Here is a 57,671-nt window from a genome sequence, read left to right as displayed (position 1 = left end):
GTCAGTAATTTTTTGCTTCATGATATAAGAACCCCTTCTTATAGTCCATCCAGCTAGAATGGATATCGACGTCTACGGTGCTTCAAATAGCTGGACGAATCTATTAGTATCGTCTTTACTTTCAGTGTTTCATAGATTTTTCCCGAAAATGATGAGAAAGTAACTCATCATTCCGATAAAGAAGTCAATGGCTCATCGGCAGGACCTTCGATAACCGTTCCTTCATAGCTAAATCGTGATCCGTGACACGGACAATCCCATGTTTTATCTCCATTGTTCCACTCTACCTCACAGCCCAAGTGTGTACAAGTCGTATCAACAACGTGCAATTTTCCTTGCTCATCACGGTAGGCACCAGCTCTTCTACCATTTTTAATAACCGTAGAACCTTCACCAATTTTTACTTCTTCTAATTTTTTCTCAACCGGCTTGATTTTGTCTACAAAAAAGTGTTTCGCTACATTCATGTTCTGTTTGAAAAATTCCTTTAAGCTTGGATCGAGGAGAAATCGATTAGGTTGGAACAAAGCCATATCTTCGGTCTCTCTTTTCATCACATAATCACGTAGCAATATTCCAGCTCCCGTTCCACTCGTCATTCCCCATTTTCGATATCCGGTAGCCAAAAATGCATTAGGGTAATTGTCGGTTAAAAGTCCAATATAAGGAATGTGATCTAACGTATAAATATCTTGTGCAGACCAACGGTATGGAAACGATGTAGCCTTAAATACTTCTGTAGCAAACGTCTGCAGCGCTTCATAGTGATTCATTACCGGTTCACCTTGTCCTGTTTTGTGGCCATCGCCACCGATGAGAAGGTGTGGTTTTCCATTTACCGTCGCCGTTCGAACCGATCGTGTTGGGGAATCGACGCTCAAATACATCCCATCAACCTGTTTTCCTTCAACAGCCACAATATAAGACCGTTCCACATACATCCGTGAAAAAAAGTAGTTATCCCCGTCGTAAAAAGGGAAGTGTGAGCAAGATAATGCATAGTTCGTTGTGATATTGTGACCATCGCGAGTTTGTAAAATGGGTGTTTGTCCTTCACTCATGTTGACGATTGGTGTTTGTTCGTAAACTTTCCCACCCATTTTTTTAAACTCTCGTAATAAAAAAGACAAATAGTGAAGAGGATGGAACTGTGCTTGATCTTTCATTACTAATGCAGATTTCATATCAACGTCAAATGGAAGCTTATCCATCGTCGTATGAGGGATATTTAATTTTTCGTAAGCGGCAATTTCTTTCTTTAACTTTCTTTCAGCCTGTCTCGACGTTGCGTAAAGAATAGCATCTTGTTTTTCCAAGTCGCAATCAAGCTCGTTTTCTTCTACAATCGTTTCAATAAATTGTCTCGCGCGTTCGTTGAAATCAAAGTATTGTCGAGCGCTTTTCTCCCCAACATGGTTGATCAATTCATCGTAAATGACTCCATGCTGTGCGGTGATTTTAGCAGTCGTGTGTCCGGTTGTGCCTTGAAAAACACGATCAGCTTCTAGCAAAACGACGTTATATCCTTCTTTAGCGAGTAAGTATCCAGCTGTGATTCCGGTAATCCCAGCGCCAACGATGGCAACGTCCGTTTCAATGCTTTCTGTTAATGAGTGAGTCTCATCAAATGTCGTTGAATCAATCCAGTAAGATGAAGGTTCTTTCGGTAACTGATTATACATTTTTATCCCTGCTTTCTTCATGGTACATGGGTTTAGGATATGTTGATGCGCTATTTTTATTCACTTCTCTGAATCGCCAATATGAAACAATGGTAGAACGTAGTCAAAAAAGAGAATTTTTTGTAGAAAGAAGGATTTTTATCACTAAAAAGTAAATATATAAGTATAGAAGAGAAAAGCGTGGCTTGGTAGAATAACTGAGTAGCACGCTCAACTAGGAGGAAGCGAAATGGATATGAAAGGATCCACGTTTGTTGTAGCTGGAGGCGCTTCAGGTCTCGGCGAAGCAACGGTACGAATGCTGATTCACTATGGTGCTCTAGTTATCATTCTCGATCAAAATGAATTACGAGGGAGGTCCGTCCAAGAAGATATCGGTTCACGGGTTTGTTTCGAAAAGGCAGACATCAAATCTGAGTACCAGGTGAGAAAAAGCTTGGAACGGGGTCTGGAACGCTACGGGGACATTCATGGCGTCATCAATACAGCAGGTATTTTTCACGCGGAGAAAGTATTGAAGAAAAAAGGGACTCATAGCTTGGACGTGTTTTCAGAAATCCTTCAAGTCAATCTCATCGGTAGTTTCAATTTAACAAGATTGGCAGCTGAAATTATGCAAGATAACGAACCGAATGAAGAAGGAGAGAAGGGAGTCATTATTAATACGGCCTCCACTGCTGCTTTTGAAGGACAGTCTGGACAACCGGCATATAGCGCGGCGTCAGGTGGAATCGTTTCGATGACCCTGCCGTTGGCAAGGGAACTTTCCACATATGGCATTCGAGTGATGACAATTGCTCCCGGTGTTTTTTACACACCGATGCATGAATCATTGCCACAACAAAGGCGTGATGAATTAGACATGCACACTCAATTTCCTAATCGGGTTGGAGCAGCAGATGAATACGCTCTGCTCGTTAAATCGATCATCTCCAATTGCATGCTTAACGGAGAAACGATTCGACTCGATGGGGCGATGCGATTTCCACCAGAATAAACGTCGGAACGATTAGAAACACTTGGCCTTCGTGTTACTATTTGGAAAGGTTTGAAATGTCTTTCTAGGTAAGCGATTTCACGAAGGCATTTTTAATAAAGGACACCATTGATAAAACGTGATAGAATATATGAATACGTCATCATTGTAGTGATAATAATCGTATGCAATATAATGAAGTCAAGACTGAACGAGGTGCGTTATGTCAATGGGAACAATAGAAAATCTAACCCCTTTTATGAACTTTACGAGGGAAGAATGGGCGAAATTACGTCAATCTTACCCGATGGAAGTGACTCCTGAAGAAATTGAACGACTTAAAGGGGTCAATGATGTTATCAATATGCAAGAAGTGGCTGATATTTATTTGCCATTAACGCGTCTCATTAACCTACATGCGATGGCTTCTCAAGAGTTGTATCGCAACAGGTCGATTTTTTTACAAAAACAAGAGAAAAAAGTCCCATATATTATTGGTATTGCAGGTAGCGTAGCGGTTGGAAAAAGTACAATTGCTCGTGTGTTACATACGCTTCTTTCGCGGTGGGATAATCATCCGACGGTTGATTTAGTGACAACAGACGGATTTCTCTATCCGAACGCAGAACTTGAAAAACGGGGCATCATGAACAAAAAAGGGTTCCCAGAAAGCTATAATGTCCATGGATTACTGCAATTTTTATCAGAACTAAAGTCTGGGAAAAGTAAAGTAGAAGCCCCTGTATACTCTCATTTGACGTACGATATTGTGCCAGGTGACAAACAAGTTGTAAGCCAACCAGATATCGTCATTATCGAAGGGATTAACGTCCTCCAGCCACCTAAGCGACCAAATGATGAGTATGGCGATCAAGTATACGTTTCAGATTACTTTGATTTTTCTATTTATGTGGATGCAGCGGAAGAAAATATTCTTCACTGGTACGTGGAGCGGTTCAAAACGCTGCGAGAAACAGCTTTTAAGAATCCAGCATCATATTTTAAAAAATACGCTGAATTAAATGATGAGGAAGCCTATCGTACCGCTAGCGATATTTGGGAGCGAATAAACCGAAAGAATCTTCATGAAAATATTCTTCCAACCCGTCATCGCGCCGACTTGATTTTGCGAAAAGGGGATCACCACCTCGTAAGTGAAATTAAGATGAGGAAAGTATAAAAGGAATACTTAAACACCTGCCTGAGTGAGAGTGAGGCAGGTGTTTTTTGTTGTTTAGGAAACTATAGATTTTTGAGTTGTCGATAAGTTTTGGTAATGATGATCGTAGGTGGAGGTGTGCCAATTGGGTGAACATGGGGGATTAAGAAAATTTTAAGGTAATCGAAACGATATTCATGAAAAAGTTGATAAGGCAATGACTTGTAGTTCAAGGGATTTCGGGTCTTCTAAGTTGAGTCCTTAGGTTAAAGTAGAACCTGCGCTTTCACGATTTCAGTGCGCTCTCACTGCATAGGTTACAATAGCTACTTCGACTCTACCTTTAAAATATTTTTCAGAAAAAATTTCAACAGTATTTTAAAGGTAGAATAGTATTTATAGCACAAAAAAGTTTTTTTGTACTTAAGAAAGTTTAACTACGTTAGAGAAATAAAGTTAGCAAGAAAAACAGCTTTTAGGATGAAATGGGTAGGCCTCACTGGAAAATGAGTGCTAGAACTTAAATAAATTCATTCGTTTCATAAAATCTCCATTTCTACTTCGACTTTTGTTATAATGAAACAAATATTTACGAAGTTAGATTTCATCCTTTACTAAAAGTAAATCGTTGATATACCGAATCGAAAAAGGGTAGAGGAGGAAACCTATGATAGAAGTGACCGTCGATGTCATCTATTGTAATGATAGACCATTAGGCTCGTATGATTCCCAAGTGAAAAGACAACAACTGCTACTTTTTCAGAGAAGGTTATGGACGTTACCGTTGTTTTTAGAAAATCAGGTTTCCAAGAAAGTAGTGGGTCATTTATGAAATCAATGTTTAAGATTGAAGAGCCAGGGTTACATACAACAATCCAAGATTCTGGACGGATGGAGTTCCAACAAGAGGGTATTGTACCAGCAGGACCGATGGATCCCTACGCTTTTCGCATGGCTAACACGCTCGTTGGGAATGCTTGGGATGAAGCATCGATTGAAATGACGATGGTTGGACCTAGTCTAGTTTTTCTTGAAAATACGGTGTTGGCTGTTGCAGGAGCAAACTTGTCTCCAACGGTGGATGGTGAGAAAATACCAATGTGGGCTAGTGTATACGTGGAAAAGGGACAAGAGTTAAGATTCGGAAAACCGAAACATGGAGCAAGAGCGTATTTAGCTATTGCTGGAGGGATTCAATCTGAGAGAATTTTCCCTAGTTCTGCAACTTCCACTTTCCCAAAAGAAAAAGTGGTCGGGTTAATGGGAGAAGCATTAGAAACAGGAAGCGAACTTCCGGGGAGGGCACTATCAGAAAAAGAGTTGTCCAAACGAAAAGGCAAGATTCTTTCCAAAAATGTCCGTCCATTTTATCAAGCTCATCATTTAGTAAGAGTTGTTCCAAATGAACAAGAAGCTCTGTTTACGAAAGAAGCCTTATCAACGTTCTATACACACTCTTTTAAAGTAACCCCACAATCAGACCGGATGGGGTATCGAATTCAGGGGAGAAAACTGGAATTTGATACTTCTGTTGATATGTTCTCTAATGAGATAGGGTTCGGTGCGATTCAAGTACCTCGTGACGAGGATCCTATTGTTCATATGGCCGACCGTCAAATAACAGGCGGTTACCCTATCATTGGCACCGTCATTTCACATGACCTTTGGAAAGTGGCTCAATTGTTACCCGGTCAAACTTTGTCCTTCCAACGAACGAGCGTAGAAGAAGGAAATCGCTGGCTTAAGTATGAAAATGATTTATTTGATAAACTAAACATGGCCATTCATCAAAAATAACGAAAGGATGATAGAAATGAAAAAACAACCGATCCAAACAAATGAGGCGCCATCAGCAATTGGACCATACTCACAAGCGGTAAAAACAGGGGACATCGTTTACACATCTGGTCAAATTGGACTAGACCCGTCGAGTGGAGAAATGGTCGATGGCTTAGAGAGCCAAGCTCACCAAGTGATGAAAAATGTCAAAGCGGTATTAGCTGCAGCAGACTGCGATATGAACGATGTCATTAAATCGATGATTTTCATGCAAAACATGGAGGACTTCGTAACGGTCAATGAAATCTATGCCTCGTATTTCGAAGAACCATATCCAGCAAGAAGCGCAGTAGAAGTAGCAAAAATGCCAAAAGGTGCTTTAGTCGAAGTAGAAGTCATCGCGAAAAAAGGTTAGTTGCATCTATTCAATCAAAAGGGAGGCTACCAATCAGTGGGTAGTCTCCCTTTTTGACGTTTATTTTTTGTTCGTTAATTGCCAAATTTCTTCGAGCACAGGCATCTTCGTCCGTTCTTCATCGGTAACCAATTCCCATTGAATACCTGATGGTTTTTTATCTCCTGCACCAGTTTCAATAACTCCCTTTTCTGTAACAACATAATCCAACGTTAAATCGTAGTCGTCTGTATGGAAATCATCGTTCACGACTTGAACCGAGTGAACCGTGCCAATGACTGGCATCGGAGGATTTCCTAATTCACGCAAGATAGCATATTCTCGGTCTGCATAACCTTCGCCCTTCCCAATTCGTCTTCCGTCTGGATGGACAGCAACAGAGCCAGCAAAAAGCAAGTCGACTGTAGGCAAATCTTTTAATGGAATGACGTGACCATAATGATGAATATTTTTCAAACTAGCTGCTTTTTTTTCCTCGCCAGTAGGAACATCTTCAGGTAAAACCTGAATAAATCCGTCCGTTAATCGCGGGGTTGGAACGAGAAGTGTTTTTCCATCTTTAATTACTTGTGCACGTATAGGTAGTTGGGGAGAATCTGGATTAACTTTGACAACAGAAGCGTCTTTGTATTCTTCCATTTCAAAAACAAAACTAGCCGCTTTTTCCGCATGCTTAAAATTTGGAATTCGTCCTTTCAAAGGAAACGGAAACCGGCCTACTTTTTCTTCCATCATCTTGTCCCAAATCTTTTCTCTTAAAGATTGCTTATCTATTGCCATGAATGATTCACCTCTTTCATTTCATTTTACAATACGCGCTATAAAAAATGTAGAAATGACGTTCTATTATAACGAATGAGTTTGATTTTGAAGAAAGACGGTCATAAGAGAGGACGTCATGTGAACGTTGTGAGCGGATTTTGGGGTGAGAGGGTCACAAGAGGAGGGCGCTTGTGACCGTTGTGAGCGGATTTTGGGGTGAGAGGGTCACAAGAGGAGGGCGCTTGTGAACGTTGTGAGCGGATTTTGGGGTGAGAGGGTCACAAGAGGAGGGCGCTTGTGACCGTTGTGAGCGGATTTTGGGGTGAGAGGGTCACAAGAGGAGGGCGCTTGTGACCGTTGTGAGCGGATTTTGGGGTGAGAGGGTCACAAGAGGAGGGCGCTTGTGACCGTTGTGAGCGGATTTTGGGGTGAGAGGGTCACAAGAGGAGGGCGCTTGTGACCGTTGTGAGCGGATTTTGGGGTGAGAGGGTCACAAGAGAGAGCGTCTTGTGACCGTAGCGAGTTGATTTTGAAGAAAGACGGTCACAAGAGAGAGCGTCATGTGACCAAAGCGAGCGAATTTCGATAAAGACGGTCACAAGCTTCAAACGAAATCAAATAAAACACTGCTTTGGATTTTCACCCAAAGCAGTGTTTTGTCATTAAAAGATAATATGAGCAATAAGAACGATAATTGGTAGTGTAATCAGTGTTCGCTCAATGAAAATAATAAATAGATCTCGGAAGTTAATCGGAATTTTTGAACCTAACAATACGCCACCAACTTCGGATAAGTAAATAAGCTGGGACACGGATAGACAAGCAATGATAAACCGTGTCATCTCGCTCTCAATACCGCTAGCGAAAATAGCTGGCAGGAACATATCGGCAAATCCAACGATGATTGTCTCCGATGCTGTAGCAGCTTCAGGAACTTGCATTAACTCAAGAAGTGGGACGAACGGCATTCCAAGCCAAGTGAATACTGGTGTATTTTCTGCAATGATAACGGCAATCGTACCAAAGGCCATAACAACCGGTGCGACTCCAAGCCACATGTCCAACACATTTTTTCCGCCATCTTTAAAGAACTTTCCTACTGTTGTATTTTGGTCAGCACGCTGTTTCGCTTTATCAAAACCAAATTTAACAATACCAAACGATTGCTTTGAATAAGACTCTGGTAATGATTCATCTAGCTGATTTTTTTGCCCACGAGCGTATTCATCAGACTTTCGAGAAAGTGGTGGAATCCGCGGCATAATCAAAGCTGCCACGACACCAGCTAGAATGACAGTACCATAAAAAGGAACAAACATTTCTTCTAAACCGACTTGTTGTATGACAACGAGGGAGAACGTAATCGAAACAACGGAGAACGTTGTACCAATAACTGCTGCCTCACGCTTTGAATAAAATCCCTCTTCGTACTGCTTGTTTGTTAGAACAACACCAATGGTTCCATCACCAAGCCAAGATGTTAAGGAGTCGATTGATGAACGTCCTGGTAACGTGAAGAGTGGGCGCATGACTTTCGTTAGTAAGCTACCAAAAAACTCTAGTAAACCGAAGTTTAACAACAAAGGTAGAAACAATCCTGCAAATAGGAAAATAGCAAATAGTAATGGTAATAGATCACTTAGCAGTAGGCCACCTGTATCAGCGGAGTGAATAGCCTCCGGACCTAATTCAAACAATGTCATGACAGCCAGAATGACGGCCACGAATCTTACGATGAACCAAAACAAGGAAACATCAAATAGATTTCGCAAAAAGGGTTTTTCGTCCATTATTTGAGGACGGAAACCTTTATGGATAAGAGAGCCTAAAAAACTAAGGATAATGATAACAGTCATAATTGCAGGGAGAGCATTATCGAGCAATCCTTGCAATGCACTTGAAAGCAAAGCTACCGGTATGGTAAAGCCCTCTTCCGTTGGGACGGGCGTCATAAATAACCCTACACCAATGATGGAAGGGATAAGAAACTTCCAAGTAGATGCTGGCGACAGTTGAGTTTTATCTTGTTCGGACATAACTTTTCACCTCATAGAATATTTATTGTATAATAATTTAAATTTTGCAAAAATAGCTATATTAACAAACGTAGACCTTATATGATAGGTCTCAAAACAAACATAATAATGGTTATAATTATTCAACAAAATTAATTTTAATTTATATTATTGAATAAATCAACAGTAATTTCGAATATTTATTCTAATCTATCATCGTGAAATGACTGGAAATAATCTAATAGTGATATAACTCCACGGTAAAAAACCACAGGATGATTTAAATTAAAATCAAGGGAAAGAAGGCTTTTAAATAAAGGGTAATGATGAATATGTCTAGTTTTCAAGAAGAGGATATTATGCATAGTTTAATGCATAATGTTGGGGGGAGAAAGGTTGCTAGAGTTTAACAGTTCAAAAAAACCGATCAAGCAGTATTTACTACCCGATCGGTTTCATTAGAGAAAGCTAAACCTCACTTAGACAGCCCATTCACCGTTTTTAAAGACAGGTTCTTTTGTTCCGTCAGCTAGTTCTCCTTCAATATTCATTTCTCCAGAACCTATCATGAAGTCAACGTGCGTTATACTTGTATTTAAGCCCGCTTCTTTCAATTGGTTCGTTGACATTTGAGCGCCATCTTTCACACATGTGGAGTAGGCACTTCCTAACGCGATGTGGTTAGAAGCATTCTCGTCATATAATGTGTTATAGAAAAGAATACCAGATTGCGAAATTGGTGAGCTGTGAGGCACAAGTGCTACTTCTCCAAGACGTTTGGCACCTTCATCTGTATCAAGCAAGTGTTTTAACGTTTCTTCGCCTTCTTTGGCTTGGAAGTCCACTACTTTACCGTCTTTAAACGTTAACGTAAAATTGTCAATCGTGTTACCACCATAGTTAAGTGGTTTCGTATTAGAAACGGTTCCATTCACACCATCAGCTTTCGGTGCAGTAAACACTTCTTCTGTAGGCATGTTAGCAACGAAGTGAACGCCGTCTTGACTCGGGCCACCGCCACCTAGCCAGATGTGGTTATCAGGAAGTTCAATTTCAAGATCTGTTCCTGGAGCTGTATAAATAAGCTTTTTATAACCTTTGTCGGTTAAGTATTGAGCTTTTGTTTGCAAATTTTTGTCGTGCTGCTTCCATTCAGCTATTGGATCATCCGTGTTAATACGAACGGCTTCAAACATCGCTTCCCATAATTTTTCTTCTTGCTCTTCTTCCGAATCATCTGGGAATACTTTAGAAGCCCAAGCTTTCGCAGGTGCTGAAATGACAAGCCAACTTACTTTATCAGATTGGATGTAACTTCGGAATGTATCCATCGCTTGCCCTTGGGCTTTGTTAGCTGCTGCGATTTTTTCGCTGTCCACGCCTTTAAGCAAATCTGGGTCCGTTGCTTTAATGGTCATGAAAGCGGCACCGTCTTCAGCCAATTTTTCAAAACCTTTTGCTTTCCATTCAGGAAATTCTTTGAAAGTCTCAAGAGGAGCCATATCGTAACGAAGACGGTTTAAATCATCATCGTTCCATTCCACATGAACATTTTTTGCACCAGCTTCATAGGCTTTCTTGGCAATTTTTCGAGTGAAATCAGCTGAGCTGAGTGGAGCATTGATAACAAGAGTTTGTCCTTTTTGAATATTTACGCCAATAGTTACAGCGAGTTCCGCGTACTTTTCAATCTTTTGTTCAAGTCCTTGCATAGTCATCTCCCTTTCAAAATCAAATGTCCTCCTTATTTTAACAGTTTTAATGCTATATTGAAACTTCGGGAGGCGAAAGAGAGATTTAGTTTTTCATCTTAGGGTCAAGCGCATCACGCAATCCATCACCGATCATATTAAAACCGAGGACAACAAGCATAATAGAAATACCAGGGAATAGAACGGTCCATGGTGCACTTTGAATAAATTGACGGGAGTCAGATAGCATTTTTCCCCACTCAGGTGTTGGTGCTTGAGCACCTAGCCCAAGGAAGCCTAATGCTGCCGCTTCTAAAATAGCGACACCGAAACCGAGTGTAGCTTGAACAATGATTGGTGCTAAACTGTTTGGTAGGACATGGTGAAAAAGAATTCGTCCATTTTTCATCCCTTGTGCTTTTGCAGCCATGATATATTCTTCTTGCCTAATCGAGATAACTTTAGAACGGACAAGCCGTCCGAAAATAGGGATATTTATAATCGCAATGGCAATTAACGCATTTTGCAATGATGGGCCAAGAATAGCGACGATGGCAATAGCTAATAAAATACTTGGGAAGGCTAACATGATATCAAAAATTCGAGAGATAAGCATATCAATCCAACGCCCAAAAAATCCAGCTATAATCCCTAAAAATGTACCAAAGACTAATGCGCCAGTTACAGCAAAGAATCCAACCATTAAAGAAATCCTCGCACCATACACAATTCTTGTGAAAATATCGCGCCCTAAATCATCGGTACCAAACCAGTGAGCAGCAGAGGGACTTGAAAGACGATCTCCGGCACTAATCGTATTGAAAGCATAAGGTGTTAATAAAGGTGCAATAAGCGCAACAATGATAAAGAAGATAATGATGAAAATACCAACCATCGCTAATTTATTTTTTTTGAGCTGCCAATAAGCATCTTTCCAAGGAGAAACGACTTCTATTTTTTCCATTTCTGGTTCATTTCTTTCAGGACCTGGCATTGGCTTTTTATTTGTTGGAGTTACGGTTTCCATTATTTTCCTTCCCTCCTTTTGTGGCGAAGTAAGTCTAGAGTTTTTTTAATTATGGCTAGATTCAGACGCCTAGCGATTAGGATAGCTTCAATCGACGACTTGTCAAAGGCGAGAGTGAGACCATCTTTTTTAGTATCTGTTCAAGGCATTAATGCTTTTCAATTTAGTATTTAATCCGAGGATCGATGTAACTGTAGAGAAGGTCTACAACAAGATTAATGATGACAAACATAAAGGCAATAACTAAAATACCAGATTGGATAACTGGGTAATCACGATTTCCAATCGCTTCAAAAACATAACGTCCTATGCCTGGCCAACTAAATATCGTTTCTGTTAATATGGCGCCACCAAGCAATGTCCCTGTTTGAAGACCAACAACGGTTAAAACAGGAATGACAGCATTTTTAAAACCGTGACGGTATATAACGGAAATAGGTCTAGAACCTTTTGCTTCGACAGTTCGAATATAGTCGGAGCGCAGCACTTCAAGCATACTTGAACGCGTCATTCTGGCGATGATAGCCATCGGAATCGTACCTAGAGCAATTCCGGGTAAGACAAGATGTTTAAAAGAAGTCCATAGTTGATCTGTTCGGCCATTAATAATTGAATCTAGTATATTAAAATTAGTGATCGATTCGATGGGATCTCGAGGGTTCCCTCTACCAAATGCAGGAAGCCAACCTAATTCTTGTGCGAAAATCCATTGTTGCATAAGACCAAGCCAGAAGATAGGCATGGAAACACCAATCAGGGCAATGATCATTGCAAAGTAGTCAAACCAAGAATTTTGTTTCCAAGCACTGATAATCCCAGCATTAACACCGACTATAATCGCAAACACCATTGCGAATATCGTCAGTTCCATTGTAGCTGCTAAATGAGGCCAGATTTCAGAGGAAATGGACGAGTTCGTTCGAAGTGACGTACCTAGGTCGCCCCTTAGAAGATCTAGCATATAATGAAAATATTGTACGAAGAACGGTTCGTTTAATCCCAATTGTTCTTCTAAATTGGCTACTGCAGTAGCCGTTGCTTGATCCCCTAGAATGACTTGAGCAGGGTTTCCTGGAATGAGATGAATGATTGAAAAAGTTACAATCGACATTCCAAGCAAAACGGGAATAAGCATGAGTAATCTTCGGACTGTATACGCAATCATAGAGTTCACCTCTAACTTCCATCAACATATGTAAAACAAAAAAATAAGTTCAATAAGCCAATTGAAAAATAAAAATAGATGTCGATTAAAAAAGAAAAGAGGGCAGGAGAGCCAATTTTGTGAGATAGTCTCCAAATTTAATGCCTCTAACACTGCCCTCACATTTCTTCAAAAATTAATTTTCAAAATGATACTTTATTTACTCTGATAATTCAACGTGTGTTAACGCTTCACTTGTAGATAAGTGAGGTACATAGTTTTGCACACGGTCACTACCCGCTAAAACAGGAGTAGAGTGAACCAAATTAATCATTGGAGCATCTTCGTGAATAATAGCAAGCGCTTCTTCGTAAAGTGCTGCACGCTCATCTTCATCAACAACACTTCTTGCTTGTTCTAATAAATCATCTACTTCAGTATTTGAATAGAACGTTTGGTTACTACTTGGAATGGTAGCTGTAGATAGAAGGTTTCCTAAGAAATAATCTGGGTCACCGTTCGTACCAGACCAACCGAGCATAAAGACATCTTGGACTCCTGTTTCAATCTCTTCTAAATACGTAGCCCACTCCATCGTAACGATGTTTGACTCTAATCCAATATCAGCAAAGTTTGCTTGTAATACTTCTGCGGCACGTTCAGCATCTGGCATGTAAGGGCGAGCAACAGGCATAGCCCATAAATCAAATTCAAACCCATCGGCATACCCTGCTTCTTCAAGGAGCTCTTGTGCTCGCTCAGGATCATATTCATATGGTTCAATATCATCATTGTAGCCAAGGTATGCTGGTGGAAGTATGTTTTTAGCAGGTACAGCTAAATCAGCATATAAAAGAGAAATTAACGTTTCTTTATCGACGGCGTGATTCATTGCTTGACGAACTAGTGGATCATCAAAAGGTGCTTTGTCTGTATTGAAGCCTAAGTAACCAATGTTATTCGTTTCACGTTCAAACGGTTGTAATCCAGGCTCTTCTTGAATCATTTCATAGTCATCAGGGTTCAAGCCATCCATAATGTCAATCTCACCTGAACGAAGTGCAGTTAAACGAGCAGAGTTATCAGGGATAACTTGGAAGATAACTTGATCAAGCTTAGGTAAGTCTGGCTGCCAGTAGTCTTCATTTTTATCTAAAACAATGCGGTCGTCCTTATTCCAACTAACAAATTTGAACGGACCAGTACCAACTGGATTTTCATTGATATCACTACCATACTCTTCTAAAGCAGCAGGGGATGTCATAGCAAAATAGCTCATAGCGATATTTTGCAAGAACGCACCAGATGGATAATTTAATACAAATTCGATTTCATGATCATCAATAACGTTGATTTCATCAATGATATGGTTATCATCGCCTTTGAAACCACCGAACTGGTTACCATAAGTTGTATAGGCATAACCATCATCAGCAAATGCAAACTCACTGTCTGGGTCAGACCAGCGATCGAAGTTTGTTTTGACAGCGTCAGCATTAAAGTCTGTGCCATCATGGAACGTTACACCTTCTTCTAAATAGAAAGTAAACGTAAGATCATCATCACTGATGTCCCAGTCATGAGCTAAACTAGGCTCTACTTCAAATGAATTTTCGTTAAATTTTAAAAGAGATTCATAAATTTGAAGAGTAATACGGGAACTCTCACCGTCTGTTACGCTTGCAAAATCCAGACTCTGAGAATCACCACCTCTTGCAAAAATTAAAGTTTGGTCCCCGGCAGCTGCCGCGTCATCATTTCCATCATTTTCGTCATTCGCATCATTTTCGTTATTACCATTGTTCTCATCCATATTATCCTCATTATTCGCAGCATCAACATTTTCTTCTCCATCATTAGGATCATTGTTTCCACCACATGCGGCCATCACAACAATCAGTGTTAATGCGAGAAGAAGCAACCATAAGCTCTTTTTCATTCTGTTTCCCCCTTAAATTTTATGAATCTTTTATTACATTTGTAATCCTGTCATTGTTCTTGGTCGGAGTTATCCCCATCAACCTCGTATAAATGACAAGCTACAAAATGGTTAACAGAAACTTCTTGAAATTCTGGTCGAACAGATCGACAAATATCCATGCATTCCGGGCACCGAGTATGAAAAGCGCACCCTGCAGGCGGGTTGGAAGGACTAGGTACATCTCCTTCTAATATCATCCGTTCTTTTTTAATATCAGGATCTGGATTAGGTATGGATGATAACAGTGATTTTGTATATGGGTGCAGAGGTTCATCATACAACTGCTCATTGCTTGTGAGCTCGACCATTCTTCCTAAATACATAACGCCAATCCGATCACTAATATGCTTCACGACACTAAGGTCATGAGCAATAAAGACATAGGTAAGTCCAAATTTATCTTGGAGGTCATCCATCAAATTTAAAATTTGTGATTGAATGGATACATCGAGAGCAGAAACAGGCTCATCACAAACAATTAGCTTTGGATTAACAATCAGAGCTCTTGCGATACCAATTCGTTGTCGTTGTCCACCACTAAATTGATGAGGATAGCTAGCTGCTTGTTCGCCGCGCAATCCAACAATTTCCAATATTTCTTTCACCTTTTTTTTCCGTTCAGCTTTATCACCAATCCCATGAATAAGGAGTGGCTCACCTAGAATTTTCTCGACTTTATGTCTTGGGTTTAAAGAAGCATAAGGATCTTGGAAAATAATTTGCATGTCTCTGCGCATCTTACGCATTTCTTCCGGATTCATTTTCGTAATATCTTTACCTTCAAATAACACTTGACCTTCTGTAGGTTCTATAAGACGTAACAATGCTTTACCCGTGGTAGATTTACCACATCCAGATTCGCCAACAATACCTAGTACTTCCCCTTGGTAAACGTCGAAAGATACATCATCAACGGCTTTAACATCCCCAACTTTTCTAGAAAAAACACCGCCGGTAACATCAAAATATTTTTTTAGTTTTTTCACTTCTAATAGTGGCTTAGACATGTTGAACGTCACCTTCCTTTTCATAGAGGAAGCAACGACACGTATGTCCCTCACTTAATGTAAGAAGTTCTGGATCTTCTTTATAACAACGATCAAACACTTCCGAGCAACGTGCAGCAAATCGGCACCCGTCCGTTATAGAACCAGGTTTCGGAACATTTCCCGGTATAGAATAGAGGCGTTCTTGTTTTTCGTGCATTTTAGGGAGTGACCGAAGAAGACCCCTTGTATATGGGTGTTTTGGGAATTTTAAGATCGTTCGAACATCCCCTTCTTCCACGACTTTACCGGCGTACATGACACAAACCCGGTCACACATTTCAGAAACGACCCCAAGATCGTGCGTGATCAATAGGATGGCCGTTCCTTTTTCGCGATTTAGTTTTTTCATTAATTCTAAAATTTGCGCTTGAATCGTAACATCCAATGCTGTTGTAGGTTCATCAGCAACGAGAACTTCTGGATCACATGACATGGCAATGGCAATCATCACTCTTTGCCGCATACCGCCTGAGAGTTGATGAGGATATTCATCAACAATTTGTTCTGCTCTTGGAATGCCAACAAGATTTAACATCTCGATTGCTTTTTTTCTCGCTTCCTTTTTAGAAAGATTTTGATGATTATTTAATGCTTCCGTTATTTGAAAACCAATGCTAAATAGAGGGTCTAACGATGTCATTGGTTCTTGAAAAATCATCGCAATTTTATTTCCGCGAATTTGTCTCATTCTTTTAGACGAAACGTTAACGAGATTTTCTGTTTCTTCTTTCGTGGAGTGTTGTTCCCTAAACAAGATATTGCCCCCGACAATTTTCCCAGGAGGACTAGGGACAAGACCCATGATCGATAAAGAAGTGACGCTTTTTCCACAACCGGATTCACCAACAATTCCTAAAACTTCACCTTCACGTATAAAAAAGCTCACATCATCTACAGCAGGGATTTCACCGCGATCGGTAAAGAAATGTGTTTGCAAATTGTTTATTTCAAGAACTGGCTTTTTCATTAGGACCTCCATATTCGTTTTCAAGATGGAATAAATTCTTGAAAAGAAATTCTATTAATATAGAAGAATTGGAATAAAAACAAGATTAAAAGTTTTCTGAAAATTACTCTTATATAGAAATTTACTATATTTTGGTTAATAAATCAACACAATTATTCTTAATTTTCAAAAATTTATTTTGACTGCAATACACTAAAGAACAAAGTTTTAAGCGCGAATTATAGGAAGGTGATCGTAAGATACAGATATGAGATTTATTATATTTCAATAAATAATAAGTGTTATTTCAAAGCCTATATATTGTAAAAATCGCATAGTAAAAAATAATTCATATAGTAAAAGCAGAGCCATCTGCACAAATTAAGCGACTTCTGCAAATGGGAGAAATAAGATTAACTTCGTTTAAAAAAGGGTATAGAAGGTTATCAAAAAATCTATAATATGTTGTAAATATCGCATAAGCATTGAGAGATAGATCAATAGTCACTATAATAATATTAATAATTATTTTTTGTAAACGTCATACGTGTGAAGTCAACAGTAAAAAACGATATTAACTTCTATTCGCTCATCTCATTTTACGAGTTTTGTATTCATTTTATGCTAGGTTTCATATGTTTATAAAAGGAGCGAAACAGCGTCGCCTTAGAGCTTAAATCGCAAGAAAGGATAGACCATAGATGAAAACTTTTTTCAATGAACATCGATTTATGTTGTTTTGTCTAGGGATCCTTTGGTTGAAAACATATATTGTATCCACTCTTACATTTCAATTGACGATGAATCAATTTTTAGAAACGATAATATTTGCTTTAAATCCTCTAGCGTTTTTATTAGTTATTTTCAGTCTAGGATTACTCCTAAAACCTAAGTTTCAAAGACCCTACTTTTTTACTGTCAGTTTATTAATGACTGTCATTTTATATTCTAATGCTGTCCATTACCGTGAGTTTTCGGACATTATTACGCTTCCAATGCTTGTTATGAGCGGTAATATGGGTGATTTGAGTACGAGTATTATTGAATTAATTCAATGGTACGACATTTTCTTTTTCGTAGACTTCATTTTAATTTGGTATGTGATGATAAAAAAACCAGAATTCCTTACAGTTAAAAAAGCACCATTTCGAAAGTCAAAATCGAAGTATGCCATTATCGCAGTAGTTGTCGGTACAATTGTTTTCGCAAGCCAAATAGATACGACAGAGCATAGAACACACTCATTTAACCGAGACCATGTTATTAAAAGTCTTGGAGTATATAATTTTTATATATACGATGCTTACGTTCATTTGACAACTAATTCACAAACAGTTTTTGCTGATAAAGAAGATTGGGATAATATCGAAAGACACTTTAATAAGTATGCTGAGGAGCCAAACCAAGACTTTACCGGTGTGGCAGAGGATATGAATGTTGTGATGGTGTCGATGGAATCTGTGGAAAGCTTTGTTATTAACGAAGAAGTAGATGGAGAAGAAATTACGCCATTTCTAAATGAACTCATCGAAGATAGTTTTTATTTCGATAATGTTTATGATCAAACTGGGCAAGGGAAAACATCAGACGCTGAATTTATGATGAGCAATTCTCTTTATCCATTAGGAAGAGGAGCGGTTTTCCACACTCACGAAGAGAATGCCTTGATGCCACTTCCAAGAGCATTACAAGAGAGGGGATACCATACTTCGTCCTACCATGCAAATGACATCACATTTTACAACCGAGACGTTATGTACGATAAATTAGGTTATGACGAGTATTATGACATTGAGTATTATGATGTGACAGACGATAACTCCGTTGGATGGGGACTTAAAGACATTGACTTTGTGGAACAATCGATGGATGCGATCAAAGAAACGCCGGAGCCGTTTTTTACAACGATGCTAACGCTAACGAATCATTTCCCATACGAGTTAGATCCAGAAGATCACTTTATCGATCCTGTTGATTCCGAAAGCGACATTGTCAGCAGGTATTTTCCAACTGTTCGTTACACCGATGAAGCGATGCGCTTGCTTTTCGAAGAAATGAAAAAAGAAGGAATGTATGAAAATACGATGTTTGTTCTTTATGGGGATCACTACGGTATCGCTGAAAGTCATTACGAAGACTTATCGGAATTTCTTGGTTATGAAGTAACAGACCCTGAAGCAACAAAGCTTGATCGAGTGCCCGTGATTATCCATATTCCCGGTTTGGAAGACGAGGCAAAAACGATTGATACAATATCTGGCCAAGTCGATGTAATGCCGACACTCTTAAATTTATTAGGACTTCCAGAAGATGATCATATTATGTTTGGAAGGGACATCTTAGCAGATGAAAAAGATGATTTCGCAGTTCAAAGAGATGGTACGGTTATCACAGACGAAGTAATTTATACAAAAGAAACATGTTTTGACCGAAATAGTGGTGACCTTTTAGCGATAGATAATTGTATTGAACCAATTGATCGGGGAGAAGACGAATTGTATTACTCTGATAAAATAATTTATGGTGATCTCCTTCGCTTTATTAAATAAGGGAATGATTAAACCTAGGTGACCCTTGAAAACAAAGCGCTATTGAACGGTTTCGTTCGATAGCGTTCTTTTGCCTATCTTGCCTATATTCTCTCAATTGTAAAGTTGTTTCTTGGAAAAAACAGGCATGTAATTTTAATTTTTTCATAAAATATGTTATATTTATTAATTATTATCTTCATTAAACTGATCGGATTAAATATTCATTATACTATAGACTTCTTTTCAAAGTTTTAATGGATAGACTTCGATAGTTATTTTATTATAATAAATCAACCATTGAAAAAAGTTTACGTAGATAGATTCTATTCTATTTTTAAGGAGGTGTTAGACGATGGTCAGACATTCAAGTCCATTTGCAGGTAGGTATACTCGTTATGTATTATCGGTTTTATTGCTTGGTTTGTTAGGTCCACTAATTATGTGGGATTCAGGGATTGGTTATAGTTTATTTAGCATCTTTTTAGCAGTACTTTTTACTATTGGTTATGATGCGTTAATCATTAAAATAGCGGAGCAAAAAGCAGAGAAGATGGTAGAAGAAAAGAGTAGCCTCATTGTTCATGCTGTGATGCATGGTCCAGAACGAAAAGGTTTTATCGTTTTTACAGAAGGATTCGTATTATTTGTTCCAACGTGGAATAAAATTAAAACGATCTTTGATGCAAAGCGTATCGTGAGGCATCAGTTTGACGGGCAGTTTGTAGAGTTAACCGTTCGTTTTCCAAATAAACACAGGATGTTTCAATTTTCTGTTTCGGAGCCAGAAAAAGTGAAACTAATGCTAACGGAAAAAAGTGGAGAGTCCTTACCGTATAAATACGATAAGATGAAAAAGAATGAAAACGTATAAAAGCACCGTGTGTATGCACGGTGCTTTTATTATGTTATCTAATTAGATAATTGAATGAAGGAAACCCAAGTAAATGAAACAAGAAGTCTATCCGACCTAAACTGGAAATGTCCAAAATCGTTCGATTAACATTCGCTGACGCACCGTTTCATCTTCTTCTAACATACGTTGCTTCATCGTTTCTATGACACCAGCAGTTTGCGACTGATGAGCTTCAATGACGTTCATTTTTTGGTCGTAATAAGGGGAAATGTCATGAACAACATCAGGTTCTCCTAATGCTTGTTCACTACCTTCCGCAAAAGCTATCGCATGGACTGTTGGACGGTCTCCTTCAGGAAGTCGTCGAACAGCTTGAATCACTGCTGCACCCGTTGCATCGTGATCCGGGTGTACTGCGTAACCTGGATAAAACGTGATGATTAACGATGGATTAATCTCATCAATCACATCAAATAAACGACTTTGTAATGCGTCTTGATCTGCAAATTCAACTGTTTTATCTCGCATTCCAAATCTTCTTAAATCCTCAATACCTAGCAGACGACATGCTTCATGTAATTCATTTTTACGTATGTCTGGGAGAGTTTCTCGATTAGCTATCAAAGGGCGCCCCATATTTCGGCCCATTTCACCAAGGGTCAAACATACATATGATACTGGTGTACCTGCTTGAGTGTGGGAAAGGATCGTCCCAGCTACCCCAAATGCTTCATCATCTGGATGGGGGAGAATCACTAGAACATGCTGTTCCATCCAATCACTTCCTTTCTTCTTTCATCAAAAAATCAGCCGTTTTCATCCATCATGGTGCGTAAATATTCGCGTGGTCCTCTACTTAGGAAACGGTTTTTTGCCCATTTCCAATGCAATAGCAAGTTTACCTGTAGAGTCGTGTCCGGCGAATAGAAGTCTATCTTCATCATCTATTTCCCAATCCGTTAAACCTTCCGCATAAAGCCACCCTTGTTCCGTTTCAAGTCCCATGCGAAAAGGGCCTTTTCCAGTAATTTTACCTTGCAAAAATGTTAATTGAACATTTCTAATAAATGCTCCAGCAGAGAAGAATGATTGATCTTTATGAGATGCATAAGCGCCATTTGTTGTTTCTAGATGAATATATAATGCTTCACCAGCTAAGTCTGAAAGGTGATGTTGGACAAGTTGTCGATCAATAGGTTTCATTAGCCATCCTCCTTTACGATAAAAAATTAGTTACGAGATTCACTACGCTCACCCAACTATTAAAAAAGAAATTACAATTTTCTAGCTAGGGTAGCCGAAAAGTCAGCCTGAGTCTCGCAAATTGCCTGTAAGCGAGCACTTGATTTACATGGCATTCAATGTATTCTCTCAAAGAGATCTCGACTTTGTTTATCCTCTATTATACAAGACTTGTTTCGAGTTGTCTTTTTAAGAACTTCGCAACTTCTTTCATACCATGGATCCCGGCAGCATCTTCTGCTTGAGGGTTATAGTTCGTATTTGTATTCACGTCATACGTATACGTTCTTCCTTGGCTATCGGTAATCTGTTCAATACCAGCAAATGTGATACCATTTGCTGCTAAGAATTTTTCGTATTTTTCAATTAAAGGGCTCGAGAAGTTGTCAATGATTTCAAACTTGGGGCGCGTTTCATTTTTTACTTCTGAACGATCAGAACCATCTGTCGGACAGAACTGATCGCCGATTTCACAAGCTTCTGCAGGACAAAGTTCGAAGCCTTCTGACGTATCGACTTTAACAGCATAAAGGAATTTTCCACCGACAAATTCACAGCGAGTAATCGTTGAATCCGGAGCATCAATATACTGCTGAAGAAGCATAATACCATCGACAGAAGCTTCGATGTCGTTAGTTTTAACTGCTGATTTCAGTGCATCTATATGATCAAAGCGATGAACACCTAAACCTTTACCAGCACGGTTGTGCTTCGTAATAAAAGGTGTCGAAAAATTTTCAGCCGCTTTCATTAACGATTTATTCCCAACGGCAGCGGTTGTTCGTGGAACGAGGATATCAAATTTTTTTAAAGCTTCGTACTGAGCGACTTTACTTACTTCTAATTGCAAAGCGCGAAGGTTATTAAACACTTTACGTCCGTGACTTTCTAGCCAGTTAATCAAAGCGTCAGTCAATTCAGGAGCATAGCGGTGTCCCCGAGAATGAGAGGACGCACTCATTCGATTGTAGAAAATGCCTTCTGGAGGTGTTTCATCTAAAGGGACGATTCCTTCATCTAAATGCCAGCCTTCATGTGGCACGTTCAACTCTTCCAACGCAGCCATAAGTGGTTTCGTCCATTCGTCGTTTTCGTGAAGAATATATACTTTAGTCATCTTGTCATCCTTTCATGTTGCAGAAATTCCTCTAGGTTCTTTCATTGTAACAGGAAATGCGTCTTACTAGAATTCAAGTCCCTTTTTGCCTTTATCTAAAAACAATGTTTATCGAGTATTCTAACATACCAGAGAAAGACATTAGGAAGGTAACTAAGAATCCATCTAGTTAAATTTTCCAGATAATTCTCAATTTTTTGTGTAATATTATTTACTTTATAAAAACCACTTGAGAAAAAGTATCTACTCATAGATAATATATGAAATATAGTTATAAAGTCATGATGAAAAAGGTGTGGTGGGATTGCTTAAGTCTGTTAAAGGGAAACTCGTTATTTTTACCGGGGGATTAATTGTTGTCACGATGTTATTGACTTCACTAATTATCTATTACCAATTAAGTACGGGAATAGAAAGTTCAGTAGAGGAAAATGCGACGTCAACCGTGCAAGATGTGGATCGATTTATTGAAACATTTCTAGACAAATATCAGCTAACCGTTAAAATGTTGGCGGAAGATGAACGGACGATTGATTATTTACAAGGGGATGGGACAACAGCTGATCAAAATGAAAATTGGAATAGCTTACAAACAAGTCACGAAACATTTATGGGACAAGAAGCAGGTGCTCAATTAACGTATATTGGTAGTGAGCAAGGGGAAATGCTGACGACACCGGTCATTGATTTGCCAGATGGTTTTGATCCTAGAGAGCGGCCTTGGTACGAAGATGCATTGGAACAAGAAGGAGAAGTAATCTGGACTGCTCCATACATTGACGTAGATACGGAAGAATTAGTTATTACCGTGGCCCAATCGGTTGTGTCAAACAATGGTAATCAAGTGTTAGGTGTTCAAGCAATCGATATTTCCTTGGATGAAATGGTGTCTTTGTTAGAGTCAACAGAGGTAGGTTATAACGGAGATTTGGCACTAGTTGATAGTGAAGGATTAATTATTGCTCATACAGATTCAGCGCAAGTCGGTACAAATGCGACAGAAGATACTCAACTCGGTGCTGCCTTTGCATCAAGTGATGCTGGCTCCCTCCAATCAGGAGGTCAAACGATTTATTTTGATGAAATCGACGGCTATAACTGGAAAGTGATGTCCATTTATAATGATGGTGATTTGTATGCCGAACTGACGAATACACGAAATACGTTTTTAATTGTTTCCGTAATTGCTGTTCTTATGGCGATTGTTGCTTCGTATGTTGTGGCAAGCAAATTAACACACCCTATTCGCCAGTTAAATCAAAAAGTAAGTCAAATGGCAGATGGCGACTTCTCCTCCGACTTAGACATAAAAGGAAAAGATGAACTGAGCCAACTTGGGGTATCCGTTAACCATATGAGCGGTGAGTTAAGGCAATTGATCGGATCGATTCAAGGATCGGCAAATGATTGCAAAGTGATGGCGGAGGAACTAAGCGCCGTCTCAGAAGAAACATTAGCTACGAGTGATGATATGTCTTCCGCAGTAAATGAGGTAGCAGAAGGAGCATCTAAACAAGCAGAAGATATAGAAGAAGCGAACAAACAAATGCAGTTACTCGCTAACCAAGTAGATCAAGCGTCAAAACAGACGAACCAAATGAATGAACTGTCTTCTGATATGAAAACAGCGAATGAACAAGGGTTATCACAAATGAAAGTCTTAGAAGAAAGAACGACTAACTCGCGACAAGTGTTCTCTCAAGTGGACGTTGCGATTCGTGAACTTACAAAGAAAGTAACCGACATTAGCGGAGTCATTGATACAATTTCTGACTTTGCTGATCAAACAAACTTACTGGCCTTAAATGCGAGTATTGAAGCAGCAAGAGCAGGCGAACACGGGAAAGGATTCGCTGTTGTGGCTGATGAAGTGCGAAAGTTAGCAGAACAGTCGATTAATGCTACCGAAAAAATTCGTGGAACGATTTCTGAAGTGGAAGGCGAGACGAAGCGGGTAGAATCATCAATGGAAAAAGCGAATCATATGAGTGACGATCAGCAAAAAGCAGTGGAAGACACGCATGAGTCCTTCACATCAATTATTCGTTACATTGAAACGTTAACGACGTCGCTTGATTCATTAACGGTTGATTTAAAAGGAGTTAACGATCAAAAAGAACAAATTGTTTCTACAATGAAAAGTATCGCTCAAGTATCGGAAGGAGCAGCGGCAACAGCAGAAGAAGTATCGGCATCTTCCACGGAACAAACGAAGGCAATTGAAACTGTTGGAACAACATCTGAACATTTGAATGATTTAAGTTCAGGTTTGCAGGAAAAAACTAGTCGATTTAAAGTGTAATGATAAGAGTATATTTCTTTGGCCCCTCGTCTTGTTGAAGAGGGGCTTTTTGATTTTTTAGTGACCAATGCGGCGCTGAAAGGATGAGTAAGGGTCAGTAGTTGAGGTGACTAGTGACCAATAAGAGCGCGAAATCGGCTATAAGGGTCAGTAGTTGAGGCGTCTAGTTCCCAAAGCCAAGCTATTACAGAAAAAGGTAACAAAAGCTGTTTAAAATACGGACACGTGAAAACATGCACGTTTCCTCTTCATAGCGTTGTCGTTTCGTGGTAGGATACGTATAATAGAGGCAGACTAACTGTGATTTATCAAAGAATACATAGACTCAAGGAGGACATTAGAATGAAAAAAGGTATCATAAGTTTAGGTGAGGCATTAATCGATTTTATTCCTTTAGACGATAACAATGAGACATTTCAAAAAAGTCCAGGTGGTGCGCCAGCAAACGTAGCTGTAGGACTAGCTAGATTAGGAGCAAAGTCCACTTTTCTAGGAAAAGTTGGAGACGATGTTTTAGGTCGTTTCCTTGAAGCGACTTTAAAAGGGTATGGCGTGGACACTTCCGCGATGACGTTTACGAACGATACACGCACAGGCGTCGTATTTGTCACATTAGGTGAAGGTGGAGAACGTAGTTTTGAATTTTATATTGACCCTAGTGCGGATCGCTTTTTGGAAGAAAACGAAGTAGATGAAGCGTTGTTTAACGAGCATAATTTACTTCACTTCGGCTCCATTAGTCTTATTAGTGAACCGTCCAAGTCATCCACTAAAAAAGCCGTTAAGCTTGCGAGAGAAAAAGGATTGATTGTTTCTTATGATCCGAACCTTCGTTTAGGTCTTTGGAAAAACGAAACCGAAGCGAAAGAAGAAATACGCAGTATGCTTGGAGAAGCAGACGTTTTAAAAATATCAGAAGAGGAACTAGAATTCATTACTGGAGAAGCAAACATTGAAGCAGGTGTGAAAAAGCTCAATGAGTTCAAAATTCCACTTATTTTTATTACGTTAGGATCAGAAGGGAGTCATATATTTTTACAAGGGCAAGAGCCTGTAAAAGTGGAAGCAATGAAGGTGAAAGCAGTCGATACGACGGGTGCAGGAGACGCGTTCGTATCAGGGATCCTTTATCAACTTCATTTGTTAGATAAATCAGTGTCTGAATTAACGACAGATGAACTGAAAAAAATGGCACAATTTGCCTCCGTTTCTGGTGGGTTAGCAGCATCAACTAAAGGTGCGATGACAGCACTGCCGACACTAGAAGAAGTGAAAACAAAAATTAGCACATTATAAATTTTACATTAAAGGAGTTTGCATTCTCATGACGGAATCAGATAAGAACCTGCAAGAGCGAGCCTATGCAGAAGTGAAAAAATATGAACAACAAGTGAAGGCCGATCCTTACAGGCAGTCCTTTCATTTGATGCCGCCGGTTGGTTTGCTAAACGATCCAAACGGTTGGATCCAATGGGATGGCGTATATCATATGTTTTACCAGTGGAATCCGTTTGAAACAGGGCACGGAGCAAAATTTTGGGGCCACTATTCCTCTACCGATATGGTGAACTGGAAGGAAGAACCAATTGCTCTTGCGCCAAGTGAATGGTACGAAAAAAATGGTTGTTACTCTGGTAGCGCGGTAGATTATGACGGAAAACTTGCGTTGATTTACACTGGGAACGTCAAAGATGAACAAGGGAATCGTCACTCTTATCAATGTCTTGCAACTTCTGAAGATGGCGTCCACTTTGAAAAACATGGCCCAGTAATTGACGAGATGCCTGAAGGATATACAGCCCACATACGCGATCCAAAAGTGTGGAAAGAAAATGGTCGCTGGTACCTCGTTATTGGGGCACAGACAGCAGATGAGCAAGGACAAGCGTTATTATATGCGTCTGATGACTTGAAAGCTTGGGAATTAAAAGGACCAATTGCAGGAGCTGGCATTGGCTTCATGAAATCATTTGGCTATATGTGGGAATGTCCTGACCTTTTTTCCCTTGACGAAAAAGATGTGCTCATCGTTTCTCCACAAGGTCTTGAGCCAGAAGGAATGTTCTATCAGAATGTGTATCAAGCTGGGTATTTCATTGGAGAAACAAACTTAGAACAGCCGATTTTTCATCATGGAGAATTCAGAGAATTAGATCGCGGTTTTGAATTTTACGCACCACAAACAACGGTAGATGAAAAAGGTAGACGGATTTTAGTTGGTTGGATGGGGGTACCGGAACAAAACGAAGAGGATCATCCGACAATTGCAAATCGGTGGGTCCATTGTTTGACGATTCCAAGAGAGCTTCGTCATGAAGAGGGAAAACTCATTCAAAAACCGATAGAGGAACTTCAACAGCTACGTCAATCGCAAGGGTTGGACGAAACCATCACTGTGTATAACGAAGAGACAATATTGGAAGAAAAGCAAGCAGCACCCTTGGAATTATCGTTTAATGGATTAGAATCCATTTCAGATAAATGCCAGTGGACCTTTCGTGGAGGTACACGCCTCGTTTATGACAAAGAAGAGCAACTCATCACGCTCGAAAGAACCCATGTGAAAACGTGGGAAACAGAAAAACGACAGTGCAGAGTTGATTTATTAGACGAACTGCATATTTACTTAGACCATTCGTCAATTGAGATTTTTGTGAATGACGGGGAAGAAGTGTTTACAGCAAGAATCTTTCCTGATCCGTCAAATCAATCTGTCACAATTCGAAGTTCTGAACCAACTACGATGCACGTAAAAACATGGCATCTAGCTTAATAATGAAATAGAAATAATGAGTACCTGCGTTTGTATGGATGACAAAAAGCAGCGCACAACACGCGCTGCTTTTTGTGTTAATCATTTTATCTACTTATCGCTTTCTCTAATGCTTCTTTGATTCTGTGTTCATCAAAAGGTTTAACGATGAAGTCAATGGCACCTTTTTGGATCGCATCCACTACCATGTTTTGTTGGCCCATGGCTGAACACATTAGCACTTTAGCCTTAGGGTCGATTGCCTTGATTTTTTCTAACGCTTCAATGCCATTCATTTCTGGCATTGTGATATCCATTGTTACTAAATCTGGACGGTGTTCGTCAAATAATTCAACGGCTTTTTGACCGTTTTCTGCTTCAGCTACTACTTCATACCCGGCATCTGTCACCATCTTTTTAAGCGTCATTCTCATGAAAGCGGCATCATCAGTAATTAATAATTTAGTCATTTCAACGTATCCTCCTGTCACACGATTGTGCTACGCATTGTCTTTGAATATAGTATGAAAGATTCATAAAGTCAAACCTAATATACAAACTAAAGTCCTTATTATTATGCCATAAAAGACAGAAATGGAAAAGAGGAGAATCTATGTATACGGAAAAGTTAATAGAAATTTTTTCGAAACATCAAGACGAGGCGCAGGCAAAACCGATGGAGAAGTATATGAAACATCATTTTTCATTTCTCGGTATCAAAACACCAGAGAGAAAAATTTTATTAAAAAAATTCTATCATGAAACAACTATTTTACAAGAAAAGGAGCTACCGATATCTTTCATAAGAGAAGCGTGGTCATTGCCTTATCGCGAATATCATTATGCGGTTTTGTCTGTGTTAGCGAAAAGACCGAAGTGGTTAACAGAAGACCACGTTGTTTTGCTAGAGGAATTAGTAACTACGAATGCTTGGTGGGATAGTGTTGATACCCTTGCAACAAACATTATTGGACCGTTCTTACATGACAAACTAGAACTAACCGAACAAACGATGTCTAGTTGGAAAAATCATGACAACATGTGGCTAAGAAGAACGGCAATATTATATCAACTAAAATATAAACATACGACAGATGAAGAGCGACTCTATGAGATTATCAAACAAAATAGCTCTGACAACGAGTTTTTTATTCAAAAGGCAATTGGTTGGGCACTCCGGGAATATTCGAAAACAAATCCGGAGTCCGTTAAGCGCTTTATCGAAAAAACGGACCTTTCTAGTTTGAGTGTGAGGGAAGGATTAAAGCATATTCATCGCGAAAAAGTATAGGTGGGGTGATTTACGTTGATGCCATTGAAAAATGATTGGCAGGAACAGTTAATAGATGAATTTGAAAAACCTTATTATTTACAGCTACGTGAGTTTTTAAAAAAAGAATATACAGAACAGGTCGTATATCCTCCAATGGATGATATTTTTAATGCGTTACATAGCACGGAATTTAAGCAAACAAAAGTTGTCATCATCGGGCAAGACCCATACCACGGAGCAGGACAGGCGCATGGATTGAGTTTTTCTGTGCAACCTGGTGTGAAAGTACCACCTTCTTTAAAAAACATGTATAAGGAACTTCAAGCAGATATTGGTTGTGATATTCCAGAACATGGATTTTTACAGAAGTGGGCAGAAGAAGGTGTATTGTTACTTAACAACGTATTAACGGTGCGAGAGAAAACACCTCAGTCCCACCAAGGAAAAGGCTGGGAAACGTTTACCGATCAAGTGATTCACCGCTTAAACGAAAGAGAACAACCCGTTGTATTTATATTATGGGGCAAACACGCACAGAAGAAAGGGGAATTGGTGACCAATAAGCATCACTATATTATCCAATCCCCACATCCGAGCCCGTTTTCTGCGCATAGAGGATTTTACGGTAGTAACCCTTTTTCAAAAGCAAATCGGTTTTTAAATAGTATCGGTGTAAAAGAAGTGGATTGGCAATTACCGGTCCGAGTTTAGAAACAATAAGGAGGAAATCATGATGAACGATAAACATGCAACAACGGTGTTACATAATGGGGTGCACATGCCTTGGGTCGGCTTAGGTGTTTACAAAGTCGATAAAGGAGACGAGGTCGTTCAAGCAGTAGATGCTGCACTTAAAGCAGGATACCGTAGCATTGATACCGCTGCTTTTTATGACAATGAAGAAGGGGTAGGGCAAGCGATCGCGGAATCCGGTGTTCCTCGTGACGATATTTTCCTTACGTCAAAAGTGTGGAACGATCGTCACGGGTATGAGGAAACGCTGGCGGCGTTTGAGGAAAGCCGGAAAAAACTAGGTGTGGACGTGATCGACCTTTATTTAATTCATTGGCCAGTGACAGGAAAGCACAAAGAAACGTGGCGAGCATTGGAGACATTGTATGAAGAAGGAAAGGTTCGGGCGATCGGAGTAAGTAACTACTTAGTTCGCCATTTGAATGAACTTCTAAAAGACGCCAAGATCGTCCCGATGGTTAATCAAGTGGAGTATCATCCATGGTTGCAGCAACCGGAACTTCACCACTTTTGCAAAGAAAATAACATTCAACTAGAAGCGTGGAGTCCATTAACAAGAGGGAGAAAGTTCGATGACCCTTTATTAGTTAAGCTTTCGGAAAAATATGGGAAGAGTCCGGCACAAATTCTCATTCGCTGGGATTTGCAAAAACAGGTTGTAACGATTCCGAAATCGGTGACTCCAGAGAGGATAAGAGCGAACATTGACGTGTTCGACTTTACGTTAACGGGTGAAGAGATGACGGAATTGAACAATTATGACGTAGAGGAACGATTTGGATCTGACCCAAATGCGTTTGACTGATGAACGGAGCGTGGCATTTTCATTGGGTCCTAAGGGAATAGGAAGACGGAAGCGCAATCGATAAGGAGTGTTTAAAATGACGAAAAGAAGAATCGGTTTTGTCGGAACAGGTGTGATGGGAAAGAGTATGGCACGCCACCTCATGGAAGGCGGTCATGAACTTTACGTCTATACTAGGACAAAACAAAAAGCGGATGAGTTACTTGCGGAAGGTGCGAATTGGTGTAACACAGTCGGAGAGTTAGCGAAAGCAGTGGACATCGTCATTACCATTGTCGGTTATCCTCACGATGTGCAGGAAGTATACCAGGGAGAGAACGGTATATTAGCACAAGCGAAACAAGGGACGTTTGTTATTGATATGACCACATCAAAACCTGGTTTAGCTCATGATATTTTTGATGAAGCAAAACAAAAAGGAATCCACGCCCTTGATGCACCAGTATCAGGTGGCGACATTGGCGCTCGTGATGCTAATTTAACAATCATGGTTGGTGGCGAAGAAGGGGCATTTCAGCAGATGCAGCCAATATTTCAATTAATGGGCACGAACGTACGTCTTCAAGGAGAAGCTGGAGCTGGACAGTTTACGAAAATGGCCAATCAAATTGCCATTGCTGGCACGATGATGGGTGTGAGTGAAGCGATGGCATATGCCAAAAAAGCAGGGCTCGATCAAGAAAAAGTGTTAGCATCCATTGAAACGGGCGCTGCAGGTAGCTTTTCTATGTCTAAGCTAGCTCCACGTATGATTAAAGGTGACTTTGCTCCTGGCTTTTATATGAAGCATTTCATTAAAGACATGACCATTGCGATTGAATCTGCCGAAGAATTAGGATTGAAAACCCCAGGTCTTGTCGTCGCGAAAAAACTGTATCAAGAGTTAGCCGATAAAGGAGAAGGTGACTCTGGCACGCAAGCACTGTATAAATACTATACGACCTATGGATGAAAATAAGGGAATGAGAAAAAACCTACTTTTTTTGAAGTAGGTTTTTTTTGTGAACGAAATTAATTTTTAGATGTAAGAAGTTAAGAAAAGCAGAAAGATCCCTACTTATTCCCGCTTTACATATATTTCAAACGCGAATATTTCAATTTCATTACAAAAACTCTATCCTTTCACTTTAAAGACCGTTATAATGAGTATGTCGAGTTCGTGCGAAATATGTCGCATTTACTCGACCTAACTTTCATTTTAACGTTCTGTTACTGACTAGCGTTAATTTTCACATGCAATGCCCTACAATATTAGAGGCATTTATACCAATAGTACTTTAATGATTAAATATAGTTAAATAAATTGATAGATATATAAGGGGACATAAAGAATGTTTCACACATTACGATCAAAACTATTAGTGTTTTTTATACTGATTGCTTTCGTTCCGATGTTAGTGGTTGGTTTTATAAGTTATACAGCACAAAAACAAGAGATGACTAATCATGCGGAGAAGTCATTATCCATGCAAAGTTCAAATATAGCAGCGGATATTTCTCGTTTTTTAGAAGAGCGAGTAAATGACGCGGAATACTTGTCACGAAATCCAGTGATGATGAATCCATCTAGTTCTTTGTTAGATATTAGAGATCAAATGTATTATTTTTTAGACATTCATACTATTTATTACGATACGTATCTCATCGATGATGAAGGGATTGTCATTGGTGACACAGAAAATGAAGTGGTTGGGCATGACCTTAGCGATCGTCCTTGGTTCTCACAAGCAATGGAAGGAAAAACATTTATGTCGGACATTTATTATTCGACCATCTTAGACGAACCTGTTCTAGTCATTGCTGCTCCTGTTTATGACAGAAGACAGAATGTAACAGGGGTTATTTCCCCTTCATTTAATTTGGAATCACTTGAAGACATGTTAGAAGGTTATGCAAGTGAACAGCAAGAAACAGGATGGGGAGGATATGCTTTTCTATTAAACGAGGAAGGCACGGTGATATCTCATCCTGAGGAAGAACATATTCTTGAATTGAATTACTTTGATGAACAAGGTGTTACGAAAAAGTCCATTGATCAAGTGGTCGACGACCGTGAAATTACAAAGATGATCGATGGAGAAGTACATTCTTTCTCAAAAATCGAGTCATTTCCTGAGTTTCATCATGAATGGTATGTGGGTGTTTCCGTTGAGGAATCAGAGCTTTACGCTTCATTAAATAATTTGCTCATGAAATATATCATATCTTACGGGGTTATTTTGCTATTTTTGTTATTTGCCGTTTATCGATTATCGGCTTACTTAGTACAACCTGTTCAGCAACTAGTGGAAACGACGAGAAACTTTGCTAGTGGTGGTGGCCACGATAGAAAATATGTGAATGCATATGAGGAAGTCAATCATTTAAACGCCACGTTTGATCATATGACAAGGCAGCTAGAGCAAAGAGAAAATTCGCATAAAAAATCGACGATGGTTTTAGAAGCGACAGACAATGGTGTGCTAGCAATCGACCGAAATACAAAGCGCATCACATTATTTAATCGGATGTGCGAAGAAGTATTTCAACGAGATAAAAATTACGTCATCGGTACAACGGTCGATGAAGTGATGACATATTCCAAACCGTTTGCATCATTTGTGAAAAGTGGGGACATTGATCATCTTTTAGAAACGATGGAAGATAGTTGCCAATTTGAAATGGAGTGCCAGTGTGATGGAGAACTTAGAACGTACTTTTTAAGTGTTTCTAATCTACCTACAATGGAAGAGGAACCAACGAAAAAAGAGATGCTTATCGTTTTCTATGATTTAACGGAGAAGCGTCAAATGGAGAGAGAACTACTGCGCTCGGAAAAATTAAAAGTTGTGGGAGAGATGTCTGCAGGATTTGCACATGAGATTCGCAATCCATTAACAACCATCAAAGGCTTTATTCAGCTATTTAAGGAAAGAAGTTCTGAAGAAAACCAAAAGCATTATCCTCTTGTCATTGAAGAAATTGATCGTGTCAACAAGATCATGAACGAATTGTTAAATATTGCTAACCCTAATCCGAAAGAAGAAAAAACAACAGCAAACGTAGAAAGAATCTTGAAAGATATTATCCTTTTACAAGAATCACAAATGAAAAAGAATCATATAGATTTAGAAACGTTTTTCCAAGGAGATATTCCGGATATGGAAGTAAACGTTAATAAACTAAAGCAAGTGTTTATTAACTTGATCCAAAATGGTATTGAAGCAATGCCTGATGGAGGGAGAATGAATATTCGAACGCGATTAGAAGATGGTTACTCTCCATCTGAGCAGCGTGTCGTGATACAAATTCAAGACACTGGAATTGGTATGAATTCGAGCACGATGGAAAAATTAGGCACGCCATTTTTCACAACAAAAGAAACAGGGACAGGGCTTGGAATAACGACGAGTTATCGTGTCATTGAAGAAATGGATGGAACGATCAATGTATCATCTGAGACGAATCAAGGCACAAGTTTCACAATCTCCATTCCTGTGAAAGTGTTGGAATCAGTGCAATGATAGTAAAAGAAGATAGTAGCTTCGTATTTAATATGATTGATGCAAGCCCTTGGTATGGATTTACACCAAGGGCTTTACATATGCCTTTCTGTGGAAATTCGTTCCGTTAATTTCCTGAATCGTTTCATTTTTTTGGCCATACGTGGTACATTGAAACTGTTAAGTTTATCGAAATAAATGGCTTCAACAGAGTTGAAAGTTAAGAAAGAGGTGGCAGAATTGAAGAAAGCGATAGTAGCAGGTGCGACCGGATTAGTTGGTCGACATGTAGTGAAAGAGCTAATCAATAGTCAGCATTATGACGAGATCCATATTCTGACGAGGCGAAAGAGTCCGTTTCATAAACACCCTCTCGTCAAAGAACACCTTGTACAATTTGATGATTTAGATGAAGTGGACGATGTCTTTAAAGATGTGGATGATGTCTTTGTGACGCTCGGGACGACAATGAAGCAGGCGAAAACAAAAGAAGCATTTATAAAAGTAGATTATACGTATCCAGTGAAGTTGGCAGAAAAGGCTAAAGAGAACGGAGTAGATAAATTCCTCGTGGTCACTGCGATGGGGGCAGATCGTGATTCCCGTTTTTTCTATAATGTTGTGAAAGGCACGTTGGAAGAGAGATTGATCAACTTAGAATTACCTTCGTTACATATTTTCCGCCCGTCTCTTCTCATTGGGGAAAGGTATGAATTTCGTGCTGGAGAAAAATCAGCAGAGTGGCTAAGTAAACCTTTGTCTTATGTGATGAAGGGGAAATTTAAAAAGTACAGACCTGTGAAAGGATCCTATGTTTCAGCGGGGATGCATGCTGTTGCTCAGAAGGATACCTCAGGTGTTCATATTTATGAGTCTGATTTAATCAATCATGTAGGACATATACTCAAAGCGTAAGCGAGATGTATCGAAGAGACGTCACGTAAAGAAGCTACGATCAACATGCACGAATATCAGCGCATGAACCATTCTAAAAAGCGAGGTTTTATCATGGCTTTAAAATATAGTGAGGTATGGAATTTGGACACGATTTTTCCCGGAGGAAGTGAATCGAAGGAGTTTCATGAGCATTTGGGGAAGTTAGAGTCTGAGTTGAATGTGTTTCAAGAGGATTTGGACAAGGCGCAGGCAGTGAACAATGAGGATGTTGCTGTTTGGGCGTCGTTTGTGAATGAGGCGCAAGAGGTTGGGAAGAAGGCTCGCGAGGCGGGGGCGTTTATTAGCTGTTTGACGGCTCAGGACGTAAATGATGATCAAGCGAAGTTGTTAGGTGGTAAGGTCAAGCAGTTGTCGACAAAGTACTCGTCGATCATGACGTCGATTGATGAGCAGTTGTTGGCGTTTAATGATGCGCAGTGGGATGCGTTTGTTGGACAAAATGATATGAAGGATATTTTATTCAATTTAAATGAGCGTCGCAAAAATGCGAAAGAAAAGCTGCCTGCAGATAAGGAAAAGTTGATCCAACGTTTGTCTGTTGATGGGTATCAGGCTTGGGGCGACATGTACAATGTGATTGTTGGTCGAATGAAAGTGGCTATTGAAGAGAATGGCGAAACGAAGTCGTTGTCTGTGGGACAGGCGTCAAATAAACTTTCTGATAAAAATCGCGATGTGCGTAAGCATGTGTTTGAGCGTTTTGAAGAAGCTTGGGACGGGGAGTCTGAGGTTTTCTCAAATACGTTGAATCATTTAGCTGGCTTTCGTCTGGAAACTTACGAAGCGCGCGGTTGGGATCAGGTATTGAAAGAGCCACTCCAGATTAATCGTATGAAGCAGGAAACGTTGGACGTGATGTGGGAAACAATTACGAAAAACAAACAAGGTTTCGTTGATTACATGGGGCGAAAAGCGGAGTTATTAGGCTTAGAAAAGCTGGATATCTATGATATTAGTGCGCCGCTTACCGAAAATGTAGCAGAAGTAAGCTATGATGATGCGGCGGAAATGATCGTGGAACAGTTCGGAGCGTTTAGTCCGAAGATGGCGGCGTTTGCGCAAAAAGCGTTTGATGAGAGATGGATCGAAGCGGAAAGTCGTGATGGGAAACGTCCAGGTGGTTTCTGTACGAGTTTTCCATTAAAAGAGGAATCGCGAATTTTCATGACGTATGATGGTTCGGCGTCTAATGTGGCGACGCTCGCTCATGAGCTTGGACATGCCTACCACCAGCATGTGATGAATGACTTGCCGCAACTTTCGCAACGATATGCGATGAACGTGGCGGAAACAGCATCGACGTTTGCGGAAATGATCGTGGCCGATGCAACGGTAAAAACGGCGAAGACAGACGAAGAAAAAATTCAGCTATTAGATGATAAATTAAATCGAAGTGTCGCCTTTTTCATGAATATTCATTCGAGATATTTGTTTGAAACGCGTTTTTATGAAGAACGAAAAAGCGGCCTTGTTAGCAAGACCCGCTTGAATGAGTTGATGGTGGAGGCGCAAAAAGAGGCTTACTGTGATTCTCTTGGAGAGTATTCACCAAGTTTTTGGGCATCGAAACTTCATTTTCATATTACTGGCGTGCCATTTTACAACTTTCCGTACACGTTTGGATATTTATTCAGCATGGGAATTTATGCGAAGGCGGCGGAAGAAGGAGCGGCTTTCGAGGAAAAATATATTGAGCTTCTTCGTGATACAGGTCGTCTAGAAGTGGAAGAGTTAGCGAAAAAACATCTCGATGTGGACTTAACGAAACCTGAGTTTTGGCAGTCTGCGATTGATTTCTTGAAACAAGACTTAGATACGTTTATGGAGTTAACAAAGAAATAGACGTTTAGGACGTATGACTGTGTCCATGAAGGTCAGAAGTTCGGATTGAAAATGGTCGATGAGTGGTAACAAATATATAACGATCGAAAGGGGGAGTGAGTGATGGAAATCCCTGCAAAGCTCGTCATTCGCAAAATGGAAGAGGAGCTTGTTAGATTGAAACAGTCGCTAGATAGATCGGATGCTGGTTCTGGAAGCTCAGCTTCGCCTGCTTCGTATCGTGAGCATGCGCAAGCGTTGAAAACGTATTGTGATTTATTGCTCGATTCGGAAGGTTCTTCCTTGCAGTCGCCCGGAAAGGTTCAAAGAGCATCTATGGAAGATATGACAGCAATCATGTCAGAAGGATTAGATGATACAAAAAGCGGACAAAAACAGTCTACAGCTGTTACAAAGGGAAAGAATCCGACCCAAGGGAAGACGTCGCGCTCCAAAGGTAACGAACCGATTTACGATGAAGGCAATGAGCCAGATAGCGACAGTTTGTTTGATTTTTAATTATTAAGATAAGTGCATCTCTCATTGGGAGGTGCATTTTTTGTATTTATGTAAGTATGGGTAGACAAGCAAGCTCATTTAGGTAAAAGACGGTCACAAGAGAGAGCGTCTTGTGCCAGACATGAGCGGATTATGATGAAAGAAGGTCACAAGAGGAGGGCGCTTGTGACCGAAGCGAGTTGATTTTGGTAAAAGAAGGTCACAAGAGAGGGCGTCTTATGCCAGACATGAGCGGATTATGGTAAAAGACGGTCACAAGAGGGAGCATCTTGTGACCGAAGCGAGTTGATTTTGGTAAAAGACGGTCACAAGAGGGCGTCTTGTGCCAGACATGAGCTGATTATGGTGAAAGAGGGTCACAAGAGGAGGGCGCTTTTGACCGTTGCGAGTTGATTTTGGTAAAAGACGGTCACAAGAGAGGGCGTCTTGTGCCAGACATGAGCGGATTATGATGAAAGACGGTCACAAGAGAGAGCGTCTTGTGACAGAAGCAACCTGATTCAGGTGAAACACGGTCACAAGAGAGCTCGGGGTGCTGGTCGAAGGGGTTGGTCTCCACTAAAACAAGCGCAGCGCTAAACAATTAAATGTTAGATTGTAGGGTTTTTCCATTCAACAATCACCGCGTAGTTTAACGATTCCTCATCGTCAACATAGTCAGGCATAATTTGAATAGGCTGGAGTCCTTGAGCGAGCATAAATGAGAGGACAAGATCCTTTATCTCTCCTGATGAAACTTTTGCTACATACTCATCGACTGACATTATTTTTGCATGATGATGGTAATCAGGTATACGGCACCCGGCGATGTAACGTTTTAATCCTAAATCAATAACGAGTTGTTTTCTTGCATCGTAGAGTGCTTTAGCTACACCCTTCCCACGAAAACGAGGACGAACGCACACATCAATCCCATAAAGAGTATCTCCAGTTGGAATGTGACTTCGTTTAATATATCCATCATCAGCGATTTGCTCCCACGTATGAGGGGAACCGTCATAATTGATAATCAACGACGTGGCTGATCCGGCAGGTTCTCCATTTTGGTCAGCAAGCATTGCGCCTTCAGGAAATGTTTCTTCGTGAGCTTTAATATGTTCTTTTGACCACCATAAATCTTCTGGAAACGGAGGTGGAAATGCTTCTTTTTGGATGAGTAATAAGCTATCAAAATCATTGATTGTATAAGAACGTATAAAAGTATGTTGACTCATATCGAACGTCCTTCCTTTGAGCTGATGTCATGATTATAAAAGACGTACCCTCGAGGTTGCAAAGGATAGCACACATATTTTTGCAACAAAATGCCATCCTACAAATAAGTTTAATCATTTATAATTGGAGGGAAGCATATGTTGCAAAATAGTGGCGTGATTGGAGTGCCGATCTTTTTTCGATATTTAGGAAATAATGAAGGGGACGCCAAAATGAACGAAGATCGGTACGAAATGTTTGTTAATGGGGAGTATGTTGGTGAAAATACATTGTACACGGACCAAGAAGATGCCACGGATATATTAGATTTTTTAGATAAACAAGGGTTTCACGATGTCCAAATGGATGTCGAAGGGGACCACATTATGATTCATTGTTCAGATAAGTCGGAAGCGGAAAGAGTGGAAGCTGCGATTCGTGTCTTTGCTAAAAATCGGTAACTAATACTGAAAAGGGAAAGTTTCTTACATATGTGAGAAACAAGTCCCTTTTCTGTCTGTTTAAATATATGGTATGCTTTTCCATGTACATAAGATGTCACTCTATTTTGGGGAGTACATGAGAATATTTTCACACCATAATCGTCCGCAGAATAGCGAGTGGAGGTCTTTCATCGTTTATTATTTTAAATAGGACACTCACTTGTAGCGGACATCGCATAGATTTTAAAATAAAGTTGTCCGTTACCAATAATGAAGCAATCATTAACAGTTTGGAAGGGGAAGAAAAATGAAATTATTTTTATTATTAGGGAGCTTAAATGCTTTTTTATTTGTTGCCATAGGAGCCTTCGGTGCACATGCGTTAAAAGACCGTTTGGAATCAAATGGTTACGTGCAAACATTTGAAACAGGTGTGCAATACCATATGATTCATGCCGTCGCTCTCATCGCTGTAGCGATTTTAACGAGGTATTTATCTGCGACAGGATTGGTTCATGGTGCTGGATGGGCGTTTTTCGTCGGAATTATTTTGTTTTCTGGAAGTCTTTACGCATTAAGTTTAACTGGTATTCGCGTTCTTGGTGCCATTACACCAATCGGAGGAGTCGCTTTCCTAGTAGGATGGGCATTATTATTTATCGCCGCTTGGTCAGAGTAGACAATGTAAGGAATAAGGAACGAATCAATTGGTAGACATGATGAATATCGTTTTACGGAACGCATGAGGTATGATAAACCTCATGCGTTTTTTAACATAATTTCATAAGTTCATTTGTAAATTCATAAACGAAATGATATTATGTTTATATAAATAAAAACAAAAGAAAGGTTTGTTTATTATATGGCTGATGAAGAGAAGTTTTGGGACGCATCTGTAGAAGAATTGTCAAAGGGATTTGTCTATGATTCGGTAACGGAGGAATATGTTTGTTTGATGTGTGATGAACGGTTTGAAGACGGTGTGATTTTTGAAAGAACAGGAACGTTTTATGAGGCAAAAAAAGCAATCGTCCATCATATCAGAGAGGAGCATCATTCTGTTTTTGATTATTTACTTTCGATGGACAAGAAGTACACAGGTTTATCAGACCATCAGAAAGATGTTCTTCGTTTTTTCAAGAAAGGGTTAACGGATAAAGAAATTGCAAAAGAAATAGGCGGTAGCACATCTACAATCCGAAATTATCGATTTAAATTCAGAGAAAAAGAGAAACAAGCAAAAGTATTTTTAACGATCATGAATGAGCTGAAACATGAGAAACAAGACGTGCACGATTTGATTCCAGTCCATAAGGGGGCAAAAATGGTGGATGAACGTTACGCAACAACAGTGGAAGAGAAAGATAAAGTATTAAAAACGTACTTCAAGGAAGGGTTAAACGGTCCGTTAGAGAGTTTTCCTAGTAAAGAGAAGCGAAAAATTATTGTTCTTCAGCATATGATGAACAGATTTGACGCAAAAAATATCTATAAAGAAAAAGAAGTAAACGAAAAGCTCAAGGCTGTTTATGCTGATTATGTGACGGTAAGGCGTTATTTAATTGAGTACGGGTTTATGGATAGAAGTAGAGATTGCAGCGAGTATTGGGTGAAAAAATAGCAAGGAGATTCATACGATGAAAAAGCTTAGAGAATGGAAGATCTCTAAGCTTGTTGTGTGTTTATCTAGGGGGATAAGTAGCTAACGCTTCTCCTGGATCGATATCATTAAATGGATAATCATATTCAATTTCTCCATCAAACGTAACGTAATCCAAGTTCACCATTAATAGTAAGTACCGTTTGTCTGTTTGAGGATCGCTAATGATGATATGATCTCGTCCTGCAGCTTCGATAACGCCTTTAAAGATTTTTGCGTTCCATTTTTCATTGTTTTCATACGTCATGTAGAAAGTTCCTACACGCTGCCGATTGAGTCGAAGTATATTTTCGATATACGACATTTCTATTGGCAGCATACCTTCTATATCAGGCATTTGAGGTCGTGGAGGCTGCTGCATCGTGAACTGCGGCGGTGGTGGCATCGGCGTTCCAGGTAAAAAAGGTTGATGTTGCATCGGTTGTTGCATATGTTGCATATGTTGTTGATGTTGCATCGGTTGGTGCATTTGGTGGTGCATAGGTTGCATGTGTTGAGGCTGAGGTTGCATTTGATGATGCATCATAGGTTGCTGTTGGTACATAGGCATTTGGTGATGGTGATGTCGCTCCAACTCTTGACCTTCAGTTGGATGATCTTGACCCCCGCCATAAGGGGAACCTTGTTGAGAATACATGAAATCACTCCTCTAAAAAACTCGGTTTAGTAAACAGTGTAAACAGATGGACACTCACTGGGTAATGGAGAATAAAAGCAGTGTAGTTTGAATCTTCCTGAATTCCATTGTCCCCACCATTGTGCTGGACACGGACCGTCTGGACGGAAAAACCAAAGGTCAAACTCTCCTGGGACATATCGTTTTCCTTGAACAAGCTTTCTTGCCAAGCGTCTTTCTCTCTCGCGAGCACCTTGATAAAAATAACCTTTTTGTGTTGCTTCAAACCCACCTGGAGATTGGAAAACCATAAGGGGTACTGTTCTTATATCCTCGAAATCGAGACAAACGGCTCGAACACGATTTACCATGACGTTTCCAGCACTAAGCATGCCTTGTTCTCCTTCACCTTCCGCTTCCGCGCGCATGAGTCGCGCAAGTAAGTCAATATCTTGTGATCTAGCTTTGATAACAGCCAACTACCCACCCCCTTTACGTCAGTGCGTCGAACATCGCTAGCATTGAATCTTTTTTCAAATGAGTGGCGATCACCCATGCTAATGACATTGTATGCGTAAGTTTTTGGGCTATGACAATGAATATATGATGAAGGGAGATCGATAGGAGAAATGTAGAAAATAAAAAATGTGTCCATAAGAGGAGGAAGAGATTTGGAAGAGGAAGGGCACGAAAAAAAGCCAGGCACAAGCCTGGCTTCGTCACTTCGTCACACTTAAATATATAAAAATGGTTTGATTTTTTCGTCGTCGAGCAATGAACCTACATAGAAAGTTCCAAACTCACCGTAGCGAGCACTCACTTCGTCAAAGCGCATTTCGTAAACGAGTTTTTTGAACTCGAGGGAATCGTGAGCGAACAATGTCACGCCCCACTCCCAATCGTCTAAACCAACAGATCCAGAAATGATTTGGCGTACTTTCCCAGCATAGCTGCGCCCAATCATACCGTGACTGCGCATCATCGTTTGTCGCTCTTCCATTGGGAGCATATACCAGTTGTCATTCCCTTGGCGACGCTTGTCCATCGGATAGAAGCACACATACTTCCATTTCGGTAAAATTGGTTTCAAACGAGCTTGAATTTCAGGGTCTTGATTCGGATCTTTATCATCAGATAAATAATTGCTTAATTCCACCACAGACACGTAGGAATATGTAGGAATCGTAAATTCAGCTAAACGAGTTTTGTTAAATGCCGTCTCCAATTCGCTTAACTCATCCATTGTCGGACGCAATAACATGATCATGAAGTCTGCTTTTTGACCAACGATTGTATAAAGACCGTGGCTCCCCTCAAACTTAGACTGCGTCACGTCCCATTTTTTGACCATTTTTAGAAATTCAGCGATGATCGATTCTCGTTCATCGGTTGAAATCTTTTTCCATTCCACCCAGTTCATTTTGCGAAAATCATGCAATACGTACCATCCATTTAGTGTCTTTGCCGGTTCGGCCATGTACAATCACTCCGTTTCAGTTTCTAATATTATCATGTTCATTAAGCATTCAACCACACTTCTTCCATTATACAAGCCTATCCAAGAAAAACCAAACGGCGTGCCCAAATGGACACGCCAAAGTAACCGTTCGACAAGACAGATTCGGTCGTTATTTTTTCAAAAACGACTGGACGGCTTTTAAATGGTCTTCGGACTTTCCTGCTGCTCGTTGGCCCTCAATTTCGGAATGAAGGACTCCTTGAAGCGTGACTTCAAAACCAGCTTTCATGTTTTTCTTCATCCAACCGTAGGCGGGATTTGGCACTTGTTTTAATGCTTCTACAAACGGATGTGGATCACCGATATTCGTAATTAATCCGATTCGAAGGGCTTCTTCAGCGGTGATCGGTTGTCCTAAACCGAGTTCGATCGCTTTCGCTAACCCGATTAATCGCGGTAAAAAGTACGAAGCTCCTGCGTCAGGTGTTAAACCAATTTGTAGAAAGCTAAGCGCGATTTTTGCATCAGAAGAAGCGTAACGGAAATCACATGCGAGAGCTAGACTTAGGCCGGCCCCGACAGCGGTCCCGTTCAAGTAGGCAACGGTTGGTTTTTCAATTTCATTCATAAGGACGACTAGTTTGTTGTAAGTTCGCTCTAAATATTCCCCATGATCGAACGTTTCCATTTGATCGATGGGAATGCTTTTCAAGTCGGCTCCGCTTGAAAAAGAACCCTCTGTCCCTGTGAATAAGATAACTTTCACTTCATTATCTCGTCGCGCCTCTTGAAAGGCGTTGAAGAGGTCTTCGTGCATTTCTTCATTGATTGCGTTACGGACGTGTGGACGGTTCATTGTGATCGTTGCCACGTGGTTATTCACTTCATATAAAACGGTGTTCATCGTCATCCCTCCAAGTTATAGTTCCCGTGCTAGAATTGCGCCATCATAGATCGCTTTTTTTGCATCGAGCCCGAGCGCGTCTTTTGCGCCGCCGATAATGTGTACGGATTTACCTTTGTCGCGAAGGACACTGGCTAAGTCGTCGTTGATCAGCTGGCCGGCAGCAAGAACAACGGAGTCAGCGGAGATGGTTTTCTCTTCGCCGTTGATCGTAAACGACACCGACTGACCATCGACGTGTTGATACGTTTCAATGCCCCCGACCATCTTGATTCCTAACAGCTTCAACTCCATGATCGTTGCCCAACGCGTCGTTTTACCGATACCGCGAGCGAAGGATTTACTTCGCTGTAACAACGTGATGGCTTCAGCCCCTCTTTCTTTTAAAAATAACGCTAAATCGCAAGCAATCCCGCCGCCACCAACGATGATGACATTCTTTCCAGTTTCGGATACCCCTTCAAACACATCGCGGTACGATAAAATTTGCTCATCGTTGACACCATCGATTTCGGGGATACGAGGGACAATGCCAGTGGCGATAATCACGTCATCTGCTTGTTGCAACAGAGGATCGTTTTCATCTAATCGCTTGCCGAGTTGCACATCTACACCTAATAATTCTAGCTGTACTCTGTAGTAACGAAGCGTTTCGTAAAACTCTTGTTTACCAGGAATTTTTTTGGAATAATTCAGCTGCCCGCCAATTTCATTTTTCTCATCAACGAGTGTGACCGAATGTCCTCGCTCAGCAGCAACGCGAGCTGTTTCCAATCCCGCAGGACCAGCGCCGATGATGACTAGCTTTTTTGGTTGATCCGTTTTAATCATGAGCAATTCCGTTTCTCGTCCTGCTTCAGGGTTTACGAGACACGTCGCCGCTTTTCCTTCAAACACGTGATCAAGACAAGCTTGGTTACAAGCAATACACGTGTTCACTTCGTCGTAGCGTTCCTCTTTTCCTTTCGAAATAATGGCAGGATCCGCCAAAAATGGGCGAGCCATTGAAACGAGCTGAACGTTTCCTTCTTTTAAAATATTGTTTGCATCCCGTGGATCATTGATACGGTTACTTGCCACAACGGGAACGCTCACCTGTGTGGCAATATTTTCTGCTACGGGAACGAATTTCATTCGTGGAACTTTCATTGAAATCGTCGGTACTTTCGACTCGTGCCAACCAATCCCAACGTTGATGATGTCGGCACTCGCTTTTTCGATTTCTCGCGCCATGTGAAGTGTTTCTTCCTCTGTTGTGCTTTCATCGATCAAATCCATGCCGGACATGCGAAATAATACAGGGTAGTCGGGTCCGACCGCTTCCCTTACTGCTCGCATGATTTTTAACGGAAACTTTAGACGATTTTCAAATGAGCCACCCCATTCATCCGTTCGTTGGTTCGTGACAGGGGAGACGAATTGATTAATTAAATAACCTTCAGACCCCATGATTTCCACCGCATCAAAACCAGCTTCTTTCGCTCGTCTCGCTCCTTGCGCGAAATCATCAATCGTCCGCTCGATTTCTTCATGTGTCAGCGCTACCGGTTTATCTGGATTTATCGGCGATTGAATGGCAGAGGGGGCGACGGGGTCGACACCTGTCATCGCTTTATATGCATAACGACCAGCATGAAACAACTGTAAGGCAATAGCTCCACCTTCGTCATGAACGCCTTGTGTCATCGGCTTCCATCGGTCTACGTCATCCTCTTGATAAATCGACATGAAATCAAGGCCACCGCTTCCTTCTGGATTAACTGCAGCACCTCCAGTAACGATCAACCCAACATCATACTTCGCTCGTCTTTTGTAAAACTCGGTTAGTTTGTGAATCCCATTGTCCAATCCTTCTAATCCTACGTGCATAGAACCCATGATAACTCTTGTTCTTAACGTCAATTGGTTCACTTTCAACGGTTTATACAACTCTTCGCAACCCATAAGTTCCCCCTTCAGGCGTTATTAGAAAACGCGTTCCCGTCATTTTTGAAGCATTCTCCGTAACATATGACTGCTGCCGTTTCATGTTGGTGTTTAACATCACCATGGAACGGTGTCAGAGTGATCATTTTAGTTGTTGTTAAATGATCTACTATATTTTTTTGAAAATGTGTCTAAATTTTTACGGAGAGTGATAACGAAAACGTGTTCAATAACAGAGCCAAATATAAAAATGAGTGATTATTCATTCATTATACTTAATGAATGACGGGGAATGCAATTGAAAATTCGATCTGTCAGACACCATTAGCCGTTGTAAGTAGGTAAATAATTGTCGAACATTGTTATATTACAACACTGTTTTTATGGATGAACCTTGTGTTGTCAAGGTTCAGAGCTTGGTAAAAAAGAGCTCGAAATCTGATTCTGAAAATTAAGACTTTCACCAGATAAGGTTTCTACAATTTATTTTTTGATCAATAAAGGTTATCCTATAAAGTAGCGAGTAATAAAGGAGGAATTCCTGTGAGCAATATGTTTACAGCGATAGCTGAAAAAGTAAAAGCAAGTAATCCGTCCATTGTTTTTCCAGAAGGAACGGATGAACGTATTTTAGAAGCAACGGTTCGATTGAAAGCAGAAGGAATTTTGGAGCCTATTTTGGTTGGCAATGAAGATGAAATCAAAGCGAAGGCAGCGGCCCTTAAATTAGATGTGTCCGGTTTAACGATTCATAACCCAGAAACTTACGCTGGCTTTGATAAACTTGTTGATGCATTTTTAGAGCGCCGAAAAGGGAAAAATACAAAAGAAGAAGCGGTGAAAATTTTAAAAACGCCTAACTATTTTGGAACGATGCTTGTATACACGGGGGAAGCGGTAGGTCTTGTGAGTGGAGCGGCACATGCAACAGGTGATACGGTTCGTCCTGCCTTGCAAATCATTAAAACGAAAGAAGGCGTGAAAAAAACGTCTGGAGTGTTTGTCATGGTAAGAAATGACGAGCGCTATATTTTTGGTGACTGTGCGATCAACATTTCTCCAGATAGCAATGATATGGCAGAAACAGCTATTGAAGCAGCAAAAACAGCGAGAGTTTTCGGAATTGATCCTAAAGTCGCCATGCTCAGCTTCTCAACAAAAGGGTCGGCAGTTAGCCCTGAAACGGAAAAAGTTGTGGAAGCGACGAGAATCGCGAAAGAAAAAGCGCCGGAATTAACATTAGACGGTGAATTTCAATTTGATGCGGCATTTGTACCAAGCGTAGCGAAGAAAAAAGCGCCAGATTCTCCATTAAACGGCGAAGCAAACACGTTTATCTTCCCAACGTTGGAGTCAGGCAACATTGGCTACAAAATGGCACAACGTCTTGGCAACTTCGAAGCGATTGGTCCAATCCTACAAGGGTTGAATCAACCAGTGAACGATTTATCTCGTGGTTGTAACGCAGAAGATGTATACAAGCTGTCCCTGATCACAGCGATGCAAGGGGTAACAGAATAAGAGTTTATTAGTCGAGCACACCACTGATTTGGTGTGCTTTTTTTGTGTTTTGTTTACAGCTCTTGTAACACTCGTTTTAATGCCTCCTCATTATCAACGTGGCGAAGCGTTCGGAACGGGTCGCCTTTATCTTTCACTCGCCCTATGACAGCAGGCAAAGAAAAGTGATGAGGACTTAAGGAAGATGTTACTTCTTCCCAGTATAGAGGTGTCGCTACTAGTCCATCTTTTGTTCCGCGAGGCGAGTAGGGAGCGATAATCGTTTTTCCTTCGTCGTGCTGAATATAGTCTAGATAAAGACGATTGCGTCGATTTTTTTTCAAACGTTCGGTCGTAAACCACTCCGGTTTTTGCTCGCAAAGAAACTGGCAAACAAACGATGTGAATCGGCGAGTTTCCTTGTAGGAAAAACGGTTTATCGGCAAGGGTACGTATACTTGTAATCCTTTTCTACCAGACGTTTTAATAAAAGAGGAAAGGTTAAATTGATCCAAAACCTCTTTCATGCTTAAAGCGGCCTCGATCGCTAATGAAAACTCATTTTCGGAAGGAGGATCTAAATCAAAAACGATTTCCGTTGGATCAAGCGTATCGATCGTTTGAAATGGTGTGTGAAACTCTAAAGCTAGCTGATTTCCAAGCCAAAGAAGGGTCTCCACTTGATTACATATAATGTAATTGATGTCGTCGACCTGTTCTGTTTCGACAAACGATGGGGCATAGTCAGGACAATTTTTTTGATAGAAATGCTCACCAGAAGCAGCTCCGTGAGGGAAACGAATCACGGTAAGTAAACGTTTGTTTAAATGGGGCAGAAGGAGAGGTGCCAATGTTTGTAAGTAGATAAGGTAATTGTCTTTCACGATGTTTTTTGATGGCCAAATCGGTTTATCAGCACTTGTTATTTCAACATTATCAGGGAGCGGCATCAGTTGTCGCTGCATCGTTTTCCAAGTGCAATCGTTGGGATCTCCATCTATATGAAACGAAGCAAATCTCGGTTCTCGAATATGTTTCCCATCAAAATCAATACAAGCAACGTCCACACAGATGGATGGAGGCAACGTCCAAATGCCGTCGATGTTCGCTCCGTTTTTCTGAAATAAGGCAATTAGCGTTTTCTCCTCTTCTTCTTGAAAACCGTGGCGAAAATGAACAACGTCAACGAGACGATCGTTTTGAAAAACAGAACCTGCGAAGTATCCGTTTTTAGGATCGTAGTTCGTTACAATAACCGTGACAATTCGCCAATACTTCTTTTTCAACCAATCGGTACTTCTTGTCCCTTCCTTCCAATGGCTCGATTTTCGTTTCGCGATTGCTCCTTCTCCGTGGTTCACCTGAATATTTTTCCATAATTTATCAAAAAATGGTGTATTATCCACCGCTTGAAGACGTCGTTCATCTTTATCATTGATGGATAGGGGCAGTTCCGTTTTTTTACAAAATGTCTGAAGATGGCTTTTTCGCTTCGTTAACGGTTCGCCCGTTAGGTCATCACCTTTAAAGTGTAATAGATCGAAAATCGCTAAGTGACAAGGCAACAACTTTGCATACTTTTCCACTGATTGGCCCATTCGACTTCGCCGCTGAACGGTTGCGAATCGACTTTTATACGAGTTTTCAAGGTATACGAGCTCCCCGTCAAATGTGAGAGGAAGAAAGGGATGAACGTCATCATAAATCATCTCGCAAAACTCAACGATTTCCGGAAACGTATCATTAAGTTTTTTCCCTGACATGCTTAGAAGGTCAGGCGTCGTCGTTTTCCAAACGAGCAAACAGCGAAAACCATCGAACTTCGTTTCATAAATCCAGCCTGATTTCTTAGGGAAATCATCAACGGCAGTCATCTTCATTGGCTTCATACTAACCTCACCTCGCAAACGTTTTTCCATTATTCTTTCCAAACGGTCCGCGAATAATCACGTAAGAAAGGTTGCACATTAACAAAAAAGGTCTGTTTATGATCAATGTTGGCTGTACCCTGCTTGTTAAGGCCAGAAGAAAGAATAGTTGGAGTAGGGGGCACAACGTTAGATTGAACAGAGCTAGAAAAAGTAGGTGAATGGTATGCATACAGTATGGAAAGGGAGCATCAGTTTCGGACTTGTCAATATTCCCGTCAAACTTCACACCGCAACGGAAAACAAAGATATTAAACTGAGGCAAATTCATAAAGAATGTCATACGCCGATTTCGTATCAAAAGACATGTCCTGGATGCGACAAAGAAGTGAAGAACGAAGACATTGTGAAGGCGTATGAATATGAAAAAAATAAGTTTGTCGTGCTTGATGAGGAAGATTTAGAAAAGTTGAAGAAAGAAAAGGAAGACAAGTCGATGGAAATTATTGATTTCGTCAAGCTTGATGAAATTGATCCAATTTATTTCGAAAAAAGTTATTTTCTCGCTCCCGACACAGGAGGTGGGAAGGCGTATATCCTGTTACGTCAAGCGTTGGAAGACTCAGGGAAAATTGGCGTGGCGAAAATTATGATTCGATCAAAGGAACAGTTGGCTGTCGTACGAGTATACGAAAATACGTTGCTCATGGAGACGATTCATTTTCCAGATGAAGTGCGAAATGCCGGGGATGTGGCCGTTCCAGAAAAACAAAACGTCACGAAAAAAGAGTTGGATACGGCTCTGATGCTCATTAAACAATTAACGACGACGTTTGATCCCGAAAAATACAACGACGATTACCGAACCGCCTTGATGGATTTAATTGAAGAAAAACGAACGGGAAAGGGAACGGTAGAAACAAAAGATGCAAAGAAACAAGAAGCGTCAAATGTCACAGACCTTATGTCAGCTTTGCAGGCATCCATCGACAAAACAAAAAAGAAACCGAAACCAAAAACAACAACTCGAAAAAAATCAACGGCACAAATAAAGAAAAACGCCTAAATGGAGGCGTTTTTCTTCTGAAAAGACACGGCATTGTTTGTATGAGATTGTAGCATCTCCCATGCATTGCACTTGGCTAGAATATCATTCTTTTCCAAAAAATATCCTAGTCAATTTTCTTCATCGAGAGGAGAGACTTTTTCGTTTCGTTTCACCATACGAGCTAAATTGTACTCGTAGCGTTCCCAGTCTTCCTCGTTTAGTTCGTACATAGCTAATTGATCGCTTTGTTGTTGCAACTGTTGAAGTGTTCGGTGGTTTAACGTTTCTGATGTGAAAGGGTGACCTGATAATTCCTCTAACGAAGCCATTTTTTCAGGGACAATGCGCGGGTATTCGTACTTTGTTGGTGCACCGTTCACAGCTCGTCGGTAAAACTCCTCAATCAGTTTCGCCCGCTCAGAACCGCTCCCATTCATGGCAAGGTATATTTGAACAGCGACGCCACCGCGAATGCGTCGTTGCGAAATGCCTGCGAATTTTTGGCCGTGGACACTTAAATCATAGCGACCTGGACAGTAGGACTCTTTGATTTCCCCGTCGACGATGTTTTCATTCAGCTCGTTTAGAATCGAACGGGTAAAAGCAACCATCAGATCATACCCTCGATCGATCGACAGCCCTTTATCTTCTCGAAAAACGAGCGATAAGTTGTATATTCCAGGATCGAGGACAACAGCTAATCCGCCTGAATTTCGGATAATGACTTGATATCCTTTTTCTGTTAAAAATTGGACGCCATCGTTTATAAACGGCAATCTACTGTCTTGAATGCCAAGAACTACAGTTTTATCGTGGACCCACGAACGGGCAATGCCAGTACCATCTTGTTCGCCAACCCGACGGCATAGTGTGTCATCCATTGCAAACGAGTGGATGGGATTCATGGCTAAACCGGATACAGATTGATCAAAAAACAACCACTTTTTCCGGTAGAGTAATTGTTGTATAGTCATCGTTTGAGCTCCTCTACGATCTCTTTTCAAACCGTGAAAATTATATCATATTTCTAGAAACTGTTTTAGCGAAACCTCTTGCATTTAGTAAACAGATAGTTGTAAAATACTCCAGTAGCCCCTTCTAAACAGGGTGTGCGTCATGAAGAGAGATCAAACATTAAAAATAGATTGGTCGATATTGTCGACCGAATAAAGGATGTGGTGGGAAATGGCAAATAAGTTTAGCATTTGTGACGACTGCCAGGCCACAAATAGTAAAACATTAGTTCCAAAATTGAAGAAGCTCGATCCTGAAGCAGAGATTGACATCGCTTGTCAGTCATACTGTGGCCCAGGTCGGAAAAAGGTGTTCGTGTTTGTGAATGAACGGGCTGTTTCCGCCATGGATGAGGATCAATTGTTGCAAAAAGTGGAAAAACGGATGAAGTAATGAGCAATAAGTGGCAATAATAGAAAAGAAAGATACGTGCAGAGCCCAAATGAGGGTCTCTGCATTTTTATTTTTGAAAAAAATCGAGAAGTGGCTCGGGTAATTAAGGGTCGGGCGCGGAAAATAGGGGGAAGCGCGCGGAAAGTCGTCGTGTGCGCGCGGAATTCGAGAGGGAGCGCGCGTAAATCAGCAATATGCGCGCGCTCAAGCAAATTATTTCCAATTATAAAACCTGCTTATCGAAAAAATTAAAATCCCATCAAAAAATCATGCTATTTATTCCCCCTGTATGTCTTGTATAATAAAGTCAGATAAATAACAGTAGTGTCATAAATAGAGGAAGGGGCTAGACCTGAATGAAAAGGCTAGACGGAAAGCTAACAGAAGAGAAAGTCTTCAAAGATCCCGTTCACCGGTATATTCATGTGAATGATGAGCTCATTTGGGAGCTTATTGGCACGAAGGAATTTCAGCGGTTGAGGAGAATACGCCAGCTAGGAACGACGTTTCTCACGTTTCATGGTGCGGAGCATACACGATTTAATCATTCCCTCGGTGTGTATGAAGTGATGAGAAGAATGGTGGAAAACTTACAGAAAAAAAGCGAATGGGATCCAGATGAGCGTCTTGTCTGTTTAGCATCAGCGCTCCTTCACGACGTGGGGCACGGACCATTTTCTCATTCATTCGAAAAAGTATTCCATATGGATCACGAAAAATGGACAAGGCATATTATCCTTGGTGATACAGAAATAAACGCCGTTTTACAAAAAATGGGGAAAGACTTTCCAACAAAAGTAGCTAATGTCATTGCAAAAACCTACGATAACAAGCTATTGGTCAGCCTGATCTCCAGTCAGATTGATGCGGACCGGATGGATTATTTGCTCCGCGATGCGTTTTACACAGGTGTCAGCTACGGGCAGTTTGACATGGAGCGGCTCCTTCGCGTGATGCGACCGATGGAAGACCAGGCGGTGTTCAAACATAGCGGCATGCACGCCGTGGAAGATTACATTATGAGTCGGTATCAAATGTACTGGCAAGTGTATTTCCATCCGGTGACGCGAAGTGCGGAAGTGATTCTAAGCAAGATTCTTCACCGAGCGAAAGAGCTTCTTGCCGACGACTATCCATTTAAAATCACACCAACTCACTTCAAGTCGATGTTCAATGATCATGTGACGCTGAAGGATTATTTGAAATTGGATGAATCGATTATTCTCTATTATTTTCAAGCGTGGGAGGAGGAAGATGATCCGATTTTAAGCGATCTATGTCTGCGGTTTATGAACCGGCGACTATTTAAATACGTGGAGTGCGATCCTGGCAAGCAGATGGTTATATGGCCAGAGTTGAAACAACTTTTCGAAAAAATCGGTCTGAATCCGGACTATTATCTTGTCATCGATTCCTCTTCTGACTTGCCATATGATTTTTATCGTCCAGGTGAAAAGGATAAAGATGAACGAGTGCCTATTCACTTATTAATGCCAAATGGGGAACTAAAGGAACTTTCTCGTCAATCAGACGTCGTTGAAGCGATTTCTGGTAAGAAACGAACGGATCATAAATTGTACTTCCCGAAAGATCTGCTTGAAGATGAATCAACGTTTCCAGAAGAAAAGCGCAGAATTATGTCTTTACTTATGAGTCAGGAGGGGTAACAGATGCTTAACGAACATGCCAAATTACTGGCATTATTTAAACAAACTGGTGAGATTGTTGGCCGGAAAAAATTGCAGAAGATGGTCTATATTGCGCAAAAGATGAACGTGCCTTTTTATGAAAAATATCAGTTGCACATGTTCGGACCTTACTCCGAGGAGCTTTCGCTTCGAATGGAGGAAGTGTGCCAGCTCCAATTTGTCTCGGAAGTGAAAGAAAAGAAAGCCGGCTACCAGCAGTATCGTTACGAGCTATCGGAAAAAGGAGACGCCTTTTTAGCAATGATGTCGTTGGATTTTCCAGATGTGAGTGAAATGTTGCTTCAAATGAATGAGCAAAGTGCTAAATTTCTTGAATTGGTATCGACTATTTTATATTTTGACGATTTACCACGTGAAGAAGTAGAGACGAAAGTTTTTAAATTTAAAGCAAAACAAAACTATACAAACCAAGACATGGAAGAAGCTTACGCATACATAGACCAGCTATCCGAAGCAGCGACAACGCATTAAAGGGGGCGATGACGGATGAGTGCAGAATTAAACGAAGAAGCTCTAGCTGATCAGTTAACAGAAAGGTTTTACACTGAGCATGGCGAAGAATTAGCGGTATTCGGAGACAGAGGTCGAAAGCATACGAAACAAGACTTGATGCACCACTTGAATTATTTGAAAAACGCCTATCTATTAAAAAATGAACAAATTTTCATAGACTACGCCTTATGGCTTCACCAAGTTCTAGTCACAAGAGACGTGCCGGGCGAAATGTTAACGTTGAGTTTTCAGTGGATCGATGAAGAGTTAGAGCAATATCAAAAAAATGAACGATTTGATTTTTATCAGAAATGTTTGCAGCTCGCCATCGCAGAATTAACATAAAAAAAGACTCCTCAAAAGTAACCTAATCGCTACTTTGAGGAGTCCTTATTTGTTTATTTGTCGCTAGCGCGTGTACCGGCTACGCCGAAGTTGTTTGGTGACATTTCTTCGATAACCACAGACACTCTTTCTGCTGGTGCATTTGTTGTTTCACAAACTGCTGCCGTCACTTTTTCGACGAGGGCGCGTTTTTGCTCGTCATCACGACCTTCTAACATTTTCACTGTTACGATTGGCATTGTATAATCTCCTTTCGCATCATTCATTTTGCTCACTTTGTTGCGATAAGTCTTGTCATATTTTTTTAAGAAGTGCTATGACCAACCTTATCGTATCACAAAGTCTTTCGTTATACGGCGGGTGAATTTCCCTCACAGAATAATTTCCACACGTCTCGTCATTTTTCCTTTAAAAAACGGAATTTTCTCGGTTTGTAACTTGTGCATCTTAAAAACATAGTATGATAAACTAACGTTAGGATCGTAACAGGTGTTTCAGAAAACCTTAAGCAGTATAAAGTATAAACGCAGGGAGAACAAACCCCTTAGCGATGGAAACGTGTTAGATAATAAGAAATCGTAGGCAAGTAGCTTGAAAATAACGATGATATGAGTGAAGGTGAGGGATAGTCGATGAACGAATCAGATAAGCAAAAAAATGAAAAAATCAAAAAAATGAGTAAAGGATTTAACATCTTAAGTGGAGACTCGACAGACGGACACGGTGGTTACGGTGTCGGAACATTGAATTTAAACAATATTACACCTGTTTTTGTTGATGTGGATGAAGGAACTGCTGAGGTTGACATGGGAGCGCTTCATGCCCGAAGTGCAGTTGAAAAAGGCATTAAGTTTTTAAAAACGAAAGAAGAAGTCCCGAATGGTCGCCCGTTCTGGCTTGTGTGGGTAACGGTGGAACCGATCAAAGGTGGACCAGCCTATGTTGGTGTGACGGCTTGTGAGATGACTGTGGACCGTGAAATTCGTCGCGGATATAAAAGTCTTCCTGAACACGTGAATCACATGGATAAATCATTAAAGCGTAAAATTATCGTTTCGCAAATGGATGACCGCTCAAAAGGAATCTTAAAAGACTTCCTTGAGAATTTCAACGAAGGCATGTGGGAACGAGCAGATGATCAGTTGAAACAAGATTTAACGGTGGAATAGTATTCCTTATTATCGGGATCGGGGATAAGCAGTTTCACGGAAATGTCGAATCGCTAAAGCGAATCACATTCAGGCTTAAATGAAATTGTGAATAAAGTGTGAACTTATCAAATCCCTATTGCTAGATAAAGGTAATTTTTGTACACTGAAATTCACACACTTAATATAGTCTAAGACAGGAAAACAGACGAAGGCGGACTCAGTCCCTTTCGTCTGTTTTTCTGTCTATATTTAGAAGGGATCGTCTAGTTAAACCAATCGACCAGACGATCTAGCCATTTCTCTTTTTTTTCTTCTTCTCGTTTCTTAAATTGTTCGTATTTCTCCTCATCAACGTGATCGTTTGTCTCTTCTTTCTCCTCTTCCTCTGTTTCTTTCCTCTCACTTGAGCTATATTCCGTAGGTTCCGTCCCGTTAAAAAACAACGTTGGTCGACTGACAGGGGAACCTTCATCAGCAAGCAAGCCGTTGAACGGATTGATGTCCACTTCCGTCACATTTTTTGGAACCTGAAAGGTTAACTTTAAATCATCTTTCAACGCTTCTTTCATAAATGACGCCCAAATTTCTTTTGAATGGTAAGAATCCCCATTATCTAACTCGCGAGAATCATCGTAACCCGTCCATACACCAGACACGAGTTGCGGAGTGTAACCGATCATCCAACTATCAGAAGACGTAGACCCACTTTTCCCAGCAACAGGGCGATCAACCACATCAGCAATACTTCCACCGGTGACTGCTCCGTAACTCGAGCTTAATTCCGGCTCAAACATTCCCTTCATCATATCGGTCATTATTGCCGTATATGCAGGGTTCAAATCTTGCGAACGCTCGACTTCCTCTTCAAAAATAACGTTTCCATCCCGATCAACAATTTTTTCGACAAATCGAGGCTGAACGCGGTATCCACCATTGGCAAACGGACTGTAGCTATTGACTAATTCCATCACTCCGACGTCACTTGATCCAAGAGCCAACGCAGGCACCGCTTCTAACGGACTTTCGATTCCGAAACGAGCGGCCTTTTCCTGTAGATCTTCAAACCCTAATAAAAAATGTATCTTCATCGCGTAAATATTGTCTGAGATCGCTAACGCCTGCAGCATCGTAATATAATCATCTGCGTAACGATGATTGTAGTTACTTGGAGAATACTCTTGTCTTCCTTCGTCAAATACAAACGTCGTCTCTTCACTTTTCAACATCGAATTCGGACGGAGCCCATGCTCTAACGCTGCGTAGTACAAAAATGGTTTCAGCGCCGACCCAGGATGACGTTTCGCCTGTACCGCTCGATTATACGAACTCTCCTGATAATTTTTCCCACCAACAAGTGCCCGAACATCGCCGGTTCGAGGATCAATCGCGACTAACGCCGTTTCCAATTCATCCTCGTCTTGAAACGATTTCCTAATGATCTCTTCCGCTTGTTTTTGCAAATTCGTGTCTAACGTCGTATGAATGTCTAACCCCCCGCTATCGATAACGCTTGCATCCAAGCTATATTCCTCCGTGAGCCATGACCGTAACGCGTCATGAAAATAAGGTGCCGCTCGTTTTCCTTGTATTTCTTGCTCTGGGGAAAAATCAAGTGTCTCCTTCTGAAATGCAAGAAGTTGATTTCCTGAGATGGCTCCGTTCTCCTTCATCGATTGAAGCACAATGTTTTGTCTTTGCATCGAACGTTCTTCGTTGACGAGAGGAGAGTAGACGCTCGGTCCTTTTGGAATACCAGCGAGCATCGCCGCTTCACTGTAGCTCAAATCTTCGGCACTTTTTTGAAAATACAGGTTGGAAGCTGCTTCAATTCCATACGCCCCATGACCGTAATAAATCGTGTTTAAATATCCTTCTAGAATGTCTTGTTTCGAGTAATGAAGCTCTAACCGTAGCGCATATAAAGCTTCATTCCACTTACGTAACCACGTTTTATCATGAGATAAAAATAAATTTCGCGCATACTGCTGTGTAATCGTACTTGCCCCTTGCGCTCTCGAACCCGATTGAATATTCGTTAAGATCGCCCGAGTAATTCGTATCGGATCAAAACCATAATGCTCGTAAAATCGACGGTCTTCAATCGCTAACGTCGCCTCAACAATCGGATCACCCATGTTTTCAATGGGAATCCAATACCGATGTTCCCCTTGATGAAACTCGCCAATTCGCTCGTCATTGGCAGAATAAACGACGGTCGTTTCGGGTACCGTTAGCGAAGGCGGTTCCATTTGATGCGCATAAAAAACGAGGGTACTTAGTGCTAAAAAGCCAAAAAAGACCGATAACACGCCAGTCCAAATAACCTTTTTCCATATTCGTCGGCGCTTCTGATACGCCGTTCTTGTTCTAAGTTCCATGCCGCGCCCCTCTTTTCGTAAAAGATCTCCCATTTCATTTTTCATAATTGATTTGTAAATGAGTGACCTAAGTAAATATGCAGCTATCTTTTTTTTGAGAAATAGCTCCAAATGTTTCCAAAATAAACGATTTCCACAGTTTTCCACAGATGAGCCGAAACTATACGTACGAATAACTCATTTGCTAACAAAATAGTTTCTATCATAAAAGCCAAGAGGACTCCTTCCTCAAAAATTCGATAGAATTTTAGGTGGGAGGTGAATTGGCGGTTTTGGTACTAGAATTTTTATAATTTTTTGGGTAATATAAACGTATTAGAACTTATGTTTGGGGGGTGAAAATCAAATGGCAAACTACAAAACCATGCAAATTTGTGTCAAAAAAGGACACCGAATGCACGAATATTTTCAAGAGATGTGCCAACGTGCCAAGAACATGCATAACACAACCAACTTTTATATCCGACAAGTTTATACGTCTTTAACACAAGAAAAGGAGTTGCAACCTCTTCAAAGCGAAGTGTTGGATTCCATTCAA

Annotated in this window: 52 protein-coding genes and 1 pseudogene (1 of these 53 running past the window's edge); 29 read left to right on the top strand and 24 right to left on the bottom strand. The window is 40.5% G+C overall.

The window, feature by feature from the left end:
- Both QDN89_RS15600 and QDN89_RS15595 read right to left on the bottom strand, forming a co-directional pair.
- Window positions 1–21 carry the 5' portion of a M20 family metallopeptidase gene (locus QDN89_RS15600; protein ID WP_280771094.1) on the bottom strand. It extends 1,149 nt beyond the left edge of the window, so only the first 21 of its 1,170 coding nucleotides appear in the window; the start codon lies at window positions 19–21; the stop codon falls past the left edge of the window.
- Window positions 22–167: 146 nt separating this feature from the next.
- Entirely contained in the window at window positions 168–1,682 is a 1,515-nt protein-coding gene (locus QDN89_RS15595; RefSeq protein ID WP_280771093.1) for an FAD-dependent oxidoreductase, read from the bottom strand.
- Window positions 1,683–1,911: 229 nt separating this feature from the next.
- Here QDN89_RS15595 and QDN89_RS15590 point away from each other — a divergent pair, with 229 nt between their 5' ends.
- The 5 genes from QDN89_RS15590 (at window position 1,912) to QDN89_RS15570 (ending at window position 6,011) form a co-directional block, all read left to right on the top strand.
- Window positions 1,912–2,679 (top strand): SDR family NAD(P)-dependent oxidoreductase, encoded by a 768-nt coding sequence (locus QDN89_RS15590; RefSeq protein WP_280771092.1) that lies wholly within the window; start codon window positions 1,912–1,914, stop codon window positions 2,677–2,679.
- 208 nt (window positions 2,680–2,887) lie between these two features.
- On the top strand, window positions 2,888–3,838 hold the full coding sequence (gene coaA / locus QDN89_RS15585; protein WP_280771091.1) for a type I pantothenate kinase: 951 nt from the start codon (window positions 2,888–2,890) through the stop codon (window positions 3,836–3,838).
- Window positions 3,839–4,484: 646 nt separating this feature from the next.
- Window positions 4,485–4,649 carry a hypothetical protein gene (locus tag QDN89_RS15580; RefSeq protein WP_280771090.1) on the top strand — a complete coding sequence of 55 codons (165 nt, stop codon included), beginning with the start codon at window positions 4,485–4,487 and terminating at the stop codon, window positions 4,647–4,649.
- The gene (locus QDN89_RS15575; protein WP_280771089.1) at window positions 4,646–5,614 is read left to right on the top strand and encodes a 5-oxoprolinase subunit C family protein; all 969 of its coding nucleotides are present in this window, start codon (window positions 4,646–4,648) and stop codon (window positions 5,612–5,614) included. Before QDN89_RS15580 ends, QDN89_RS15575 begins: the two co-directional genes overlap by 4 nt.
- A gap of 16 nt (window positions 5,615–5,630) precedes the next feature.
- Entirely contained in the window at window positions 5,631–6,011 is a 381-nt protein-coding gene (locus tag QDN89_RS15570) for a RidA family protein (RefSeq protein WP_280771088.1), read from the top strand.
- A gap of 60 nt (window positions 6,012–6,071) precedes the next feature.
- Here the strand turns inward: QDN89_RS15570 and QDN89_RS15565 are convergent, their stop codons facing one another.
- From QDN89_RS15565 to QDN89_RS15530, 8 genes are all read right to left on the bottom strand, one after another.
- A complete protein-coding gene (locus QDN89_RS15565; RefSeq protein WP_280771087.1) occupies window positions 6,072–6,791 on the bottom strand; it encodes a 5-formyltetrahydrofolate cyclo-ligase in 720 nt (239 codons plus the stop codon).
- 644 nt (window positions 6,792–7,435) lie between these two features.
- On the bottom strand, window positions 7,436–8,809 hold the full coding sequence (locus QDN89_RS15560; RefSeq protein WP_280771086.1) for a YjiH family protein: 1,374 nt from the start codon (window positions 8,807–8,809) through the stop codon (window positions 7,436–7,438).
- 458 nt (window positions 8,810–9,267) lie between these two features.
- A complete protein-coding gene (locus QDN89_RS15555) occupies window positions 9,268–10,500 on the bottom strand; it encodes an aminopeptidase (protein WP_280771084.1) in 1,233 nt (410 codons plus the stop codon).
- Window positions 10,501–10,585: 85 nt separating this feature from the next.
- A complete protein-coding gene (locus QDN89_RS15550; protein ID WP_280771281.1) occupies window positions 10,586–11,473 on the bottom strand; it encodes an ABC transporter permease in 888 nt (295 codons plus the stop codon).
- A gap of 196 nt (window positions 11,474–11,669) precedes the next feature.
- Window positions 11,670–12,671, bottom strand: a complete 1,002-nt coding sequence (locus QDN89_RS15545; RefSeq protein ID WP_280771083.1) for an ABC transporter permease — start codon at window positions 12,669–12,671, stop codon at window positions 11,670–11,672.
- Between the two features lie 199 nt (window positions 12,672–12,870).
- Window positions 12,871–14,589, bottom strand: coding sequence for an ABC transporter substrate-binding protein (locus tag QDN89_RS15540; protein ID WP_280771082.1), 1,719 nt, complete (start codon window positions 14,587–14,589; stop codon window positions 12,871–12,873).
- 50 nt (window positions 14,590–14,639) lie between these two features.
- The gene (locus QDN89_RS15535; protein ID WP_280771081.1) at window positions 14,640–15,638 is read right to left on the bottom strand and encodes an ABC transporter ATP-binding protein; all 999 of its coding nucleotides are present in this window, start codon (window positions 15,636–15,638) and stop codon (window positions 14,640–14,642) included.
- Window positions 15,631–16,647: an ABC transporter ATP-binding protein gene (locus QDN89_RS15530; RefSeq protein WP_280771080.1), complete on the bottom strand. Its 1,017-nt coding sequence runs from the start codon at window positions 16,645–16,647 to the stop codon at window positions 15,631–15,633. The genes QDN89_RS15535 and QDN89_RS15530 overlap by 8 nt, the downstream gene beginning before the upstream one ends.
- A gap of 680 nt (window positions 16,648–17,327) precedes the next feature.
- Between QDN89_RS15530 and QDN89_RS15525 the strand changes: the two genes are divergently transcribed.
- Window positions 17,328–19,175 (top strand): LTA synthase family protein, encoded by a 1,848-nt coding sequence (locus tag QDN89_RS15525; protein WP_280771079.1) that lies wholly within the window; start codon window positions 17,328–17,330, stop codon window positions 19,173–19,175.
- A gap of 334 nt (window positions 19,176–19,509) precedes the next feature.
- On the top strand, window positions 19,510–20,028 hold the full coding sequence (locus tag QDN89_RS15520; protein WP_280771078.1) for a hypothetical protein: 519 nt from the start codon (window positions 19,510–19,512) through the stop codon (window positions 20,026–20,028).
- 96 nt (window positions 20,029–20,124) lie between these two features.
- On the opposite strand, the gene bshB2 is transcribed toward QDN89_RS15520, so the two are convergent.
- The 3 genes from bshB2 to QDN89_RS15505 all read right to left on the bottom strand — a co-directional run bounded on the left by bshB2 (window position 20,125) and on the right by QDN89_RS15505 (window position 22,369).
- Window positions 20,125–20,784 carry a bacillithiol biosynthesis deacetylase BshB2 gene (gene bshB2, locus QDN89_RS15515; RefSeq protein ID WP_280771077.1) on the bottom strand — a complete coding sequence of 220 codons (660 nt, stop codon included), beginning with the start codon at window positions 20,782–20,784 and terminating at the stop codon, window positions 20,125–20,127.
- A gap of 78 nt (window positions 20,785–20,862) precedes the next feature.
- Window positions 20,863–21,213: a YojF family protein gene (locus QDN89_RS15510; protein ID WP_280771076.1), complete on the bottom strand. Its 351-nt coding sequence runs from the start codon at window positions 21,211–21,213 to the stop codon at window positions 20,863–20,865.
- Between the two features lie 199 nt (window positions 21,214–21,412).
- Window positions 21,413–22,369 (bottom strand): ATP-grasp domain-containing protein, encoded by a 957-nt coding sequence (locus QDN89_RS15505; protein ID WP_280771075.1) that lies wholly within the window; start codon window positions 22,367–22,369, stop codon window positions 21,413–21,415.
- Between the two features lie 304 nt (window positions 22,370–22,673).
- Here QDN89_RS15505 and QDN89_RS15500 point away from each other — a divergent pair, with 304 nt between their 5' ends.
- From QDN89_RS15500 to QDN89_RS15490, 3 genes are all read left to right on the top strand, one after another.
- A complete protein-coding gene (locus QDN89_RS15500) occupies window positions 22,674–24,671 on the top strand; it encodes a methyl-accepting chemotaxis protein (protein ID WP_280771074.1) in 1,998 nt (665 codons plus the stop codon).
- Between the two features lie 342 nt (window positions 24,672–25,013).
- Window positions 25,014–25,967, top strand: coding sequence for an aminoimidazole riboside kinase (locus tag QDN89_RS15495; protein WP_280771073.1), 954 nt, complete (start codon window positions 25,014–25,016; stop codon window positions 25,965–25,967).
- Between the two features lie 28 nt (window positions 25,968–25,995).
- Complete coding sequence (locus QDN89_RS15490) at window positions 25,996–27,444, top strand: glycoside hydrolase family 32 protein (RefSeq protein ID WP_280771072.1); 1,449 nt, start codon at window positions 25,996–25,998, stop codon at window positions 27,442–27,444.
- Window positions 27,445–27,530: 86 nt separating this feature from the next.
- Here QDN89_RS15490 and QDN89_RS15485 read toward each other — a convergent pair whose 3' ends face one another.
- A complete protein-coding gene (locus QDN89_RS15485; protein ID WP_280771071.1) occupies window positions 27,531–27,893 on the bottom strand; it encodes a response regulator in 363 nt (120 codons plus the stop codon).
- A 143-nt stretch (window positions 27,894–28,036) separates the two neighbouring features.
- Here QDN89_RS15485 and QDN89_RS15480 point away from each other — a divergent pair, with 143 nt between their 5' ends.
- The 8 genes from QDN89_RS15480 to QDN89_RS15445 all read left to right on the top strand — a co-directional run bounded on the left by QDN89_RS15480 (window position 28,037) and on the right by QDN89_RS15445 (window position 37,033).
- Window positions 28,037–28,714, top strand: coding sequence for a DNA alkylation repair protein (locus QDN89_RS15480; RefSeq protein ID WP_280771070.1), 678 nt, complete (start codon window positions 28,037–28,039; stop codon window positions 28,712–28,714).
- 18 nt (window positions 28,715–28,732) lie between these two features.
- Window positions 28,733–29,407, top strand: coding sequence for a uracil-DNA glycosylase (locus QDN89_RS15475; RefSeq protein ID WP_280771280.1), 675 nt, complete (start codon window positions 28,733–28,735; stop codon window positions 29,405–29,407).
- A 22-nt stretch (window positions 29,408–29,429) separates the two neighbouring features.
- Window positions 29,430–30,254: an aldo/keto reductase gene (locus QDN89_RS15470; RefSeq protein ID WP_425335408.1), complete on the top strand. Its 825-nt coding sequence runs from the start codon at window positions 29,430–29,432 to the stop codon at window positions 30,252–30,254.
- A 76-nt stretch (window positions 30,255–30,330) separates the two neighbouring features.
- The gene (locus QDN89_RS15465) at window positions 30,331–31,206 is read left to right on the top strand and encodes an NAD(P)-dependent oxidoreductase (protein WP_280771068.1); all 876 of its coding nucleotides are present in this window, start codon (window positions 30,331–30,333) and stop codon (window positions 31,204–31,206) included.
- Between the two features lie 379 nt (window positions 31,207–31,585).
- Window positions 31,586–33,757, top strand: coding sequence for a cache domain-containing protein (locus QDN89_RS15460; protein ID WP_280771067.1), 2,172 nt, complete (start codon window positions 31,586–31,588; stop codon window positions 33,755–33,757).
- A 219-nt stretch (window positions 33,758–33,976) separates the two neighbouring features.
- The gene (locus QDN89_RS15455) at window positions 33,977–34,651 is read left to right on the top strand and encodes an NAD(P)H-binding protein (RefSeq protein ID WP_280771066.1); all 675 of its coding nucleotides are present in this window, start codon (window positions 33,977–33,979) and stop codon (window positions 34,649–34,651) included.
- A gap of 93 nt (window positions 34,652–34,744) precedes the next feature.
- Window positions 34,745–36,535: a M3 family oligoendopeptidase gene (locus QDN89_RS15450; protein ID WP_280771065.1), complete on the top strand. Its 1,791-nt coding sequence runs from the start codon at window positions 34,745–34,747 to the stop codon at window positions 36,533–36,535.
- 102 nt (window positions 36,536–36,637) lie between these two features.
- Window positions 36,638–37,033, top strand: coding sequence for a DUF5327 family protein (locus QDN89_RS15445; RefSeq protein ID WP_280771064.1), 396 nt, complete (start codon window positions 36,638–36,640; stop codon window positions 37,031–37,033).
- Window positions 37,034–37,623: 590 nt separating this feature from the next.
- On the opposite strand, the gene QDN89_RS15440 is transcribed toward QDN89_RS15445, so the two are convergent.
- A complete protein-coding gene (locus QDN89_RS15440) occupies window positions 37,624–38,247 on the bottom strand; it encodes a GNAT family N-acetyltransferase (protein ID WP_280771063.1) in 624 nt (207 codons plus the stop codon).
- A gap of 138 nt (window positions 38,248–38,385) precedes the next feature.
- On the opposite strand from QDN89_RS15440, the gene QDN89_RS15435 reads away from it, so the two are divergent.
- From QDN89_RS15435 to QDN89_RS15425, 3 genes are all read left to right on the top strand, one after another.
- Window positions 38,386–38,688, top strand: coding sequence for a hypothetical protein (locus QDN89_RS15435; RefSeq protein ID WP_280771062.1), 303 nt, complete (start codon window positions 38,386–38,388; stop codon window positions 38,686–38,688).
- A 289-nt stretch (window positions 38,689–38,977) separates the two neighbouring features.
- Window positions 38,978–39,349 carry a DUF423 domain-containing protein gene (locus tag QDN89_RS15430; protein WP_280771061.1) on the top strand — a complete coding sequence of 124 codons (372 nt, stop codon included), beginning with the start codon at window positions 38,978–38,980 and terminating at the stop codon, window positions 39,347–39,349.
- A 183-nt stretch (window positions 39,350–39,532) separates the two neighbouring features.
- Complete coding sequence (locus QDN89_RS15425) at window positions 39,533–40,291, top strand: DUF2087 domain-containing protein (protein WP_280771060.1); 759 nt, start codon at window positions 39,533–39,535, stop codon at window positions 40,289–40,291.
- Window positions 40,292–40,352: 61 nt separating this feature from the next.
- Here QDN89_RS15425 and gerQ read toward each other — a convergent pair whose 3' ends face one another.
- The 5 genes from gerQ to QDN89_RS15400 form a co-directional block, all read right to left on the bottom strand.
- On the bottom strand, window positions 40,353–40,880 hold the full coding sequence (gene gerQ / locus QDN89_RS15420) for a spore coat protein GerQ (protein WP_280771279.1): 528 nt from the start codon (window positions 40,878–40,880) through the stop codon (window positions 40,353–40,355).
- Between the two features lie 113 nt (window positions 40,881–40,993).
- Window positions 40,994–41,425 (bottom strand): cell wall hydrolase, encoded by a 432-nt coding sequence (locus QDN89_RS15415; RefSeq protein WP_280771059.1) that lies wholly within the window; start codon window positions 41,423–41,425, stop codon window positions 40,994–40,996.
- Window positions 41,426–41,679: 254 nt separating this feature from the next.
- Window positions 41,680–42,423: a hydrogen peroxide-dependent heme synthase gene (gene hemQ / locus QDN89_RS15410; RefSeq protein ID WP_280771058.1), complete on the bottom strand. Its 744-nt coding sequence runs from the start codon at window positions 42,421–42,423 to the stop codon at window positions 41,680–41,682.
- Between the two features lie 151 nt (window positions 42,424–42,574).
- Complete coding sequence (locus QDN89_RS15405; protein WP_280771057.1) at window positions 42,575–43,309, bottom strand: enoyl-CoA hydratase/isomerase family protein; 735 nt, start codon at window positions 43,307–43,309, stop codon at window positions 42,575–42,577.
- A gap of 15 nt (window positions 43,310–43,324) precedes the next feature.
- Complete coding sequence (locus QDN89_RS15400) at window positions 43,325–45,253, bottom strand: oxidoreductase (protein ID WP_280771056.1); 1,929 nt, start codon at window positions 45,251–45,253, stop codon at window positions 43,325–43,327.
- Between the two features lie 525 nt (window positions 45,254–45,778).
- On the opposite strand from QDN89_RS15400, the gene pta reads away from it, so the two are divergent.
- Window positions 45,779–46,756 (top strand): phosphate acetyltransferase, encoded by a 978-nt coding sequence (gene pta, locus QDN89_RS15395; RefSeq protein WP_280771055.1) that lies wholly within the window; start codon window positions 45,779–45,781, stop codon window positions 46,754–46,756.
- Between the two features lie 53 nt (window positions 46,757–46,809).
- Here the strand turns inward: pta and QDN89_RS15390 are convergent, their stop codons facing one another.
- Window positions 46,810–48,624, bottom strand: coding sequence for a DNA ligase D (locus QDN89_RS15390; RefSeq protein WP_280771054.1), 1,815 nt, complete (start codon window positions 48,622–48,624; stop codon window positions 46,810–46,812).
- Window positions 48,625–48,829: 205 nt separating this feature from the next.
- On the opposite strand from QDN89_RS15390, the gene ku reads away from it, so the two are divergent.
- Window positions 48,830–49,669, top strand: coding sequence for a non-homologous end joining protein Ku (ku, locus tag QDN89_RS15385; protein ID WP_280771053.1), 840 nt, complete (start codon window positions 48,830–48,832; stop codon window positions 49,667–49,669).
- Between the two features lie 110 nt (window positions 49,670–49,779).
- On the opposite strand, the gene lipL is transcribed toward ku, so the two are convergent.
- A complete protein-coding gene (gene lipL, locus QDN89_RS15380) occupies window positions 49,780–50,625 on the bottom strand; it encodes an octanoyl-[GcvH]:protein N-octanoyltransferase (protein WP_280771052.1) in 846 nt (281 codons plus the stop codon).
- Window positions 50,626–50,836: 211 nt separating this feature from the next.
- On the opposite strand from lipL, the gene QDN89_RS15375 reads away from it, so the two are divergent.
- From QDN89_RS15375 to QDN89_RS15360, 4 genes are all read left to right on the top strand, one after another.
- Entirely contained in the window at window positions 50,837–51,058 is a 222-nt protein-coding gene (locus tag QDN89_RS15375; protein WP_280771051.1) for a YuzB family protein, read from the top strand.
- Window positions 51,059–51,414: 356 nt separating this feature from the next.
- Complete coding sequence (locus QDN89_RS15370; protein WP_280771050.1) at window positions 51,415–52,725, top strand: HD domain-containing protein; 1,311 nt, start codon at window positions 51,415–51,417, stop codon at window positions 52,723–52,725.
- Window positions 52,726–52,728: 3 nt separating this feature from the next.
- Window positions 52,729–53,238: a YwgA family protein gene (locus QDN89_RS15365; protein ID WP_280771049.1), complete on the top strand. Its 510-nt coding sequence runs from the start codon at window positions 52,729–52,731 to the stop codon at window positions 53,236–53,238.
- 15 nt (window positions 53,239–53,253) lie between these two features.
- Window positions 53,254–53,604 (top strand): hypothetical protein, encoded by a 351-nt coding sequence (locus QDN89_RS15360; protein ID WP_280771048.1) that lies wholly within the window; start codon window positions 53,254–53,256, stop codon window positions 53,602–53,604.
- Window positions 53,605–53,657: 53 nt separating this feature from the next.
- On the opposite strand, the gene QDN89_RS15355 is transcribed toward QDN89_RS15360, so the two are convergent.
- The gene (locus tag QDN89_RS15355) at window positions 53,658–53,843 is read right to left on the bottom strand and encodes a 2-hydroxymuconate tautomerase (RefSeq protein WP_280771047.1); all 186 of its coding nucleotides are present in this window, start codon (window positions 53,841–53,843) and stop codon (window positions 53,658–53,660) included.
- 393 nt (window positions 53,844–54,236) lie between these two features.
- Here QDN89_RS15355 and QDN89_RS15350 point away from each other — a divergent pair, with 393 nt between their 5' ends.
- Window positions 54,237–54,773: a YwhD family protein gene (locus QDN89_RS15350; protein WP_280771046.1), complete on the top strand. Its 537-nt coding sequence runs from the start codon at window positions 54,237–54,239 to the stop codon at window positions 54,771–54,773.
- A 245-nt stretch (window positions 54,774–55,018) separates the two neighbouring features.
- Here QDN89_RS15350 and QDN89_RS15345 read toward each other — a convergent pair whose 3' ends face one another.
- Entirely contained in the window at window positions 55,019–57,133 is a 2,115-nt protein-coding gene (locus tag QDN89_RS15345) for a transglycosylase domain-containing protein (RefSeq protein WP_280771045.1), read from the bottom strand.
- 346 nt (window positions 57,134–57,479) lie between these two features.
- Between QDN89_RS15345 and QDN89_RS15340 the strand changes: the two are divergent.
- A pseudogene (locus QDN89_RS15340) lies at window positions 57,480–57,671 on the top strand (RNA-guided endonuclease InsQ/TnpB family protein); the annotation flags it as partial.

Source organism: Salipaludibacillus daqingensis (assembly GCF_029891575.1).
Taxonomy (GTDB): Bacteria; Bacillota; Bacilli; order Bacillales; family Salisediminibacteriaceae; genus Salipaludibacillus; species Salipaludibacillus daqingensis.
This window is presented reverse-complemented; position numbering and strand designations above follow the sequence as displayed.

What these genes read in the sequence shown, in the direction of transcription:
- QDN89_RS15370 (WP_280771050.1), top strand. Translation starts at nt 51,415, where the DNA reads ATGAAAAGGCTAGACGGAAAGCTAACAGAAGAGAAAGTCTTCAAAGAT.
- QDN89_RS15595 (WP_280771093.1), bottom strand. Translation starts at nt 1,682, where the DNA reads ATGTATAATCAGTTACCGAAAGAACCTTCATCTTACTGGATTGATTCA.
- hemQ (WP_280771058.1), bottom strand. Translation starts at nt 42,423, where the DNA reads ATGGCCGAACCGGCAAAGACACTAAATGGATGGTACGTATTGCATGAT.
- QDN89_RS15485 (WP_280771071.1), bottom strand. Translation starts at nt 27,893, where the DNA reads ATGACTAAATTATTAATTACTGATGATGCCGCTTTCATGAGAATGACG.
- QDN89_RS15475 (WP_280771280.1), top strand. Translation starts at nt 28,733, where the DNA reads ATGCCATTGAAAAATGATTGGCAGGAACAGTTAATAGATGAATTTGAA.
- QDN89_RS15520 (WP_280771078.1), top strand. Translation starts at nt 19,510, where the DNA reads ATGGTCAGACATTCAAGTCCATTTGCAGGTAGGTATACTCGTTATGTA.
- QDN89_RS15400 (WP_280771056.1), bottom strand. Translation starts at nt 45,253, where the DNA reads ATGGGTTGCGAAGAGTTGTATAAACCGTTGAAAGTGAACCAATTGACG.
- QDN89_RS15545 (WP_280771083.1), bottom strand. Translation starts at nt 12,671, where the DNA reads ATGATTGCGTATACAGTCCGAAGATTACTCATGCTTATTCCCGTTTTG.
- QDN89_RS15550 (WP_280771281.1), bottom strand. Translation starts at nt 11,473, where the DNA reads ATGCCAGGTCCTGAAAGAAATGAACCAGAAATGGAAAAAATAGAAGTC.
- lipL (WP_280771052.1), bottom strand. Translation starts at nt 50,625, where the DNA reads ATGACTATACAACAATTACTCTACCGGAAAAAGTGGTTGTTTTTTGAT.
- QDN89_RS15435 (WP_280771062.1), top strand. Translation starts at nt 38,386, where the DNA reads ATGTTGCAAAATAGTGGCGTGATTGGAGTGCCGATCTTTTTTCGATAT.
- QDN89_RS15345 (WP_280771045.1), bottom strand. Translation starts at nt 57,133, where the DNA reads ATGGAACTTAGAACAAGAACGGCGTATCAGAAGCGCCGACGAATATGG.
- QDN89_RS15530 (WP_280771080.1), bottom strand. Translation starts at nt 16,647, where the DNA reads ATGAAAAAGCCAGTTCTTGAAATAAACAATTTGCAAACACATTTCTTT.
- QDN89_RS15535 (WP_280771081.1), bottom strand. Translation starts at nt 15,638, where the DNA reads ATGTCTAAGCCACTATTAGAAGTGAAAAAACTAAAAAAATATTTTGAT.
- QDN89_RS15590 (WP_280771092.1), top strand. Translation starts at nt 1,912, where the DNA reads ATGGATATGAAAGGATCCACGTTTGTTGTAGCTGGAGGCGCTTCAGGT.
- QDN89_RS15525 (WP_280771079.1), top strand. Translation starts at nt 17,328, where the DNA reads ATGAAAACTTTTTTCAATGAACATCGATTTATGTTGTTTTGTCTAGGG.
- QDN89_RS15490 (WP_280771072.1), top strand. Translation starts at nt 25,996, where the DNA reads ATGACGGAATCAGATAAGAACCTGCAAGAGCGAGCCTATGCAGAAGTG.
- QDN89_RS15375 (WP_280771051.1), top strand. Translation starts at nt 50,837, where the DNA reads ATGGCAAATAAGTTTAGCATTTGTGACGACTGCCAGGCCACAAATAGT.
- QDN89_RS15470 (WP_425335408.1), top strand. Translation starts at nt 29,430, where the DNA reads ATGAACGATAAACATGCAACAACGGTGTTACATAATGGGGTGCACATG.
- QDN89_RS15540 (WP_280771082.1), bottom strand. Translation starts at nt 14,589, where the DNA reads ATGAAAAAGAGCTTATGGTTGCTTCTTCTCGCATTAACACTGATTGTT.
- QDN89_RS15355 (WP_280771047.1), bottom strand. Translation starts at nt 53,843, where the DNA reads ATGCCAATCGTAACAGTGAAAATGTTAGAAGGTCGTGATGACGAGCAA.
- QDN89_RS15575 (WP_280771089.1), top strand. Translation starts at nt 4,646, where the DNA reads ATGAAATCAATGTTTAAGATTGAAGAGCCAGGGTTACATACAACAATC.
- QDN89_RS15350 (WP_280771046.1), top strand. Translation starts at nt 54,237, where the DNA reads ATGAACGAATCAGATAAGCAAAAAAATGAAAAAATCAAAAAAATGAGT.
- QDN89_RS15570 (WP_280771088.1), top strand. Translation starts at nt 5,631, where the DNA reads ATGAAAAAACAACCGATCCAAACAAATGAGGCGCCATCAGCAATTGGA.
- QDN89_RS15510 (WP_280771076.1), bottom strand. Translation starts at nt 21,213, where the DNA reads ATGAAACCTATTGATCGACAACTTGTCCAACATCACCTTTCAGACTTA.
- QDN89_RS15555 (WP_280771084.1), bottom strand. Translation starts at nt 10,500, where the DNA reads ATGCAAGGACTTGAACAAAAGATTGAAAAGTACGCGGAACTCGCTGTA.
- QDN89_RS15565 (WP_280771087.1), bottom strand. Translation starts at nt 6,791, where the DNA reads ATGGCAATAGATAAGCAATCTTTAAGAGAAAAGATTTGGGACAAGATG.
- QDN89_RS15425 (WP_280771060.1), top strand. Translation starts at nt 39,533, where the DNA reads ATGGCTGATGAAGAGAAGTTTTGGGACGCATCTGTAGAAGAATTGTCA.
- QDN89_RS15365 (WP_280771049.1), top strand. Translation starts at nt 52,729, where the DNA reads ATGCTTAACGAACATGCCAAATTACTGGCATTATTTAAACAAACTGGT.
- QDN89_RS15445 (WP_280771064.1), top strand. Translation starts at nt 36,638, where the DNA reads ATGGAAATCCCTGCAAAGCTCGTCATTCGCAAAATGGAAGAGGAGCTT.
- QDN89_RS15405 (WP_280771057.1), bottom strand. Translation starts at nt 43,309, where the DNA reads ATGAACACCGTTTTATATGAAGTGAATAACCACGTGGCAACGATCACA.
- QDN89_RS15440 (WP_280771063.1), bottom strand. Translation starts at nt 38,247, where the DNA reads ATGAGTCAACATACTTTTATACGTTCTTATACAATCAATGATTTTGAT.
- QDN89_RS15580 (WP_280771090.1), top strand. Translation starts at nt 4,485, where the DNA reads ATGATAGAAGTGACCGTCGATGTCATCTATTGTAATGATAGACCATTA.
- QDN89_RS15390 (WP_280771054.1), bottom strand. Translation starts at nt 48,624, where the DNA reads ATGAAGCCAATGAAGATGACTGCCGTTGATGATTTCCCTAAGAAATCA.
- QDN89_RS15480 (WP_280771070.1), top strand. Translation starts at nt 28,037, where the DNA reads ATGTATACGGAAAAGTTAATAGAAATTTTTTCGAAACATCAAGACGAG.
- QDN89_RS15560 (WP_280771086.1), bottom strand. Translation starts at nt 8,809, where the DNA reads ATGTCCGAACAAGATAAAACTCAACTGTCGCCAGCATCTACTTGGAAG.
- QDN89_RS15505 (WP_280771075.1), bottom strand. Translation starts at nt 22,369, where the DNA reads ATGACTAAAGTATATATTCTTCACGAAAACGACGAATGGACGAAACCA.
- coaA (WP_280771091.1), top strand. Translation starts at nt 2,888, where the DNA reads ATGGGAACAATAGAAAATCTAACCCCTTTTATGAACTTTACGAGGGAA.
- gerQ (WP_280771279.1), bottom strand. Translation starts at nt 40,880, where the DNA reads ATGCCTATGTACCAACAGCAACCTATGATGCATCATCAAATGCAACCT.
- QDN89_RS15450 (WP_280771065.1), top strand. Translation starts at nt 34,745, where the DNA reads ATGGCTTTAAAATATAGTGAGGTATGGAATTTGGACACGATTTTTCCC.
- QDN89_RS15495 (WP_280771073.1), top strand. Translation starts at nt 25,014, where the DNA reads ATGAAAAAAGGTATCATAAGTTTAGGTGAGGCATTAATCGATTTTATT.
- QDN89_RS15360 (WP_280771048.1), top strand. Translation starts at nt 53,254, where the DNA reads ATGAGTGCAGAATTAAACGAAGAAGCTCTAGCTGATCAGTTAACAGAA.
- QDN89_RS15460 (WP_280771067.1), top strand. Translation starts at nt 31,586, where the DNA reads ATGTTTCACACATTACGATCAAAACTATTAGTGTTTTTTATACTGATT.
- bshB2 (WP_280771077.1), bottom strand. Translation starts at nt 20,784, where the DNA reads ATGGAACAGCATGTTCTAGTGATTCTCCCCCATCCAGATGATGAAGCA.
- QDN89_RS15465 (WP_280771068.1), top strand. Translation starts at nt 30,331, where the DNA reads ATGACGAAAAGAAGAATCGGTTTTGTCGGAACAGGTGTGATGGGAAAG.
- ku (WP_280771053.1), top strand. Translation starts at nt 48,830, where the DNA reads ATGCATACAGTATGGAAAGGGAGCATCAGTTTCGGACTTGTCAATATT.
- QDN89_RS15430 (WP_280771061.1), top strand. Translation starts at nt 38,978, where the DNA reads ATGAAATTATTTTTATTATTAGGGAGCTTAAATGCTTTTTTATTTGTT.